General features: G+C 50.1%; 39 protein-coding genes (2 of these 39 running past the window's edge). 27 read left to right on the top strand and 12 right to left on the bottom strand.

Annotation, left to right across the window (positions count from 1 at the left end; all coding sequences use genetic code 11):
• The 7 genes from tsaE to BMW93_RS02555 form a co-directional block, all read left to right on the top strand.
• Positions 1-79, top strand: partial view of a tRNA (adenosine(37)-N6)-threonylcarbamoyltransferase complex ATPase subunit type 1 TsaE gene (tsaE, locus tag BMW93_RS02585; protein ID WP_090373612.1) — the 3' portion only. 353 nt of this gene lie to the left of the window's left edge; the window shows 79 of its 432 coding nt (coding positions 354-432); its start codon lies beyond the left edge, outside the window; it ends in the stop codon at positions 77-79.
• A 47-nt stretch (positions 80-126) separates the two neighbouring features.
• Positions 127-1,353 carry an alanine dehydrogenase gene (locus BMW93_RS02580; protein ID WP_090373611.1) on the top strand — a complete coding sequence of 409 codons (1,227 nt, stop codon included), beginning with the start codon at positions 127-129 and terminating at the stop codon, positions 1,351-1,353.
• A 14-nt stretch (positions 1,354-1,367) separates the two neighbouring features.
• Positions 1,368-1,772, top strand: coding sequence for a hypothetical protein (locus tag BMW93_RS02575; protein ID WP_090373610.1), 405 nt, complete (start codon positions 1,368-1,370; stop codon positions 1,770-1,772).
• 143 nt (positions 1,773-1,915) lie between these two features.
• Positions 1,916-2,350 (top strand): hypothetical protein, encoded by a 435-nt coding sequence (locus tag BMW93_RS02570; protein ID WP_090373609.1) that lies wholly within the window; start codon positions 1,916-1,918, stop codon positions 2,348-2,350.
• Between the two features lie 152 nt (positions 2,351-2,502).
• Positions 2,503-3,417: an ABC transporter ATP-binding protein gene (locus BMW93_RS02565; protein ID WP_090373873.1), complete on the top strand. Its 915-nt coding sequence runs from the start codon at positions 2,503-2,505 to the stop codon at positions 3,415-3,417.
• Between the two features lie 39 nt (positions 3,418-3,456).
• The gene (locus tag BMW93_RS02560; protein ID WP_090373608.1) at positions 3,457-4,776 is read left to right on the top strand and encodes an ABC transporter permease; all 1,320 of its coding nucleotides are present in this window, start codon (positions 3,457-3,459) and stop codon (positions 4,774-4,776) included.
• A 155-nt stretch (positions 4,777-4,931) separates the two neighbouring features.
• Positions 4,932-7,907 (top strand): DUF2723 domain-containing protein, encoded by a 2,976-nt coding sequence (locus tag BMW93_RS02555; RefSeq protein WP_090373607.1) that lies wholly within the window; start codon positions 4,932-4,934, stop codon positions 7,905-7,907.
• Positions 7,908-7,994: 87 nt separating this feature from the next.
• Here the strand turns inward: BMW93_RS02555 and BMW93_RS02550 are convergent, their stop codons facing one another.
• The 4 genes from BMW93_RS02550 to BMW93_RS02535 all read right to left on the bottom strand — a co-directional run bounded on the left by BMW93_RS02550 (position 7,995) and on the right by BMW93_RS02535 (position 12,600).
• Positions 7,995-9,326: a Fic family protein gene (locus tag BMW93_RS02550; protein ID WP_090373606.1), complete on the bottom strand. Its 1,332-nt coding sequence runs from the start codon at positions 9,324-9,326 to the stop codon at positions 7,995-7,997.
• A gap of 136 nt (positions 9,327-9,462) precedes the next feature.
• Positions 9,463-10,653, bottom strand: coding sequence for an endonuclease/exonuclease/phosphatase family protein (locus tag BMW93_RS02545; RefSeq protein ID WP_090373605.1), 1,191 nt, complete (start codon positions 10,651-10,653; stop codon positions 9,463-9,465).
• Between the two features lie 125 nt (positions 10,654-10,778).
• The gene (dnaJ, locus tag BMW93_RS02540) at positions 10,779-11,939 is read right to left on the bottom strand and encodes a molecular chaperone DnaJ (RefSeq protein ID WP_090373604.1); all 1,161 of its coding nucleotides are present in this window, start codon (positions 11,937-11,939) and stop codon (positions 10,779-10,781) included.
• Positions 11,940-11,979: 40 nt separating this feature from the next.
• Entirely contained in the window at positions 11,980-12,600 is a 621-nt protein-coding gene (locus tag BMW93_RS02535) for a nucleotide exchange factor GrpE (RefSeq protein ID WP_090373603.1), read from the bottom strand.
• A 113-nt stretch (positions 12,601-12,713) separates the two neighbouring features.
• On the opposite strand from BMW93_RS02535, the gene queG reads away from it, so the two are divergent.
• The 17 genes from queG (at position 12,714) to ppk1 (ending at position 45,608) form a co-directional block, all read left to right on the top strand.
• On the top strand, positions 12,714-13,661 hold the full coding sequence (gene queG / locus BMW93_RS02530; protein ID WP_090373602.1) for a tRNA epoxyqueuosine(34) reductase QueG: 948 nt from the start codon (positions 12,714-12,716) through the stop codon (positions 13,659-13,661).
• Positions 13,662-13,739: 78 nt separating this feature from the next.
• Positions 13,740-14,153, top strand: coding sequence for a DUF1761 domain-containing protein (locus BMW93_RS02525; protein WP_090373601.1), 414 nt, complete (start codon positions 13,740-13,742; stop codon positions 14,151-14,153).
• Positions 14,154-14,522: 369 nt separating this feature from the next.
• On the top strand, positions 14,523-17,615 hold the full coding sequence (locus BMW93_RS02520; protein ID WP_090373600.1) for a SusC/RagA family TonB-linked outer membrane protein: 3,093 nt from the start codon (positions 14,523-14,525) through the stop codon (positions 17,613-17,615).
• A 20-nt stretch (positions 17,616-17,635) separates the two neighbouring features.
• A complete protein-coding gene (locus BMW93_RS02515; protein ID WP_090373599.1) occupies positions 17,636-19,186 on the top strand; it encodes a SusD/RagB family nutrient-binding outer membrane lipoprotein in 1,551 nt (516 codons plus the stop codon).
• A gap of 83 nt (positions 19,187-19,269) precedes the next feature.
• Positions 19,270-22,563, top strand: a complete 3,294-nt coding sequence (locus BMW93_RS02510; protein ID WP_090373598.1) for a VCBS repeat-containing protein — start codon at positions 19,270-19,272, stop codon at positions 22,561-22,563.
• 320 nt (positions 22,564-22,883) lie between these two features.
• Positions 22,884-25,979, top strand: a complete 3,096-nt coding sequence (locus BMW93_RS02505; RefSeq protein WP_090373597.1) for a SusC/RagA family TonB-linked outer membrane protein — start codon at positions 22,884-22,886, stop codon at positions 25,977-25,979.
• Positions 25,980-25,987: 8 nt separating this feature from the next.
• Positions 25,988-27,592, top strand: coding sequence for a SusD/RagB family nutrient-binding outer membrane lipoprotein (locus BMW93_RS02500; RefSeq protein WP_229240148.1), 1,605 nt, complete (start codon positions 25,988-25,990; stop codon positions 27,590-27,592).
• A gap of 141 nt (positions 27,593-27,733) precedes the next feature.
• Positions 27,734-31,048, top strand: a complete 3,315-nt coding sequence (locus BMW93_RS02495; protein ID WP_177193986.1) for a VCBS repeat-containing protein — start codon at positions 27,734-27,736, stop codon at positions 31,046-31,048.
• Positions 31,048-32,361, top strand: a complete 1,314-nt coding sequence (locus BMW93_RS02490) for a vanadium-dependent haloperoxidase (protein ID WP_090373595.1) — start codon at positions 31,048-31,050, stop codon at positions 32,359-32,361. The genes BMW93_RS02495 and BMW93_RS02490 overlap by 1 nt, the downstream gene beginning before the upstream one ends.
• A gap of 52 nt (positions 32,362-32,413) precedes the next feature.
• The gene (locus BMW93_RS02485) at positions 32,414-33,151 is read left to right on the top strand and encodes a hypothetical protein (protein WP_090373594.1); all 738 of its coding nucleotides are present in this window, start codon (positions 32,414-32,416) and stop codon (positions 33,149-33,151) included.
• Positions 33,152-33,258: 107 nt separating this feature from the next.
• Positions 33,259-34,197 carry a hypothetical protein gene (locus BMW93_RS02480; RefSeq protein ID WP_090373593.1) on the top strand — a complete coding sequence of 313 codons (939 nt, stop codon included), beginning with the start codon at positions 33,259-33,261 and terminating at the stop codon, positions 34,195-34,197.
• Positions 34,198-34,355: 158 nt separating this feature from the next.
• Entirely contained in the window at positions 34,356-34,682 is a 327-nt protein-coding gene (locus tag BMW93_RS02475; RefSeq protein ID WP_090373592.1) for a hypothetical protein, read from the top strand.
• Positions 34,683-34,916: 234 nt separating this feature from the next.
• A complete protein-coding gene (locus tag BMW93_RS02470) occupies positions 34,917-35,795 on the top strand; it encodes a ThuA domain-containing protein (RefSeq protein WP_090373871.1) in 879 nt (292 codons plus the stop codon).
• A 44-nt stretch (positions 35,796-35,839) separates the two neighbouring features.
• The gene (locus BMW93_RS02465) at positions 35,840-39,007 is read left to right on the top strand and encodes a PVC-type heme-binding CxxCH protein (protein WP_090373591.1); all 3,168 of its coding nucleotides are present in this window, start codon (positions 35,840-35,842) and stop codon (positions 39,005-39,007) included.
• 366 nt (positions 39,008-39,373) lie between these two features.
• Positions 39,374-40,900, top strand: a complete 1,527-nt coding sequence (locus tag BMW93_RS02460) for a hypothetical protein (protein ID WP_229240147.1) — start codon at positions 39,374-39,376, stop codon at positions 40,898-40,900.
• A 252-nt stretch (positions 40,901-41,152) separates the two neighbouring features.
• A complete protein-coding gene (gene gyrB / locus BMW93_RS02455; RefSeq protein ID WP_090373589.1) occupies positions 41,153-43,108 on the top strand; it encodes a DNA topoisomerase (ATP-hydrolyzing) subunit B in 1,956 nt (651 codons plus the stop codon).
• A gap of 169 nt (positions 43,109-43,277) precedes the next feature.
• Positions 43,278-45,608: a polyphosphate kinase 1 gene (ppk1, locus tag BMW93_RS02450; protein WP_090373588.1), complete on the top strand. Its 2,331-nt coding sequence runs from the start codon at positions 43,278-43,280 to the stop codon at positions 45,606-45,608.
• 3 nt (positions 45,609-45,611) lie between these two features.
• On the opposite strand, the gene BMW93_RS02445 is transcribed toward ppk1, so the two are convergent.
• Genes BMW93_RS02445 through BMW93_RS02435 form a run of 3 tightly spaced genes read right to left on the bottom strand, consistent with a single transcriptional unit; the run spans position 45,612 to position 50,111 of the window.
• Positions 45,612-48,086, bottom strand: coding sequence for a bifunctional UDP-N-acetylmuramoyl-tripeptide:D-alanyl-D-alanine ligase/alanine racemase (locus BMW93_RS02445; protein WP_090373587.1), 2,475 nt, complete (start codon positions 48,084-48,086; stop codon positions 45,612-45,614).
• Positions 48,087-48,122: 36 nt separating this feature from the next.
• Positions 48,123-49,250, bottom strand: a complete 1,128-nt coding sequence (corA, locus tag BMW93_RS02440; RefSeq protein WP_090373586.1) for a magnesium/cobalt transporter CorA — start codon at positions 49,248-49,250, stop codon at positions 48,123-48,125.
• A 9-nt stretch (positions 49,251-49,259) separates the two neighbouring features.
• Positions 49,260-50,111 (bottom strand): universal stress protein, encoded by an 852-nt coding sequence (locus BMW93_RS02435; protein WP_090373585.1) that lies wholly within the window; start codon positions 50,109-50,111, stop codon positions 49,260-49,262.
• Between the two features lie 528 nt (positions 50,112-50,639).
• On the opposite strand from BMW93_RS02435, the gene BMW93_RS02430 reads away from it, so the two are divergent.
• Entirely contained in the window at positions 50,640-52,040 is a 1,401-nt protein-coding gene (locus tag BMW93_RS02430; protein WP_090373584.1) for a dicarboxylate/amino acid:cation symporter, read from the top strand.
• A gap of 24 nt (positions 52,041-52,064) precedes the next feature.
• Positions 52,065-52,421, top strand: coding sequence for an ArsC family reductase (locus BMW93_RS02425; RefSeq protein ID WP_090373583.1), 357 nt, complete (start codon positions 52,065-52,067; stop codon positions 52,419-52,421).
• Here BMW93_RS02425 and BMW93_RS02420 read toward each other — a convergent pair.
• Positions 52,414-53,640, bottom strand: a complete 1,227-nt coding sequence (locus BMW93_RS02420; RefSeq protein WP_090373582.1) for a THUMP-like domain-containing protein — start codon at positions 53,638-53,640, stop codon at positions 52,414-52,416. The genes BMW93_RS02425 and BMW93_RS02420 overlap by 8 nt on opposite strands.
• 247 nt (positions 53,641-53,887) lie before the next feature.
• Here BMW93_RS02420 and acs point away from each other — a divergent pair, with 247 nt between their 5' ends.
• Positions 53,888-55,777, top strand: a complete 1,890-nt coding sequence (acs, locus tag BMW93_RS02415; protein WP_090373581.1) for an acetate--CoA ligase — start codon at positions 53,888-53,890, stop codon at positions 55,775-55,777.
• A gap of 70 nt (positions 55,778-55,847) precedes the next feature.
• Here the strand turns inward: acs and BMW93_RS02410 are convergent, their stop codons facing one another.
• The 4 genes in view from BMW93_RS02410 to BMW93_RS02395 are tightly spaced (at most 35 nt apart) and all read right to left on the bottom strand, a layout consistent with a single transcriptional unit that may run on beyond the window.
• Entirely contained in the window at positions 55,848-56,003 is a 156-nt protein-coding gene (locus BMW93_RS02410; protein ID WP_090373580.1) for a FeoB-associated Cys-rich membrane protein, read from the bottom strand.
• A gap of 17 nt (positions 56,004-56,020) precedes the next feature.
• Positions 56,021-56,557, bottom strand: a complete 537-nt coding sequence (locus BMW93_RS02405; RefSeq protein ID WP_090373579.1) for a YfiT family bacillithiol transferase — start codon at positions 56,555-56,557, stop codon at positions 56,021-56,023.
• A gap of 35 nt (positions 56,558-56,592) precedes the next feature.
• Positions 56,593-57,387: an inositol monophosphatase family protein gene (locus BMW93_RS02400; protein WP_090373578.1), complete on the bottom strand. Its 795-nt coding sequence runs from the start codon at positions 57,385-57,387 to the stop codon at positions 56,593-56,595.
• Positions 57,353-57,671, bottom strand: the 3' portion of a protein-coding gene (locus BMW93_RS02395) for a DUF4105 domain-containing protein (RefSeq protein WP_090373577.1). The gene runs 911 nt beyond the window's last position; 319 of the gene's 1,230 nt are visible here — the last part of the coding sequence; the start codon falls outside the window, past its right edge; it ends in the stop codon at positions 57,353-57,355. Before BMW93_RS02395 ends, BMW93_RS02400 begins: the two co-directional genes overlap by 35 nt.

The following is a 57,671-nucleotide window of genomic DNA, read 5'->3' as shown; positions in this document are numbered from 1 at the left end:
TTGGCCGCTGAATTATATGCGGCTGCATCTGGAAGCGGATGAAAGTGGCATGAGAATATTGGAAGTCACCAAGGTATAAGAGGTCACATTTAGTCAGTTCAGTTTCACACTTCATTTTGCCAATCAATGCCACAACCTCAGATTACCGGTTTTGAAGAGCTCGCCAAGCAGTCGGTGCTGTACCCCCAGGAATCATTAATGGCGGTCCGGAAGGACCAGAATTCGCTGCATATCGGCTTGCCGAGGGAGGTTTCGTTGCAGGAAAACCGCATTGCGCTTACGCCCGACGCGGTGGGGATCCTGGTCAGAAACGGGCATGAGGTATGGGTGGAGAAGGACGCCGGTAAAGGCGCCAACCTGTCGGACCACGAATACAGCGAGGCCGGTGCGAAGATCGTGCAAAGCCCCGAGGAGGTGTACCAGGCCAATGTAATCCTGAAAGTGGAGCCGCTGGTGGAGGAGGAGTTTCGTTTTGTAAAGGCCGGAACGACGCTGATCTCGGCCCTCAACCTGCCCGCGCTGGAAAAGCAATATTTTGAAAAACTCAATGAACTGAAAATAACGGGTATCGGCTATGAACTGATCGAGGACAAGGTAGGAGGGAAGCCGATTATCCGGGCCATGGGCGAGATCGCCGGAAGTACGGTGCTACTTATCGCCGCCGAATATCTTTCGACGCCGAATGGCGGCCGGGGCATTATTCTGGGCGGCATTACAGGCGTACCACCAACCAAGATCGTGATCCTGGGCGCGGGCACGGTTTCAGAATACGCCACGCGTGCAGCCCTGAGCGTAGGCGCGGACGTGAAGGTTTTCGACAAACACATTTACCGCCTTCAAAGACTCAAATATTCGATCGGTCAAAATCTGTACACCTCCATTATCGAGTCCGAAACGCTGGCGGAGGCCATCGGCCGGGCGGATGTGGTGATCGGTACGATGCGGGCCGAAAACGGGCTGAGCCCCATGGTGGTAACCCGTGAAATGGTCTCCAAAATGAAGCCCGGCTCGGTGATCATCGACGTGAGCATCGACCAGGGCGGGTCGTTCGAGACTTCGCGGATGACGACGCATAAGAACCCGATATTTAAATACAATGAAGTAATCCACTACTGCGTACCCAATATCCCTTCGCGCGTGGCGCACACGGCGAGTACGGCGCTCAGCAACGTGTTTTTGCCGTTTTTACTCCAAACCGGCACAATAGGGGGCATCGAGGAAATGATTTATGCCAATCGTTGGTTTATGAAAGGGGTGTACTGCCACAAAGGCACGCTCACCAACTCCCACATCGCCCGCAGCTTTAACATGCGTTACAAGGATTTGACGTTGCTGCTGGCGGCCAGAATGTAAAGTATTTATTAATTATGATTAACAATAGCAATGAAAATGCCCTGATGGACGATGCAAATTCTCCGGATTTGAATCAGAAACTGATGGGATACATATCGCAGGATTTTATCAAGGTCGCCGACCAGTTGAAAGAAGCCTCGTACCAGATTCGCAAACGCGGTTTTTCGGAATATCCGATTTTCGCGGTAACCAACAACGAGCTCGAATTGGGCGTACTGCTGATCGATGCGTCAGAACTGACAAATAACTATATTTACAAGGCGTCGTACATGCAGGAGTTTGTCGACCGCAAGCTGATCGGGCCGGAATCGGTGCTGCTTTTTACGGAAAACTACAAGAATCCGGAAGAGTTCTGCTGCCTGTTCGCATTGATCGGCGAGTTCTCGGGTTTTGTGTATGTACCTTACCCGGAAGATTAGCGGCTGGATGTCGGTAGAAAAGTTGCGCAAGGCCGCTTAATAAACAGTTGGAACGCTTACTAGGTCGTGGGGATCGGGTTCCTGGATTTTGTTTTAGTTTTAAGAATTAATTGTTTGAAATTCAGCTAATAAATCCCCCATCTATGGAATCCAAACTACTTCTCGAGAAAGAACTCGAACCGATTTTCCTTCAAAAATTTCCACCATTCTCCGAGAGCGTCAAAGAATTTCTCGTTCAGTATGGTCCTTACATTATCCTGGTGCTCTCCATTCTCGGGGTGCTGGGCTTGCTCACAGCGTTGGGTGTAGGTGGTGCTGTTTTAGGGGCTGGGGGGCTTTCAGCAGGTATTGCATTCAATGCTTATGTGGGTATCGCACTCGGCATTGTAACGCTGGTGATGTACCTGATGGCGTTTTCACCACTTAAAGCGCGCAAAAGAGCCGGCTGGAACCTGCTTTACTACGCGCTGCTGATCGGCCTGATCAGCAATCTGATCCAGTTGAGCATTATCGGCTTCATTATCGGCGGGATCATCGGTTTCTGGGTCCTTTTCCAGATCCGCGAGAAATACGCATAAATATTAAACGGCCTATGCCGTGGAAAGCGGGCGGATTATTCCGTCCGCTTTTTATTTTTGCCATTGGTCAGTCAAATGAGGCTTTTATACTTGTGGCTGCCGCGACCTGGAAAATTACTTCGCATATTTGCGTTTACACCGTTTTGAGATTTATGAATATCATAGAGGTAAGGAATGTAACGAAGGAATATTCCAGCCACACGGCCCTGGACAACGTCAGTATCTCCATTCCCAAAGGATGCATTTTCGGGCTGCTGGGCCCGAATGGCGCAGGGAAGACGTCGCTGATCCGCATTATCAACCAGATTACCGGCCCCGACAGCGGCGAAGTGTTGTTCGATGGTGTACCGCTGAACCCCAACCACATTTCTAGGATCGGGTATTTGCCGGAAGAACGCGGGCTTTACAAAAAGATGAAAGTAGGCGAGCAACTGCTCTATCTGGCGCAGCTCAAAGGGCTTTCGCAAAAGGAAGCGATGGAAAAGCTCAAAACCTGGTTCATTAAATTTGATATTAAAACCTGGTGGGACAAAACGATCGGAGACCTGTCGAAGGGAATGCAGCAAAAGGTACAGTTCGTCTCGACCGTCCTGCATGAGCCCGACCTGATCATTCTCGATGAACCATTTTCCGGCTTCGACCCGATCAACGCCAACCTGATCCGCGACGAAATCCTCGAACTGAAACAAAAGGGCAGTACCATCATTTTTTCGACCCACCGCATGGAAACCGTGGAGGAACTTTGCGACCATATTGCATTGATCCACAAGTCGCGCAAGGTGCTCGATGGTCCCAAAAGGGAAATTAAGGAGCAGTTTAAGACGCATACCTATTTTGTCGAATACAAAGGCCATCTCGACGAGCTGGACCCGATCTACCAGATCCTCGACCAGAAAATACTCGAAGACGGCTACCTGCGCTCCAATATCCAACTGGACGGCGACACCAATGCGAATGCGCTGTTGCTCAATCTATTGTCGAAAGTGGAGATTCGCGGATTCGGTGAGAACATCCCGACGATGAGCGACATTTTTATGAAGGCGGTCAATGAAGTTCCGGAGGCATAAGCCGGGCCATTCCATTCACAGTGATTAATCCGAAACCCCATGCGAAATATATTTCTGGTAATTAGAAGAGAATACCTGGTAAGGGTCAAAAAGAAGTCGTTTCTGGTGATGACGCTGCTGGGGCCACTGCTTTTTGTGGCATTCTACGCGGCGGTGATCTGGGTGGCACTGGGTTCGGTGGACACGAAAACCGTGCAGGTTCTCGACGAAAGCGGTTTGTTTCAGAAGAAATTCAAAGATTCGGAGACCTTGAAATTCGTATTCATCGATAAAAGTATCGATTCCGCCAAAGCCGCATTCCCCGCCAGCGAGGCTAATGCGCTCGTTTACATTCCGGCCAATGTGATCAAAGCGCCGAAGAGCGTCCGCATTTACGCCGCCAAGAATGTGAGCCTGGATTTGAAATCGGATATCGAGAAGGTCATCGAGAAGGAAATTGAAGATATTAAACTCGCGGAGGCGGGCATTACGCACAAAATCCTGGAAGATTCGCGCGTGAATGTCAATTCGGAAACGATCAGTCTGAGCGAGGAAGGCGAAAAAACGAGCAGTTCGGGCGCCGCCACCGTCATAGGCGGCATTTGCGCATTCCTGATTTATATGTCGGTATTCATTTACGGCACGCAGGTAATGCGGGGAATTACGGAAGAAAAGACGAGCCGGATCGTGGAGGTGATCATTTCTTCCGTAAAGCCGTTTCAACTGATGCTGGGTAAAATCATCGGCGTCGCATTGGTTGGTTTAACCCAATTTGTCCTCTGGATCCTGCTCACTACCGCATTGACAAGCGTTACCTCGGCCATATTGGGCAGCCGGATGTCCAAAGATCCTGCCCAAATGGCGCAGGAAATGCAGAAAGCGCAAATGCCGAACCAGCCCATGCCCGCGGGCAACGTGGATAACCCGGTAACCGAAATTCTCGGCGCTGTATCCAGCCTGAATATCCCGCTGATCATCGGTTGCTTTTTGTTCTACTACCTGGGTGGATACTTGCTTTACAGCGCATTGTTCGGTGCGGTAGGGGCGGCTGTCGACAACGATGCGGATACCCAGCAATTCATGCTGCCGATTACATTACCCATTATTTTCTCCTTCGTTTTTGCCCAATTCGTCCTCCGCGACCCCGACGGTACGCTCGCATTCTGGACATCCATTATTCCATTCACCTCGCCGATCATCATGATGGTCCGTATTCCGTTCGGCGTGCCGGCGTGGGAACTGGTATTATCAATGATACTGCTCATACTAGGTTTCATGGGTACCACCTGGGTCGCGGCACGCATTTACCGCGTAGGTATCCTCATGTACGGGAAGAAGGTTAGTTATAAGGAACTGGTGAAGTGGATATTTTATAAGTGACCGCCGCAAGCCCCTTTAACGTTTTTTAAGATTCTCAAACCGTTGCCGTTGTGGTTATTTTGCTAATTTTGGCCGATCAATGATAGAACTGCTCAAAAAGAGTCGCCATCTTTGCGCATCGTGCATATAACTTTTTCAAATTTACCGTCTTTCAGATGACCCGTTTCAACCGTACCAACAACCTTACGGGTTGGATTGTCTTTGCTATTGCATTCATCACATACGCCCTTACAGTCGAACGTACTGCCAGTTTTTGGGATTGCGGGGAATTCATAGCCTGTGCATTCAAATTGCAGGTTCCTCACCCTCCCGGCGCCCCTTTCTTCCTGTTGATCGGCCGTATTTTCTCCCTTTTTGCAATGGGCGATCTGCTGCAGGTCGCATACTGGATCAACATGGTATCGGTGCTGAGCAGTGCATTTACCATTCTGTTCCTGTTCTGGACCATTACTCTGCTCGTTCGCAAACTGGTCGCTAAAAATGACGAAGAGCTGACGCAAGCTGATACACTCCTGGTAATGGGAGCGGGTATCGTTGGAGCATTGGCCTATACCTGGTCCGATTCCTTCTGGTTTTCGGCGGTGGAAGCGGAAGTTTACGGGTTATCGTCCTTCTTTACAGCCATTGTGATCTGGGCCGTATTCAAATGGGAACGCATCCAGGACCCTGCTGCCGAGAATCGCTGGCTAATTCTGATCGCCTATTTAGTAGGACTTTCTATCGGTGTCCACTTGCTGAACCTCGTTACGATCCCGGCGCTTGCATTGGTGTATTATTTCAAGAAGTATCAGAAAGTCAGTGTCTTCGGAGGCATTATGGCCTTTGTGGGCGGTTTGGTGGTTTTGGGGATCATCAACTCGGGTATCATTCCAGGCTTGCCGAGCATTGCCGGTAAATTTGAGATATTCTTTGTAAATACTTTGGGATTGCCTTACAAGTCAGGGGTGATCTTCTTCATTATATTGTTCATCGGCGCGCTGATCTGGGGAATCCGTTTTTCCCAAAAGAAAGGCAACGTACTGCTCAATACAAGCCTGCTTTCATTGGCATTTGTATTGATCGGCTACGCGAGCTACCTGATGGTATTGGTGCGTGCCGAGTACAACCCGCCGATCAATGAAAACAACCCGAACGACGTGTTGAGCTTCGTTTCTTACCTGAAACGCGAGCAGTATGGCAGCCGTCCGCTGTTGTACGGGCCGTCGTTCGTATCACGCCCGGTAAGCCAGAAACGCGGCGCACCTATGTACCGCAAACAGGACGGCAAATACGTGATTTACGATTATCGTCCTGAATACGAATATGAGCCAGGCGCGAATATGCTGCTCCCACGCATGTACAGTACCCAGCCAGGACATTTTCAGGAGTACCAGAAATGGACGGGTATTGCCGAAGGACAGAAACCGACGATGGGGATGAACCTCAGCTTCATGTTCCGTTATCAGATCGGGCATATGTACTGGCGCTATTTCCTCTGGAACTTCGTCGGTCGCGAGAGCGATGAAGAAGGAGCCGGCAATATGACCCCTTGGGATGTTTCAACCAAATACCCAGAGCCGATCGCGAAAAACAAGGCACACGATAATTACTTTATGCTCCCATTCCTTCTCGGATTGTTTGGCGTCGTGATTTGCTATTTCCGTCAGAAGCGCGACTTACTTGTTCTGGGACTGCTCTTTTTCCTTACCGGCGTAGCACTTGTAATTTATTTGAACTCGCCACCGACCGAGCCGCGCGAGCGTGACTACATCTATGTGGGTTCGTTCTATATCTTCTGTATCTGGATCGGCTACGGGGTTATCGCTATTGCGGATGCGATCGGTAAGTTTGTAAGAGCCGGTGCCACCCGTGCGGGTGTTGCCACTGCGCTTGGTTTGGTCGTGCCTGTCATTATGGGTGCCAAAGGTTGGGATAACCACAACCGCGACCACCGTTACCATTCGGTCGATTTCGCTAAAAACCTCCTGAACTCCTGCGCGCCGAATGCGATCCTGTTTACGGGCGGCGATAACGATACTTTCCCGTTGTGGTACGTGCAGGAAGTAGAAGGCTTCCGTACGGACGTGCGTGTGTGTAACCTCAGCCTTCTCGGTACCGATTGGTATATCGACCAGATGAAGCGCAAGACTTACCTGTCGGAAGCATTGCCTATTTCGCTCGATAAGAACAACTACGCATTCGGAAAGAACGACATCGTCCCTTTCTATGAAATCCCAAGCGTGAAAGCGGGAATCAACCTGAAAGAATATCTCGGATTGGTGAAGCAGGAAAACAAGGCGATCCAGGTGCCGTTGACCAGCGGTGATATGACATCCATTCTACCGTCGTCGGTATTGTTCCTGCCGGTGGATGCCGAGGCTGTGAAAAAGATGAATATCATCAAAAACGACCTCCTTCCATTCGTAAGCGATTCAATCAGCTGGACGATCGGTAAAGGCGATTTGTACAAATCAGACCTGATTATGCTTGATATTATTGCGTCCAACGACTGGAAACGTCCTATTTACTTCTCGTCGACCCTTGGCGGATCGAGCTACCTGAACCTGAAAGAATACATGCAACTCGAAGGCTACGCTTACCGCCTGTTGCCGGTGAAAGTACCGGGTGCAAGCGATGGCTACGTGAATGCCGATGTGATGTACAATAATCTGATGACGAAGATGTTCTGGCGCGAGCTCGACAATCCGAATACTTATTATGACAACACTTACCTCGGCTCACCGGTAGCGACTGCGCGTATCGCGTTCCTGCGCCTTACCGGCCAGCTCATCGCCGACGGCCGCAAGGCAGAAGCGAAAAAAGCCATAGAGCGCTCGCTGACCACGATGCCGGACAAGAGCATTCCGTACGATCAGTTCTCGGCCAACTTCATCGGCCCATTGTTCGATCTGGGTGAAAACAAGAAAGCCCTCGAAATAGCCGAAACAATGGCGACCCGCGCCGACGAAGTGCTAACCTGGGCGAAGAATAATTCCACCACCCGCCGCCGCGATAGCAACGTATACCTGTACATCATGCAAGTGATCGTTCAGGAATGCCGCGATGCGAAACAGGAAGCCGCCGCGAAGAAATACGAGGCGATTTTCCAGAAGCACCTGGCTGCGTTTAATATGTATGGGGGAGGGCAGTAAGCCAGAAACCATTTAGTAAAAGAGAGAGCCCCGAATGCAAGATTCGGGGCTCTCTCTTTTTAGATATTGTCTTAGACTTCTGTGATATTATTTGCCGGATTCGGCATTGTAAATAGATTCCACTAGTGCAGTGTGTTCCTCAGTGACGATTTTCACAAGCTGCGATATCTCGCTTTCGGTTAAACTTTGGGAATACTTTTTAGTAATGGCCAAATCGCCGGCAGCCACAATATATGTCCATTCCATGAAGCGTACCGCGATGATCATCAAATGGTTTGTGCTAAGATATTCCTGGTGTCGGAAACGGTAGAATGCATTGACGATAAAAATTTTCTTTTCGCCACCTGTTTGCATTGCATAGGAAAACTGATCTTCCGGCGATGATCTGACAATGTCGTCCAATGGCCTCTGGGTCTCCGAAGTTGTCACATAAGAGAAACGGTCCGTATAAAATCTTGCAAACTTAGAGCCTTCACGCTTAGCCTCATTAAAGACGGGAATGAGGGAGCCATGAATAACACTGGCAATCGCATCGGCTGATTTTGCAACCGTACGTTCATCAACTTCAAGCAACTTCGCAAAGAATTCCAGCTTCTTGTCGACATCATCAGGCTCGTCGATATTCTCTCCCTGCGCGCCGCGAATCATTAAGTTAAGTGAATCCACAAGGTTCTTACCTATATAATCCAGAAACGCGGAGAGCATACCGGCATCGGCTTGTTCCAATGCTGAAAGATAATTGCGCTTGTCCTCGGTTTTGATGATCACGGGAGGATAGCCGTGCCGCAGCAGAATAAAATTCATGAGCAACCGGGCAGTGCGGCCGTTCCCATCATCAAACGGGTGAATCCTGATAAATCTGTAATGGAATTCGGCGGCAAGCAATATGGGATTCGATTTGGGATTGCCATCCATTTCGCGGTACCATTCGATGAGTTCTTGCATCATTGCCGGCGTTTCTTCAGGTGTTGCGAAAAAGAAGGTTTCACCTGTGGCTGTACGAACATGGTTTGGCAATCTTTTATATTGACCTATGTTTACGGTCTTGCTCGCAGGTTTGCCATCAGAGGTCTCCGCGCTTACTTGATATGGTTTTTGTAATAGAAGCTTGTGTAACTCGCGGATAAACGTTTCGGTAAGGGGCCTGTCGCCTTTCACAACGTCCATCACCCAATTTACTGCTTCGTTGTGGCCCTGCATTTCGAGATGGTCGGACAATGGCTTGCCTTGTGCAGTGATACCAAACATCAGCAATGCCTTAGTTTCACCGTAGCTGAGTGAGTTACCTTCAATATGGTTAGAATGATAATTCCAGTCGAGCCGGAATTTTTGCATAATGCGTCGCTCCTGCTCCTCTTGTAGTGGTCTGAGATTATCCAGCTCTTTCTTTAAAAGCAATGCTTCCTCTATCGGATTCATATCGAACGGTCGTTAAATGCGAGTTACTAAGTTAAGGGAAAGAAAATTTACTTGACAGGATTGCATTTATCTGGACTATAAAACGAAAGCGGCCCCGGGACATCCGGAACCGCTTTCTGTCTTATATGTTTCGACTTTACTCCACTCTTAACTTCACCCAAACCAACCGATGATCCGAGCTCGACTCCCGCTTCTCTACCAGTTCCGCCATCGGTTCGCCTTTGGCTGGCCAGAAAACGCCGCTATCCAGGATTTGGAAGCCTTTGCGCGAGGGTAGCACGTAATCCGCGCGCATACGCCAGAATGCGGTGTGGTTTTGGGCAAATGTATTGCTCGGTGAATGCTCGGAGCCGCCTTTGCTGGCGGGGGCGGTGCTGCCATTGACAGCCGGGTTATTGATCAGCTCGCGGATGCCGTCTGCGATGGCGTTGCCTTCGTCCGGAGAAGCGTTCTGGTCGCCGAGTATGACGAACGCGGCATTTGCCGCGAGGCCGCCTTTTTTGCCTTGATCATCATAAATATAAGTGCCTTTTCCCGTGGTGATGTAGTCGTTCCAGAAGCGGATTTCGTCGTGGTTGCGCTTGCCGTTTCGGTCTTCTTTGCCGTCGAATGAGGGCGGGGTAGGGTGGCTTGCCAGAACGTGAATGGTTTTATTGCCGACTTTCACCGGAATGTCCCAATGCGATTTGGAGGAGAGCGGGAACTGCGCCCAGGCTTCGGGGGCATACCATTCGGCGCCGTCCCCGGTAGTGGTTTTTAATGCATTGGGCATGTCCTTCCATTTGAAATGCTGGAATGTACGTACGGCTTTTGTGTCAATGGGGAATCTCGATAAAAGCACCATTCCATATTGCCCCGGATAGTTGCCGAACCCCCAGGCATCCGAGCCGTATTGTTCCGTTTTGCCGTTCCGGTCGAGGTCGTAGGGAGTCGGCTGGCCGGTATTGACGGTGGAGTAATAGTAATAAGGATAGTCGATGCCCTTTGCACCGTTCGAATCATCTTTGAGATAACCTTTGATAAACTGGCCGACGCCTTCCGCAGGATTTTTGACATAATCGAACTCATTCAGCAAAATCACATCAGGACGAACGGTTTTGATGATCTGCGCGATGTTTTTGATCTGCTGGTTTGCGCCGGAAGCCAGTTCTTTGATCAGTACCTTTTCGGAATTGCCCGGCGTACCACGCGGGAAGTAATTTTCGGCCTCCATACTCACATTATAAGTGGCGAATGTGACAGTTGGGGGAGTGGTTTGAGCCATTAACAGCCCGGGACCGGCGAGCGCCGGGCAAAGCAATGCGCCGGAAAGTAACAGGGATTTCATTGAGGAATGTTTTTGGTTATTGAATGATCGATGATGAATTGCGGCGGGCCGCTATTGGTGTCAAGCAAAAAGAGCCGCTCCGGTGACGAAGCAGCTCTTTTGGAATATTTATTGAACAGGCATGATCAATGGAAGAAATCTTTCATTTTATCGAAAAAGCCTTTCTCGTTCTTGCCGGGTTTCGGCTGAAAGTTCGGCGAGTGACGGAGCGACTCGAGGGTCGAGCGCTCGTCGGAAGTCAGTTGCTGGGGTGTCCATACATTGATATGCACCAATTGGTCACCTTTTCCGTAGCCGTTCAGGTCTTTAACACCTTTGCCTTTGAGGCGTAGTATCTTGCCTGCCTGCGTTCCTGATTCGATGGTAATACGTGCTTTGCCGTCGATAGTCGGTATTTCCACCGAGGTACCGAGTGCCGCATCGATAAAGCTCAAATGCATGTCGAAAACGACGTTGTTGCCGTCTCTTTTCAACAATGCGTCTTCTTCTTCCTCGATCACGATCAGCAGGTCGCCCGCTACGCCGCCGCGTGCAGGAACGTTTCCTTTGCCCGACATCGATAGCTGCATGCCTTCCGCTACGCCGCCCGGAATGTTGAGCGTAATCAGGTCGTCTTGCAGCAAGCGTCCTTCGCCTGCGCAGGAATCGCAACGTTCGCTGATGATCTTGCCGTCGCCATTACAAGTGGGGCAAGTGGTGGTTGAAACCATCTGGCCGAGCATGGTACTCACTACTTTGCGTACTTGCCCGGTTCCATTACATCCGTTACAGTTGGTCAGCGATGTGCCGTTTTTAGCGCCATTGCCGCCACAGGTATTACAGGTAACGTGTCTTTTTACTTTGATTTTCTTCTCAACACCGTTCGCTACCTCTTCCAGGTTCAATTTCAGTTTGATACGAAGGTCGGAACCTCTGCGGACGCGACGGCCGTTTCCGCCCTGGCGACCGAAAATATCGCCGAACGGGCTGCTATCTCCGAAAATATCCCCGAATTGCGAGAAAATGTCGTCCATCGTGAAGCCGCCGCCGAAGCCGCCTGCCCCGCCGCCCGACGCACCGCCTACACCGGCGTGGCCGAACTGGTCATAACGCGCACGCTTGTTCTCGTCGCTCAGGATGCTGTATGCCTCTGCTGCTTCTTTGAACTTGTCCTCCGCCGTAGGATCGTCGGGATTCTTGTCCGGGTGGAACTTGATCGCGAGCTTGCGGTAAGACTTTTTAATTTCATCCGCGGAGGCCCCGCGATCCACGCCAAGGACTTCGTAATAATCTCTTTTCTTTGCCATTTTTAATTACTGATGTATCCCGTTAGGAAGGTTGAGAGCATTAGGCGCCTACGATTACTTTGGCGTAACGAATGACCTTGTCGTTCAGGTAATAACCTTTTTCAATTTCGTCGATCACCTTTCCTTTCAGGTCTTCCGACGGTGCGGGAAATTGCGCGATGGATTCGTGGATTTCAGCGTCGAAGTCGGCTCCTTTCGATTCCATGGCTTTCAAACCTTTGGATTCGAGGGTTTTGTAAAGTTTGGTATAAATCAGGTCTACGCCTTCTTTCAGTGCTTCGATGTCGGTAGAAGAGTCAAAGGAAACTTTGGCGCGTTCGAAATCGTCGACGATCGGGAGGATGAGTTTCACCGTGTCGGCGCTTGCTCCGGAGATCATTTCCAGTTTTTCCTTGGCAGTGCGGCGACGGAAGTTTTCAAAATCCGCGTAAAGACGCAGGTACTTGTCTTTCAGCTCGGCGATCTCAGCCTTTGCAGCGTCCAGCGGGTTTGCCGCAGGCGCATCTCCGGTAATTTCCTGGCCTGCATTATCCAGCGGTACATTATTGGAAATTTCGGAATTTTCTTCGTTTACCAGATTGTCAGTTTCCAATGAAGCTTTATCCTCGTTCATTTCGTAATTTTTGTCTTGATCTATGTTGAATTCTGTATTTTCCGGCATGGTTCTTCGCAGTTACGTGTCTTTTTGCAACAGCCATTTTACTCCTAAATTACTTTGCCACGGCTAAATTACTGACAAGATGGCATTTTACAATCAATTTGTAACTTTGCAATATGACGGCAGCAGATATCGTACGGCAGGAGCGGAGCAAGTTTATCAAGGCCAGGGCCATTGAAAACGGCTTTGATTTTTGTGGTATTTCAAAGGCTGAATTTCTCGAAAATGAGGCTCCACGCCTCGATAAGTGGCTCTCGCTCAACCACCACGGCGCGATGTCCTACATGGCCAACCACTTCGATAAGCGCCTCGACCCAACCAAATTGGTGGAAGGCGCGAAAAGCGTTATTTCTGTTTTATTAAATTATTATCCCGAAGAACGCCTTCCCGAAGGCGACGACGACCTCAAAGTCTCCAAATACGCCTACGGCACCGACTACCATTATATATTGAAAGAAAAGCTCGGCGCATTGCTGACGGCCGTTCAGGATGAGGTAGGGGAGGTCAATGGCCGCATTTTCGTCGATTCGGCACCCGTCATGGACAAGGTATGGGCTGCCAAAAGCGGTTTGGGCTGGATAGGCAAGCATTCCAACTTGCTCAACCGCGAAATGGGCAGCTTTTTCTTCATCGGAGAAATCATCTGCGACCTTGACCTCGCGCCCGACAGCGCCACCGGCGACTACTGCGGTACCTGCACCAAATGTATCGACGCCTGCCCGACCGACGCCATTACCGGTCCTTTCGTGGTCGACGGCAGCAAATGCATCAGTTATTATACGATAGAATTAAAGGACGCAATACCCGAGGACGTAAGAGGGAAATTCAACAACTGGATATTCGGTTGCGACGTATGCCAGGACGTCTGTCCATGGAACCGGTTCGCGCGTCCGCACAAGACCCCGGAATTCGATTTACCCGGGGAACTTGCCGGCTTTTCAAACGGCGACTGGCGGGAGATCACGGAGGAAGTTTTCCGCGAAATTTTCCGCAGATCACCCGTAAAAAGGGCCAAATACGCAGGTTTGAAGCGGAATATCGAATTTGTTATATCCGATGAATAAAAAGCACAATTATATCTGAAACCTCTTATATTTGGGCCGGGGAGTACCTTTCGATGACTGAATAAAACACTCAACAAAATGAGAAAACAATCTGTCAATCTTTGGGCCGTGCTAGTATGCGTAGTGACAGGTCAGATCATACCAGCGTTGTGGTATGGCACATTTTCAGAACAATGGATGGCTTTGAATGGCTTCACGATGGAGCAAATAAAGTCAGCGACGAGTCCGGTTCCATACCTTGCCAGCATCATCTCCACCTCCTTCATGGCCTACTCCATGGCCTGGGTATTCACCAAAGTCCCCGTTAAATCCCCTGTGATGGGTTTTCTCGTCGGTTTATTGTTCGGTCTCGTCTTCGTTTTGTTCGAAACGATCGTCAAGGACATGTTTTCGATGCGGCCACTAATGCTCTCGCTTATCAATGGAGGTGTAAGCGTGATCGTGTACGCACTCACGGGAGCTATTCTCGGCGGCTGGCGGAAATACGAGTAACGTCCACTTCCTTCATCTTGCTTTTATACTAGTTCGGCTCCGATGTTACCGTCGGTATGTAGTAATTTTTTGTCGTAGCAAACTACGCACTACTTACCATTTGGATGTCTTTTTATTTTCTTCTGTAAAAAATCAAAAATGCCGAATACGGTATTGTGTTTCGAGCACGCAACAAAAGTATCACGTTGTTTAATAAATGTATTTTAGACAAATAATATTCTAAAAACATGGAAATAGAGCATTTTAAATGCTTTTATTGGTCACTTTATCGAAATATTAGTTTAGTGCAATTAAAAATGGCAGAATAAGTTGCTTATTTGGCGTAATAGGTTTATATTTCTTGAAATTCCAAATAAACCCATCTTACCTATGAGCAAATCTTTACGGTTTGTGCTGCTGACATTTCTGTCTGCAGTGCTATTTGTTAACACATCACAAGCCCAGGACCGGCAAGTTACCGGGAAGGTGAGTGATGAGAATGGGGCCGGGCTTCCCGGCGCCAACGTCCTGATCAAAGGGACTACGAGGGGAACCAATACGGATGCGGAGGGAAATTTCACTTTAAGTATGAGCGGCGCAGGAACGCTTATCATTTCTTCAGTTGGCTATACGTCCAAAGAAATAGCTGTTTCGGAAAACATGACGAACGTCACCGTATCGATGGATGCTGACGTTCGTAACCTGGGTGAAGTAGTGGTGACGGCTTTGGGTATCAGCAAAGAGCAGAAAACGCTCAGCTACGCGACCCAGATGATCAATACCGACAACTTTTCGAAAGCCCGCGAGCTGAATGTGGCCAACTCACTGTCGGGCCGCGTGGCGGGTCTGGACATTGTTAGATCGTCGTCGGGTGTGGGAGGGTCGAGCCGGGTGGTACTGCGGGGCGACCGTTCTATTACCGGTAATAACCAGGCGCTGATCGTGGTTGACGGGGTGCCGATCGATAACTCCAATTTCAGTCCGACAAATGCGAATGGCGGCCGGGATGCGAGCGATGGTCTTTCGAGCATCAATCCCGATGATATCGAATCTATCAACGTACTAAGGGGAGCGTCTGCGACGGCGTTGTACGGTAGCCGTGCGGCGAACGGTGCATTGCTGATCACCACGAAAAAGGGGGCCGTGAGAAAAGGGATCGGCGTGAACATCAACAGTACTTTCCAGGTTGAAAAAGCAATGGAAATGCAAAATTTCCAAAACGTATATGGCCAGGGTGTAGAAGGCAAATTCTTTCCGAACAGCGAATTCAGCTGGGGGCCGAAAATGGACGGCCAACAGGTAGCCGCCTGGGGCCCGGACCCGGAAAATAAGGGCAAAACTTACGCTTATTCGCCTAATCCCAATTCCTATAAAGACTTCTACTCGACAGGTACTTCACTGGCTAACTCGGTATCGCTTACCGGCGGTAATGAAAAGGTGCAGACCTATTTTTCTTACACCAACACCCACGCGAAAGGTGTTGTTTCGAACAATAAGCTTGATCGTCACAACTTCAACCTACGGCTTTCCAGCCAGGTTACCAGCAAGCTGAACTTCGACGGGAAAATCACTTACCTGAACGAAAACATCGAAAACAGGCAGCAAACCGGTGAGGCGTTCGCCAATTTGCAACGTCATATCCTGCGTCTGCCAAGAAGTATTTCCCTCGAACAGGCACAGGATTACGAATATGTAGACCCGTCGTCGGGTAAATTGCTGCAAAACTACTGGAACCCGGGTTCAAATGGTGGACAGAACCCTTACTGGATCAAGAACCGGGTGCTGGCCGACGATACCCGCGACCGTATTTATGGATTTACCCAGGTGAGTTACAAATTCCTGCCCTGGCTGAATGTGATGGGCCGCGCCGGATACGATAAATATGTTGATAAGTTTGAAGGTAAATGGTATACGAATACTTATACAATTGCCGATTTCGGCGACTATCAGACCCGTTGGCGAGACAACAGCGAGCTGAACCTCGATTTGTTTGCATTGATCAACAAACAATTCGGAGAGGATTTCAGGCTTGATGCGACAGTGGGTGGCAACGTGCTGAAACGTGATTTCGTTAATCATGAGACGTTGAACAATGGTCTGAACCGTGACAATCTTTTTGTAACAACCAATGCGAGAAACTCGGTAACCAACAGAACGGTAACCCAGACCCGGAAACAAGGGGTGTTTGCCCAGGCTGACTTCATCTGGAAAGATGCATTGACAATTTCCGCATCGGCGCGGAACGACTGGTCTTCTACCTTACCCAAGGCAAACCAATCGTACTTCTTCCCGTCGGTAGGTGCTTCGGCGGTGCTTTCGAGCCTGTTCAATATGCCTCAGGCCATTTCGTTCATGAAAATCCGTGGTAGCATTGCACAGACGGGTAACGACGCGTCGCCATATCTGTTGGCGCAAACCTATTCTTATATTGCAGGTGGTGCGAACGGCTACATTATCCGCGACGATACCAAGCCGTTCCCCGATCTGAAACCCGAGCTGACCAATGCACAGGAAATAGGTTTGGAAGCTAAATTCCTGCAAAACCGTATTGGTTTCGACCTGACATTGTATAATAGTAATTCCAAAAACCAATTGTTCAGGGTCGCGATTCCGCCGGCTTCGGGATGGAGCTTTCAATATATCAATGCCGGAAATGTACGGAACAAGGGTATCGAGTTTACGCTGAACCTCGCTCCGGTAAAAACGGGAGATTTTTCCTGGAATATTGACTTGAACTATGCCAGGAATATCAATAAGGTAATCGAGCTATCTGAGACATTGAAATCGTACACACTGACCAACGACTTCATGAACTTTGTGCGTGCCGAGGAAGGGAGGTCGCTGGGACAGATTTACAGCCGAGGTTATCAGCGGGATGATCAGGGTCGTATCAAAGTGGGTACAAACGGACTTCCGCTCGTGACTTCGGGAACAACTGTGAACCTGGGCACCTCACGTCCAACCTGGACCGGAGGCGTGACAAACCGTTTTTCCTACAAAGGCATTAACCTGAGCTTCCTGGTGAGCGGACGCATCGGCGGTGTCGTGACCTCGTTCACGAATGCGGTAATCTATGCCGATGGTGTGACGGAAGAAACGCTTGCCGGGCGGGACGGAATGGTTGTGGATGGAGTACAGGCGGACGGTACTAAAAACACGGTATCAACTACCGCTGAGGCATACTGGAAGTTTGTTGGAGGTCGAAATACTCCTATTGGAGAAGTGTTCACTTACAGTTCTTCCAACATCAGGCTACGTGAGCTGACGCTGGGTTACAGCCTTCCACAAAAATTAATCGGCAAATCGCCATTCCAGACTGTGTCGTTGTCGCTTGTAGGACGTAACCTGTTCTTCATAATGAATAAAGCAAAAGGTTTTGATCCTGAATTGGTTGCAGGGTCCGGGAACACTACTGTCGGTCTGGAATCATTCTCCATGCCAACTACGCGTTCGCTGGGTGTGAATCTTAACTTGTCGTTCTAATTGCTAAAATTCTGAAACAAATGAAACGGAGATATAAAATATTAACATTGGCTGTGATCACCGCGCTGGCAGGGAGTACCTATTCCTGTACGGATAATTTTGAAGAGATCAACACCAATAAAACAAAACTGACGGCACTCGACGGTTCGGCGATCGGTAATGCATTCGCTGCGGCGCAGTACCGGTCTATACAGGCAAGCTGGCAGACATTCCAGAGCTTGTTTGCCGATTTGCAGGGCCAGTATTTTGCCAACATCGCGCAAAACTTCTCGTCCGACCGCAATGTAATGGTAGGTAACTGGCTCAACGGTGCCTGGAGTGGTTTCTACGGAACGGCTATTCCACCGTTGTTGGGGGTTCTGGACAATACAAAACCGGGAGGGCCTAACGAAAATGCAGCCATGTACGCCATTGCCAACATCTGGAAAGTGTATATGTACCTGCCCCGCACCGACTACTGGGGGCCGATCCCTTACAGTCAGGTAGGAAACGGTGAGGCCAGCGTGGAGTACGATACCCAGGAAGCCATTTATAAGGATTTTGTAAAAACACTGGCAGCCTCCACAACTGCATTGCAGGCATTCAAAGGCACGAACGTTTTCGGTACCAACGACCAGATCTACGGCGGAGCTGTGGATAAATGGATCCTTTTCGGTAACACCCTTCGTCTGCGCATAGCAATGCGCATGTCGAAAGTGGAGCCGGCCCTGGCGAAAACGGAAGCCGAGGCGGCGGTGGCCGGCGGGGTACTCGCTACCAATGCGGACGATGCATTCCTGAAAGTAACGGCCAACTCGTTCAACCCGATGAACCAGGCTACTGCATGGAACGAGTTCCGCATGAGCGCGGCTATGGAAAGTGTTTTAAAAGGTTATGTTGACCCGCGCATCAGCAAATATTATGCACCGGTGCCCGGCACTGTAAGTACTTTTAAAGGCCTGCGGAACGGATATACCCAGGGTGAACTGGGTGCGCCGGAAAACAATGCGAATGCTACATCCAACGTGGCTGATCAGTTTTTGCCAACCGTTCAGGCGACCAACCCGTTTGCGATCATGTACGCTTCCGAAGCTTATTTCCTGAGAGCGGAAGGTGCATTGAAAGGATGGAATATGGGGGGTGGTACCGCCAAAGATTTCTACGAAAAGGGCATTGAAACTGCATTCAAACAATGGGGCATTGCGGATGCGGCGGTGATTACGGCTTATACGAATGGTACAACCGCGCCAATCGCGTTGGCCGATATGGCCAAAACGCCCGCGTTGTCGGATATTCCGGTGAAATTCTCGGCTGATCAAACGAAACAGTTGGAGCAGATCATTACCCAGAAATGGCTCGCAAACTATCCGAACGGACATGAAGCATGGGCGGAATATCGCAGGACCGGTTATCCGAAACTGTACGCCCGCGTTAACTCCGACAACCCGGATTCGCCTAAGGATGCGGTTGTGAGAAGGACGCCGTTCGTAATCGGCGAATTCCAGGCGAATGCGACGGCGGCGACGGCGGCGATCGCCAAACTCAATGGCGAGGACAAATCCAGTACGCGCCTTTGGTGGGATAAGCCCTGATCGGCGTTTTCTTTAAAGTATTATCTTGTAAATTAAAAAGGCAGACACGCAAGTCTGCCTTTTTGCAATCCCACATTCGACATATGCGAAAACTTCTCCTCCTGATCGTCCTCCTTTCCGGCTGCAAAAAAGACGATACCCTGTTTACATTGCTCGATTCGGGTAAAACCGGCGTCGATTTTAACAATTACATCGACGAGGACGAGGAAAACAATGTGCTGCGGTATGGCTATTTCTATAATGGTGGGGGCGTGGCGGCGGCGGATTTCAATAATGACGGGCTGATCGATTTGTACTTCACCGGTAATATGGTGGCGAACAAATTGTACCTCAACCGCGGCGATATGGAATTCGAGGATGTTTCGGAAAAGTCGGGTACGGGGTTGAACGAAGGCTGGAAAACCGGTGTGTCGCTGGTGGACATCAACGACGATGGCTGGATAGATATTTTCGTGTGCCGCGCGGGCGCACAGGACCCGCGCCTGCGTACGAAGCTTTTGTATATCAATAATGGGAAAACAGCCGACGGTATCCCGACTTTCACGGAAAAAGCCGCCCAATATGGCCTGAACGACGCATCCTACACGACGCAGGCCGTGTTCTTCGACTACGACCGCGACGGCGATACCGATTGTTTTCTGCTGAACCACTCATTGCAGGAATATGCCGGGTTCAGCAACCTGCTGGCCAGCTACCGCGAGCAGCGTAATGAGGCGTTCGGTAACAAACTGCTCAGGAACGATAGCGGCCGTTTCACGAATGTTACCGATTCGGCGGGCATTGTTTCTAATGTCCTGAGTTTTGGGTTAGGGGTGAATGTCAATGATTTCAACAACGATGGCTGGCAGGACCTCTACATCGCCAACGACTACAACGAGAACGATTACCTCTACCTGAACGAGAAAAATGGCAAGTTTAAAGAAGTAATACGCGAGTCGATGGGGCACGTGTCGCTGTTTTCGATGGGTACCGATGCTGCGGATATTAACAACGACGGCCTGATGGACGTCCTGACGCTGGATATGCTCCCGGGCTCCAACGAGCGCATAAAACTTACTTCCGGAGACGATAACTATGATAAATACCAGCAACTGCTCCGCGCAGGTTTTCATGACCAGAGCATGCGGAATATGTTGCAGCTCAACAATGGCGTAAACCAGAATGGTGTTCCGGTTTTCAGCGAAATAGGCCAGCTGGCGGGCGTTTCCAATACCGATTGGAGCTGGTCCGCATTAATGGCCGACTTCGACAACGACGGTTGGAAGGATATATTCATTTCTAACGGCTATGCGCGGGATTATACCAACATGGAATTTCTCAAATACTCGGCCGACAAGCAGGTGCAACAAAATCAGGGAAGTAATGCCCCGAAGCAAATGGAGGTTATCAAGCAGATGCCGCCGATCAACGAACCGGATTACATTTTCCAGAACCAAAAGAACCTCACATTTACCAAAAAAATCAAGGAATGGGGTTTTGAAAAGAACAACCAATCCAACGGTGCTATTTACGCCGACCTCGATAACGATGGCGACCTGGACCTGGTGACGAACAATGTCAGCCAGAAGGCATTCATTTACCGGAACAATGCAGAGGAAATGCTGACGGGCAACGCTTCGCTGCGGGTCAGGCTATTGTCGCCGAAATACGCCCATCTTGCCGGTGCGAAAGTCACTTTGTACGGCGATTCGCTCACCCAAACCCAGAATTTTATTCCCGTCCGGGGGTTTCAGTCCGCGCAATGGGACGCGCTGCATTTCGGCCTGGGGGGTAATTCACGGATCGATTCCCTGGCAGTTACCTGGGCGGATGGTAACCGGCAGGTGATGAAGGGTGTGAGCGGGAAAGAGGTGACGTTTCGCTACGCCGATGCCCGGAAAGCCGCCGATAGCCCACCTGCTGCTGCGTCGTTGTGGGAGCCTGCGGCGCTTATCGATTTCACGCACGCGGAGGATGCGCGTAACGATTTCCGCATTCAGACGCTACTGCCCACAATGCTCACGTATCAGGGGCCGCATTTGGCGCAAAAGGACATCAATGGCGACGGTACCGACGATTTCTACATCGCGGGCGCCAGGGGGCAATCGGGCGCATTGTTTCTGAGCAGTAATGGCACATATCGCAAATCGCCCCAGCCCGTTTTTGAAGCCGATGCCGCATTTGAAGACGCCGACGCGGTATTTTTCGATGCGGATGGTGACGGAGATCAGGACCTGCTGGTAACCAGCGCCGGCTACGAGCTCAATGCTTCCGATCCCATGTTGCTCCCGCGCCTGTATCTGAATGAAAAAGGTAGTTTTAGAAAAGCGCCATTTCCGGCCGTCGGTGTGAATGCGTCTTCCATCGCGGTAGCGGATCTCGACAAGGACGGCGATCCGGACATTTTCCTCGGATCGCGGGTGACACCGGGGCGTTTTCCGGAGAGTCCGGGAGGGTTAATATTGGTTAATAACGGCAAGGCCGGATTTACCGACGAAACTACCAATCGTGCCCCGGGGCTTCGGGAGGCAGGAATGGTGACCGACGCGGTATTCGCGGACCTTGAAAAGGATGGTTTTCCTGAACTGATATTAACGTCCGACTGGATGCCTGTGCGAATTTTTTCCAATAGTAAAGGGAAATTGACCAATGCAAGCGAAAAGTGGGGGACTGCCAATCTCCGTGGCTGCTGGAACGCACTCCGCGCTGCCGATCTCGACGGCGACGGCGATACTGATTTCGTAATCGGAAATATGGGTATCAACTGGCAATGGAACATCACTTCACCAAGCGGATTGACGATGTATGCTGCTGATTTTGACAAACTTAACAGAATTGTGCCCGTCGTGACGGTCAATGAAGGCGGGAAGGGATATCCCTACGCCAGCCGCGACGAGCTTCTGGACCAGGTGCCGTCATTAAAGAAAAAATACACGGACTACGTCAGTTATTCCAAAGCTACCCTGTCCGAAATGCTGCCCGGCGAGAAAATGCAGGGTGTTAATCGGCTCTCTGTCAATGAGTACCGAACCGGGCTGCTGGAAAATGTAAACGGCAAGCTGGTATTTCATGCGTTACCCGTGGAAGCCCAGTTCGCGCCGGTGTATGCCATCGCGGTGCATGACATGGACGGCGACGGGAAGCCCGACATTACACTTGGGGGAAATATGAAGCAGACACGCGTAAGAATGGGTAAGAACGACGCCAGTCTGTTGCAGGTTTTTTGTAATAAAGGCGCATTGAAATTCAGCTATTTACCGCAGCAAAAAAGCGGGTTTTATGTGAATGGAGACGTGCGTGATCTGGCGGTTTTGGAAGTGAAAGGTACGCTGTATTTATTAGGGGCTATCAATAATGCGCCATTGATAAGCTACCGTTTCAAGCCCGAAAAGAATTAATTTTTCATTAAAATTTACCGGATGCCCGGATCGCCCGTTTTGGTGCGTTCCGGCATTTTTTGTGCTCACAGTTATGAAAACGGGCCTCAATGGAGTGTTTACGTACCCGAAAATCATAATGGAATGCAGGGTAGATTTTTGTAAAATGATTATCCAATTAATTAAGGGAATATTAAAAATATAGACTAAATGCAAAGCGTTTTTAAAATTATTTAATTATAAAATATTTTATCATATTTGCCATGTACGGGCTTTGGCTTTGCTAAAATTCGGTCTTTACCAAATTTAACCTATTTAAAATTTACTAATTTTTCAAACCTATGAAAGAAAAGCTACGCATGGCTCTGGGGAAAGGGTTTATCCCTCTCGGGCTATTTCTGCTTTTTGCATCGTTGACCTCCTTTGCTCAGGAACGGACTGTTACTGGTAAGGTCATCGATGAAAAAGACCAGGGGCTTCCTGGTGTCTCAGTAACGGTGAAAGGAACAACGCGGGGTACCAACGCGGATGCGGACGGTAACTTCTCGTTGGCTGGGGTGAAAGACGCCGATGTACTGGTGTTTAGCTCTATCGGCTATTTGAAACAGGAAATAGCTGTTGGCAGCCGAAGCACTGTGGATATCAAAATGGTTCCCGACGTGGCGAACCTGGAAGAAGTGGTGGTGACGGCACTTGGTGTATCAAAAGAGGCACGTAAGCTGGGCTATGCAGTGACTACTATTGGTGGTGACCTGATGACCAAAGCAAGAGAAACGAACGTGGGTAACTCGCTGGCCGGTCGTGTGGCGGGCTTGAACGTAAAAGGAACGAGCGGTGGTCCGGGTGGTACTGCCAAGATTTTGATGCGTGGTATGCCCAGTATGAACTCAGGTGGTGCGCCGCTGATCGTTATCAATGGTGTGCCGATGGATAATACGCAGCGTGGTAGCGCCGGCGAATGGGGTGGTGCCGATGGTGGTGACGGTTTGGGTAACCTCAACCCGGACGATATCGAGTCGATGACCGTTCTGAAAGGTCAGGCTGCTTCGGGTCTTTACGGTACACGTGCTACGAATGGTGTAATCCTGATTAAAACCAAATCAGGCAAAAAGGGCGATTTTTCAGTGGATTATAACCTGAACTACTCGCTTGACGCGCCACGCGACATGACCGATTTCCAATACGAATACGGACAGGGTATCGGCGGCCAGAAACCAACTACCACCGCATTGGCGCAGCAAACTGCCCGTATGAGCTGGGGTGCTAAGCTGGATGGATCCGATGTCATTCAGTTCGACGGAAAAACCTACAAGTATTCTGCTCAGAAAGACAATGTAAAGCATTTCTATCGAAATGGTAGCAACTTTACCAATAGCGTTTCGGTAAGCAAAGGTGGCGACAACGGTTCATTCCGCTTGTCATTGGCCAATCTGGATAATAAATCGATCATCGAGAACAGCGGTTTGAAGAGAAAAACTTTCAATCTGACTGCTGATCAGAATATTACCAAAAGATTGAGCGTGAATGTGATGGCTAACTACATCATTGAGAACATCAAGGGTAAGCCCATTTTGAGTGATGGCCCGATGAACGCCAACAATGGTATGTTCCTTGCTACGAACATCGATCAGCGCATCCTGTCTCCCGGGTACGATCCTGCAACCGGAAAGGAAATCGTGTTCTCGGACGATGAATATGTGACCAACCCTTATTTCGTAACCAATCAGTTCGTAAACGACGTAGACCGTAAGCGGTTGATCACGGCAGTGTCGACAAAATATCAGTTCGCCGATTGGATTTACGCTCAGGCGCGTATCGGATATGACAATGCCAATGACCGCATTTTCAAGGTAACTCCTTGGGGAACCGCATTCTCGAATGCCGGAAAAGGTGGTTTGGATGAATTGTCTAATGCGCAACGTACCGAAATGAACATTGACGGTTTGGTGGGTGTAAACAAAACCTTCGGTGAAATTTCGCTTGATGCGATTGCGGGAGCAAACGTTCGTAAAAACTGGTACGAGAAAGTAAGCATCGGCGGTAGCCCGTTTGTATTGCCTTACCTGTATAGCTGGAACAACGTGGTGAACTTCAACCGTAACTACGAAGTGGCGAATAAAGAGGTTCAGTCAGCCTATTATAGTGTTGACCTGGGTTACAAAGGTATCCTTAACCTGAGCACAACCGGTCGTTACGACGTTTTCTCGTCGCTGCCCAACGCAAACAGAAGCATCTTCACACCTTCGGTAACGGGTGCGTTCATCTTTACCGACATGCTGAATGTGTCGAGCCTGAGCTTCGGTAAAGTTCGCGCCTCTTACGCCCGTACCAGCGGAGAATTCGACCCTTATCAAACAAGCCAGTATTACAGTGTCGGAAATCCGATTACTGGTATACCTACCGGAGGTTTCCCTGAGGCGTTGCCTAACCTGTTCCTCAAACCTTTTACCAAAGGAGAGCTTGAATTTGGTTTGGAATTGAAATTCTTCGGAAACCGTCTTGGTTTGGATGCGTCATATTACAGCCAGAAAACCGAGAATGAGATCATGCCAGCTACTTACAGTAGTGCTACCGGCTACACCAGCGGTGTTGTTGGAACAGGTTCAACTCAAAACCGTGGTTTGGAATTGATGTTGACCGGTACGCCCGTCAGAACTTCGAAATTCGAGTGGAATGCGTCTTTCAACCTTACCTCGGTTAAAAACAAAATCCTGAAAACAGACGTCGACAACAACCCGATTCCACTTGGTCAGAACCGTGCTACGCTGGGTAATGCTATCACAGCATACGTGGTGGGCGAAGCTGGTCCGCAACTCCGCGCTTATGATTACAAATATGCGTCGAATGGCCAGATTGTTGTGGATGCATCAGGTCTGCCGGTTCGTGGTGACCTTAAAAACTATGGAACTGTGTTACCAACCCTTTATGGTGGTTTGAACAACGACCTACGTTTCGGCGACGTGAACCTGTCGTTCCTGGTTGACTACAACTTCGGTAACAAAATCCTCTCAGCAACCGAAAACTACGCATACCGTCGTGGCTTGGCGAAAGAAACGCTTGTAGGGCGCGAAGGTGGCATTACTACCGGTGTGACGGAAAGTGGTGCTGCTAACACGGTAACTGCCACTGCGCAGGATTACTACACGGCATTAGCCAACAACGTCACTGCTATCAGCGTGCTGGACGGCGATTTTATCAAATTGCGTCAGGTAACACTAGGTTATAACCTGCCTGCAAAAATGCTGGCAAAATGGCCATTGATTCGCGCGGTGAACATCTCGCTCGTTTCGCGTAACCTGTTCTATTTCATGAAGAAAACCAACAACATCGATCCGGAAGCTACATTCGGTGCGAACCTGAAATACTCGGGTATCGAGGGCACCAGCTTGCCTGCAACGCGCAACTATGGTGTTAACGTAGCCTTCAAGTTCAAATGAGCCTCAATATGAAAAAGAAACTAATTAATATGATCGTCCTAGCAGGCCTGCTTCCATTGGCTTGTACGGACAAATTCGATGAACTGAACACCGACCCTACCAAGGCGTCGGGAGAAACTTTTGACCCGAACTTGTTGCTGCCGAGCGCTCAGTTCAACCACGCCAATGCAACAGCGGGTTATAACGGAACGATCCTTTTCCAAAGCATGTGGGTGCAGATACTGTCTTCCACTACTTCGGGTGCGGCCAACTACTATTCCAATGCCGACAAATATGTGATTTCGAGCAACACGAACTCCTATCTGGCCAGTTCATGGAACACCGGCTACCGCGCGGCCAGCCTGGCCTACGAAATGGAGCAGTTGACGAAGGACAAGCCAGCCCTGGTGAACCTGACCAACGTTGCGATCATCATGCAAGTGCAGGCGCTGGCGACTATCACCGACATTTATGGTGATGTTCCTTACACGCAGGCATTGCAGGCAAAAACAGGCATTACGCTGCCGGTTTACGATACCCAGGAAAGTATCTACAAATCGTTGCTGACACGCCTGGATGGTGCCATTGCTGCCTTGAATCCCGCTGCTGCACTTCCCGCCAACGATGCGTTTGCCAACTACAAAGGTGATATCACCAAATGGAAGAAGTACGGCTATTCGCTGATGCTCAAACTGGCAATGCGTCTAACCAAGGCGGATCTTGCGACTGCTAAAACTTATGCAGAAAAAGCGGCAGCAGGTGGTGTGTTCACCAGTGTGGCCGACGATGCTTATATTGTAATGGACGACGCGAATGGCTATACGAATGGTAACGGTGCTGCATTGTCGACTCCTGCGGATATTTATCAGGTAAGATGGAGCAAAGTGATGATCGATTACCTGAAAGCGGGCAACGATCCACGGTTGGGCAAAATTGCGGAAGTACCTGCGGCTGGCCTTATTGCCAACCAGAGCATTACCATTGCCGGCGACGCAAACCCTGCGAATCAACTGGGTCTGCCGAATGGCTATGATATGAACGGCGGTGCGACCGATATTACCAAATCGGCCGGTTATCCGGGCGGTACCGGCACAGGTGGCGATGTGACGCCTATTGGTAAATATTCGCGTCCGGCGGGCATCTACCGTTCAAGAAGCGGGCCGATTTTTGTGTTGAGCTACGCTCAGACGGAATTGTTGCTGGCAGAAGCGGTAACCCGTGGCTTTGCGGTGGGTGGAACAGCTGCCGCGCACTACAAAAACGGCCTTTCGGCCGGTATCCAGTCTGTGGGTAAATATGGTGCGGCTGCGGTGATCGACGCTGCGACGGCCGACGCTTACGCAACCGCGCACCCGTTGGATGCTGCCAATGCATTGAAACAGATCAACGAACAGTACTGGGCTACTACCGGTATCCAGTTCAACTTCGTGGAGGCGTGGAGCAACTGGAAGCGTTCCGGTTTCCCGGTTCTGACCCCAATCAACTACGTGGGTAACTTCTCGAACGGAACGATCCCGCGCCGTCAGCCTTACCCGACGACCGAGGCAACTCAGAACAGCGCCAATTACAGCGACGCCGTTGGGCGTTTAGCGAGCGGCGACAACTGGGTATCCCGTGTTTGGTGGGACAAATAAATAATACGAAAGCGCTAAGAAATATTAATTTTCTTAGCGCTTTCCTCCCGAATCACTGCACTAAGTTTTAACTTCAACTTTTGGTTGAAGTTTTTTATTTTAGTAGTAAATCTTCCTTTCTAAATCGGTACCGCACTTTCAATGAATCACAAAGGTCGCCTCTTTTACCTGCCTGCCTTTTTACTGCTGACATTATCGTTCACCGACGTCAGGGCGCAGAACCCTTTGTTCCGCTTGCTCGATGGGAAGCAGACGGGCGTCGATTTTGTGAACCCCATCAGCGAGACGGAGGGCCAGAATGTGATGTCGTACGAATACTATTACAATGGTGGCGGCGTAGCGGTGGGCGACATTAATAATGACGGTTTCGACGACCTCTTCTTTACCTCCAACATGGGCTCCAATAAGCTTTACCTGAACCTGGGCGCGAAAGGGGAGAAGATGAAGTTTAAAGACATCACTTCCTCGGCAGGTAAGGGTCTGGAAGGCAGGAAGGGCGGTTGGAAAACGGGCGTGACGATGGCCGATGTAAATGGCGACGGCTTGCTGGATATCCACATTTGCTACTCCGGCAAGGTGAAGGACGAGGACCGGAAAAACCAGCTTTTTATCAACCAGGGCAATCTCAAATTCGTCGAACAAGCGAAGGAGTACGGGCTCGACAATATCAGTTACAGCACCCAGGCCGCTTTCTTTGATTACGACAACGATGGCGATCTGGATATGATGTTGCTCAACCATACCACCAAAAAGATCGACAATATGGAGCTCGCCAAGTTCCGTACGCAGACGGACGAGCTCGCGGGTAACAAGCTTTTTGAAAACCAGAAGAACCATTTTGTGGAGGTTACCCAAAAGGCGGGTATTCACCAATATCCATTAACGTTCGGGCTGGGCATTGCCATCGCCGATGTAAACCAGGACGGTTGGCAGGATATTTACGTCACCAACGATTACAACGAGCCCGATTACCTGTACATCAACAACCACGACGGCACGTTCAAGGACGTGACGCGGCAGTATTTCCGGCACCTGGCCCAGTTTTCGATGGGTATCGATATCGCCGATTTCAACAACGACGGTCTGCCTGACATCATGTCGCTCGATATGCTGCCGGAGGATAACCAGCGGCAAAAACTGCTTCAATTGCAGGAAAACTACGAATCCTTCGAACTCATGGTGCGGCAGGACCTGCAAAAGCAATACATGCGCAATATGTTACAGCTCAACAACGGCGACGGTACATTCAGCGAGATCGCGCAGTTTGCCGGCGTTTCCAACACCGATTGGAGCTGGACGCCGCTCTTCGCCGATTTCGACAACGACGGTTTCAAGGATCTTTTCATTTCAAACGGTTATCTGAGGGATTATACCAACAAGGATTTTCTCAAATACTGGGGTGATTACAAGATCAAAAGGGCTGTCGATAAGGAGCCTTTTCAGCTGATGGATCTCGTGAAAGCAATGCCTTCCACGGCGCTGGCTAACTATATTTTCAAAAACAACCGCGACCTCACTTTTTCCAAAATGCAGCAGCCCTGGGGGCTCGAACAGGGAGCGGTTTCCAGTGGGGCGGTATATGCGGATCTGGACAATGACGGCGATCTCGACCTGGTTGTTAACAACATTAATGAACCTGCATTTGTCTACCAGAATACAGCCAGTGAGATCAAAAACATTCATTGGCTGCAATTGAAGCTGAAACAGGGCGGCGCGAATGCGAGTGGAATAGGGGCGAGGGTTTATCTTAAAAATAAAGGAACACTGCAATACCAGGAAGTGAATCCGAACCGCGGCTATTTGTCGTGTACGCCGTTGCGCCTGCATTTCGGGCTTGGGGAAATGGCGGGAGTGGATACTGTGAAAGTTCTCTGGCCGGATGGAACCGTTCAAATCCTGGAAAATGTGAAGGGTAACCAGTTACTGGTCGTCGAAAAGGGTGGAAAAAAGGCTGATAAATCCGAAAAGCAGCGCATTGTAAATGCATTATTCCAAAAACAGTCCCCTGCGGTTGCCTACCAGCACGAAGGTTTCAGCGAAAATGATTTCAAACGCCAGCCGCTAATGTTGTCCATGTATTCGCAAACGGGCCCGGTGGTGGCGAAAGGCGATGTGAACAAGGACGGACTCGACGATATTTTCGTGAGCGGCGACCAGAACAAGCAGGCGAAGATTTTCCTTCAACAAAAGGACGGTGCATTCCGCGAAATGCCCGGTTTTGCCGTCGGAGATGAAAATACGTCCGCCATTTCGGCTGCCCTGTTTTTCGATGCTAATGGCGATGGTTATGACGACCTGTACATTGCGAAAGGCGGCTATTCCCTTTTTGAGCCGAACACGGTTTCGTTGCAAGACGAAGTTTATCTGAGCGATGGAAAGGGCGGTCTGAGCCTGTCGGTACTTTCCGTGCCGAATTTGAAAGCCAGCAGCAAGTCGTGCGTGCGACCATTTGATTTTGATAAAGACGGCGACCTCGATCTATTCCTGGGCGGCCGCATTATACCTGGTCGTTACCCGGAGGCTCCGGCGTCGTTCCTGCTCGTAAATGATGGAAAAGGTCGTTTCGAAGCCCGCGAATCACCATTTTTCAAGATAGGGATGGTTACCGACGCGCAATGGGGTGATTTGAATGCGGACGGCAGATCGGAACTGGTGATAGCGGGCGAAATGATGCCGGTGAAAGTGTTTACTTACAATGGGAAAGATTTTGAAGATAAAACCACCGATTTCTTTCCAAATGAGGAGAGCGGTTTTTGGAATACCATCAAAATCGAAGACCTGGACGGGGATGGAAAGCCTGATATGCTCGCCGGTAACCTGGGACAGAATTCGCAGATCAAAGCTTCCGAAAGAGAGCCCGCAGAACTGTATTTCGCCGATTTTGATAAAAATGGCTCGATAGATCCATTCTTTAACTTTTATGTGCAGGGCAAATCCTACCCGTTCGTAAGCCGCGACGAGCTGAACGACCAGATTTATCCGATGCGCAAGAAATTCTCCTTTTACCGCGACTACGCCAATGCAACCATGCCGGACGTAATCCCGCCTGCCGAACTCGCCAAAGCCGGTAAACTGGAAGCGCGCGAGCTCCGTACCGTTTGTTTCATGAACCGCAACGGCAAATTCGAAAAGATCTCCATGCCTGCACGCGCGCAATTCGCGCCCGTATGCGCGATCCTCACAGGCGACTACAACCACGACGGGCAGAAAGACCTGCTGCTGTTGGGTAACAAAACCGATAACCGGCTCAAACTGGGCAGTATGGATGCCAATTACGGCAGTCTTTTCGCCGGCGACGGCAAGGGGGGCTTTCGTTTCGTGGAGCAGTCGGAAGCCGGATTGTCGATAGCCGGTGATGTGAAATCGGCCGTACAGATCCATATTGGTGACCAGCCTTTTTTAGTGATAGGCGCATTCAATGAGCCATTGCAGTTTTATAAAAATTCCAGAAAGTAATGCGCCGGATACTCCTCCTCCTTTTGATTTTTACCCAATCTGTTTTTGCAAATCCTGCCAAAGAGGAGTTGCGCAAGCATTTACAACCGGCCGTTTTCTCGGTGACGATGGTCATGATCCACGATGTCGTGAACCCGCCTGCGGCCAGCCGCTTTTACACCTATTGCCTTCTGGGCGCGCACGAGATCGTGGCGCGCAACAACAAGCAGATCGTCGCACCAACGGTATTTACCAATAGCATTAACCCGGTTAGCATCGTGGCGAAGGACTACGATTACCAGATCGCCGCATTGTACTGTATTCTTGAAACGGGCCGGATTATTATTCCGTCGGGATACATGCTCGAAGAAGACCAGAAAAAGTTGATCATCGCGTTGCTGCGCGAGGGGCATTCCCAGGCGACGATCGACAAATCGATTGCCGTAGCGCAGGATGTGGCGAAGAAAATTGCGGCCGATGCTTCTACCGATGGCTATCTCAAACTCAGCACCCGCCTGCGGTACCGGCCGAAGAAGGGCGATGCCTACTGGTACCCGACCCCGCCGGGCTATATCGAGGGCGTGGAGCCGCATTGGAAAACGATCCGCCCGGTACTGATCGATTCATGCGGTCAGTTTGTGCCAAAACCGCCTGTGGAGTTCAGCAAAGACAGTACGAGCGAGTTCTATAAGCTCGCGAAGGAGGTTTATCAGGTAGGTAAAAACCTGACGGAACAACAACGCTTTATCGCCTCTTACTGGGATTGCAATCCGTTTGCGATCAACACTTCGGGGCATATGAACATCGGATTCAAGAAAATCAGCCCGGGCGGCCACTGGATGAACATTACCGGCATTGCCACCACCAAAGCCAACCTGGACCTCGACAAAGGCATTATGGTGCATTCGCTAGCCGCGGCTACGCTGATGGACGCATTCATCAGTTGCTGGGACGAAAAGTACCGGAGCAGTCGCGTAAGGCCGGAAACGGTTATCAACCGGACCATCGATCCCCAATGGCAGCCGCTACTGCAAACCCCGCCATTTCCCGAATATACCAGCGGGCATAGCGTCATTTCCACCGCCGTAGCAGAGACTCTGACCTTTTTACTGGGCGACCACTTTGCATTCCGCGACGATACCGAAGTGATATTCGAGTTGCCGACAAGGGATTTCAAATCCTTCCGGCAGGCATCGGAGGAAGCGGCTATTTCGCGGCTCTACGGCGGCATCCATTACCGCGACGCGATCGAGAACGGCCAGGAGCAGGGTAGGGCGTTGGGTAGTTTCATCGTCGAAAAACTCAAAAAAGCGGGTGTCAAATCCGTAATCTGACAATTTCTGTCGTAGTTTTGGGCACTGAAAAATTCGCCGCGTTCCGTACATAATGATCAGATCGTTTGCCGCTTTGTTACTGTTTTTGGGTACGCTGGGCCACAGTGCCAGCGCCCAGGAAGCTTCCATCACCGAATGGAGGAAGGAACGCGACGAGAGAGTCGATCAGCCGCGAAAGGCCGTTGTAAAGGAAAAGGAGGCCGTCGACAGCGGCCTTCCGCGATGGAGTTTTGGCCTGAACGGCGGCTATGCCTACCGGCTATTCCGTGCGGGACGGGTAACCAGCCACGACCAGCAGGAGTATATCAAAGACCTCAAATCCGGCATTGCATTCGGCGGTGATATTGCATACTTCCCTTGGAAACACGTCGGCTTCGGCTTGCGCTATGAAATGTACAAAGCCTCGGCGCGCCTCGACAGCTCGCAAAGTGAAAAAGTGACGATCCAGCACCTGAGCGGCGCATTGATCCATCGCTCCTTCCTGAAAAACGGCAAAACCGCCATTCTCACCTCTCTGCTGCTGGGCTACCAACCTTACGAAAACAAAAGTGTGGTTGGTGCGCAGCCATTCACTTTTTCCGGCAAAACGATGAATTGGGGCATCAGCGTCGGAATCGAGCAACCCATTAGCCCCAAATTCGCAGTCAACCTCACCGGCACTGCCATGATGGGTGCCATCTACCGCCTCCAACGCAAAACCGAATTCAGTACGGAAACACTGCACTTGTCGAAAGACGACAGCGTGGATTTGTCGCGGTTTTCGCTGACGCTGGGGTTGCGGTTTATGTGAACCCAGACACTAAGTCATCCACTACCCAGGATAATTGCATGATTATATTCACGTGATGGCTCGTTAATTTGTGCAAAAGGGTTCATGGCAAACTCGTCGCGTGTGATATGACTTCATTCTTGCTTAGAATTTCCATCCTGCTCAGTATGATCACCACATGGCATGTTACTGCCGCGCAGGTTCAGAAAATGGCTCTCGGCGATCGCATTGTTGTTATGAGTGTGCCGGAAGACAAAAAGGCAGGTGCGGAATGGAAGCGTATTTTAGATTCCCGGAAGGTTCATCCGAATGATTCAACTGCTATTCTAACAAAGCATTTTTCCGCTGCGGAAAAGGATTGGTATGCATTGATAGCGAGTCGCGAAGCTTACTGGGAGCTCATGATCGATTCACTTGCTGTGCCGTTTGATAACTTAGTTATCAACAAAGTAGTGATCCTAGCGGGATTAGGAGGTGTAGATGATGCGTTTACCTTTGGCAAAGAGACGATATGCTTCGATTTGTGCGTGTTGGAGGCCAATTATGGCGACGCCAAATCGGAGGATAATTCCAGTCGGATCGATCGGTTGTTTGCACATGAAATGACCCATTTATTCCATAAGAAGTGCCTGAAAAGTGCTGATCTCGAATTAAGGACTTTCAGGGATAGTATTCTTTGGGAGTGCATTTATGAAGGTTTAGGCACCTATCGCTCACTGTCAAAAAATTGGTTGCCGGAAGGGAATGCTTTACCAGCGGCAACTTCGAAGGCCCTGGCAACGTTGATTCCGGAATTTATCATTAATATCGAAAGCGTGTGCAATGCAGACAGTCTTAATGCGAATCAAAAAGCTGGCATCAGGAGAAGCCTTTCACGAGGAGCAATCTTAAAGAAGTGGGGTGCGTTCCCGGTTGCAATCTGGATAGCGGTCTTCACAAATAATGACGCGGAAAAGTTAAAGACCGTAATCCAATGGGGCATCGATGCACCCATCTTGCTTGCTATCCGGAATACTCAATTCAATAGCACGCAACTGCAAAATCTGATCCAATGTTTGAAAAAGTGAGGGCTGCTCATCTGCTTGAAAGCAAAACTTAATTCAGCATAGTCGCTTCATTTGTCAAAGGGGCTAATGTAGATTTGTCCGAGGCTTTCGCAGACATTGGGGTTCACCATATGCTACGGGAAGAATTGAAAGAGTATTTGCAGTAAGCGACCACAGATATGTCATTCAACAAAAAACAAAAAGTGCTTTTTACCATTCTAGGAGGGTCTCTCTGTTTTCTATTGATAGTCGGCGGATATGTGATTGTAGACCAAGCGGTCACAATTACGTATATGAGAGATGGCTACAACATGATAGAAGATGAATTGGCTGTGATTATTTCGATTTTTAATGACACCGATAGATCTAAAAACAAAATAGAAAAACGCCTGAAATGTTACCCTGCTTTTGAAGGAATGGACTTTTCCGGCGACACTGTTCAGATGTATCAGCACGAACTCATATTCAGCAATGGCACCTTGCTGAAAATAGATACTATCGATTGAGTTTTCGCCAAGGTGCCAGTTGTGAGTATAAGCAAACCGAACACTATCGGTTTTTTTCACAACACATTATAACAAACTAAGGGAAAAATTGGATAAAACAGTCTTTCCTGTGTGGCTGTGCTGAAAAGTTTCCGAAAGGGTAATTTTGGAGCAGGCACTTCACAGTAGTTTACAGCGCTTTTTGCATTATAAAAGTATCTTTACTTACTCAGCTTGAACCTTAATCCTTTCATCATGAAATTGAAACAGTTCTGCATTTGCTTCCTTTTTGCGGCATTTGCAGTGATGGCCGGTGCTCAAAATGCGGCGGCGCAATCTGCTAAAAAAGACAAAAAGCCTCTGGTTGTGTTTGTTACCGGCGACCACGAGTACAGCGGCGAGGAAACGCTGCCGATCGTGGCGGCCGAGCTCGAAAAGAATTACGGCATGCGGACGATCGTCCTCAAAGCCAATCCCGATCACAACAGCGAAAAGAATATTCCCGGCCTCGAAGCATTGAAAGACGCCGATCTGGCGATTTTTTACCTTCGCTGGCGTCAATTGCCCCCGGACCAGCTCGCGCACATCGAAGCATATCTGAAAACCGGCAAGCCGGTGATGGGCTTCCGGACGACCACACACGCATTCAATTTTCCCAAGGGACACAAAAGCGAGAAATGGAATGCTTTCGGCGAGTTTGCGCTGAATGCGCCTCCGGGATGGGGCGGGGCAGCGAAGCATACGCATTATGGCCACAATAGCAGTACAGACGTGACGGTAATTCCCGAGCAGGCCAAAAATCCAATTCTTACTGGTGTAAAAGGCCCGTTCCACGCACGCTCGTGGCTGTACCGCGTGCTGCCCGACTATCCTACCAAAGGCTCTACGTGGTTGCTGATGGGCAAATCGGTGAACCCAGATAAGGAGGCGATCGAAAACCCGGTGGCCTGGACCGGTACCAACTCATTTGGCGGAAAAGTGTTTATGACCACGCTCGGTCATCCCGAGGATTTCAGGCTCGAAGCATTCCAGCGGCTGGTGATCAATGCGATACATTACGAGCTGGGGCTGAAAATCCCGAAAGAATGGAAAGGCAAAATGGATATCCAGGTGCCTTACCGCGAAGCCAAGTAACCTTTACATAACGCTACCTAAAACCCAACCTAAAATCTTTTCAAATGTCTAAACCCAAAAAAATCAGCGTTTATTCATCGCTTATTGCCTTTGGACTGGCGGTCATCGCATTCAGCGCGTTCCAGTTGAATCAGCCTGTGCCGGTCAAAATCGGTAAGGGTACGCACATTTCCCTGATCGGCAACAACCTGGGGTCACGGATGATGAATTACGACAACTTCGAAACGGAGTTGTATATGCGCTACCCCGACGATAACCTCATTATCCGCAACATGTGCGACGGCGGCGACACGCCGGGTTTCCGCCCGCACGCGAGCCGTAACACACCCTGGGCATTCCCGGGAGCCGAGAAATTCCAGACGGAGCTGGCCAATCCTTCTCAAAGCGAAGGCCACCTCGAAACGCCCGACCAATGGCTTACCCGCCTGAAAACCGACGTAATTGTTTCTTTTTTCGGTTATAATGAGTCGTTTGAAGGCAAGGCTGGTCTGGCCAATTACAAGGCCGAGCTCGATGCATTCATTAAATGGACCTTGCAGCAGAAATACAACGGTACTTCCGCACCGCAACTGGTGATCGTTTCGCCGATCGCTTTCGAGGACCTTTCGGCGAAGTTTGATCTTCCGAATGGCAAGAAGGAGAACGAAAACCTGCTTTTGTATACCAAAGCAATGAAGGAAGTTGCGGACCAGAACAAAGTACTGTTCGTGGATGCATTCGCGCCTTCCCAAAAGTGGTATGCCGAAACAAAAGAAGACCTCACGATCGACGGCTCGCAGCTGAATGCGGAAGGGTATAAAAAACTGGGTGTTTTGCTGGCTGATCAAATTTTTGGAAAAGCGGCTTCAAAAGCTAAAAACCGCGGGTTGGTACATGCAGCGGTTGACGAGAAGAACTGGATGTGGCATAACGACATTAAAATCCCGAACGGGGTGCACGTGTATGGCCGTCGTTACAATCCTTTCGGTCCGGACAACTATCCGGCAGAGATCGAGAAGATCCGTCAGCTAACCGATATTCGGGACCAGGCAATCTGGCTGGCTGCGTCGAAAGGCGAGAAAACGGACCTCGCCGCGGCAGATAAAAGTACCCGCACATTGCCGCAAGTCAAAACCAATTTTAATCCTGACAAAAACGGCAGCCTTACTTACCTGTACGGCAACGATGCGTTGGCGAAACTAAAAGTGCCCGATGGCTATAAAATAGAGCTTTTCGCTTCGGAGCAGGAATTCCCCGACCTCGCGAAACCGATGCAAATGTCGTTCGACAACAAAGGCCGCCTGTGGGTTGCAACCATGCCCAGTTACCCGCATTACAAGCCGGGCGATTCTAAGCCGAACGACAAGATCATTATTTTTGAAGACACGAATAACGACGGCAAGGCCGACAAGCAAAGCGTTTTCGCAGATGGCCTGCATTTGCCGCTGGGCTTTGAAATCGCCAAGGAAGGCGTTTACGTTTCTCAGGGTACCAACCTGAAATTGCTGACCGATACGAACGGCGACGGTAAGGCCGATAAAGAAGAAATCCTGCTGAGCGGCTTCGACGACCACGATACGCACCACAACAGCCACGCATTTACAGTGGACCCGTCGGGCGCTATCTATTCCGGAGAGGGCGTGTTCCTGCATACCAATGTAGAGACCTCATATGGCCCTGTGCGTGCAACGAACGGCGGTTTCTACCGTTATGCGCCGCAATTGAAAAAGCTCGAACGCACCGCGCAGCTTTCGATCCCGAACCCGTGGGGTATCGCATTCGACGACTGGGGACAGCCGTTTTTTGCCGAAACATCGAGCCCCGACGTGCGCTGGATGCTGCCGGGCAGCGTTTTGCCACGCTATGGCGAAGCGACACATAAATCGGTGCAGCTCGTGGAGGACAAACATCGCGTGCGTCCTACTTCCGGTTTGGAATTCGTATCGAGCCGCCATTTCCCGGACGATATCCAGGGCGATTTCCTGATCAACAACACCATCGGTTTCCTCGGAACCAAAGAACATACTCTGACGGACGAGGGTACCGGCTACAAAAGTCACCACCGCCAGGACCTCGTGGTGAGCGAGGACCGCAATTTCCGTCCTGTTGACATGGAATTTGCACCAGACGGCTCTTTATACGTGATCGACTGGCACAATATCCTCATCGGCCACATGCAACACAACGCACGTGACCCGTTGCGTGACCACTCGCACGGGCGTATCTACCGCATTACGTACCCGTCGCGCCCGCTCGTGACGCCTGCGAAGGTAGATGGTGCAAGTATCGAAGAGCTGTTGAACAATCTGAAATTGCCCGAATACCGCACCCGTTACCGCACGCGCCGTGAGTTGCGCGGCCGCGATGCTTCACAGGTTTTGGCTAAACTGAATACATGGGTAGCTGGTCTGGACAAAAACGATCCGCGTTACGAGCATCATTTGCTCGAAGGCCTGTGGGTAAGCTGGGGGATGAACAAGGTGGATCAGAAGCTTCTGAAACAGGTATTGAATGCCAAAGATTACCACGCGCGTGCCGCAGCCGTACAGGTAGTGCGCTACACGGGCCACCAGGTGCCCGACCAGGCGAATCTGCTTACGCAGGCTGCACGCGACGAGAACAGCCGCGTACGCCTAATGGCCATTGTGGCAGCCTCGTGGATCGGGAAGGAAAAAGGCTTGCCGGTATTGGCAGAAGCGAAAAAAATGCCGCTCGACGATTGGACAATCCACGCGTTCGAAGCAGCCGAAGCGCATTTGAAAGGAGAGAATGTGAAAAAAGAAAAGCAAACTGTCGCTGCGACAAGTCTGAAAGGCAACGACCTGATCCTGTTCAACCAGGGACGGCAGATTTATGCCAAAGAGGGCTATTGCACTACCTGCCACCAGCCTGATGGCAAAGGTCTGGAAGCATCGGGTTTTCCGCCGCTATCGGGGCCATGGATTACCGGCAGCGACGAACGGTTGATCAAGATTGCATTGAAGGGCTTGCTCGGGCCGATCGAAGTGAATGGGAAGAAATATCCGGGCCAGGTACCCATGACGCCGTTCGCAGGTTTGCTGAAAGACGACGAAGTGGCGGCGGTGCTGACTTACGTCCGGAATTCTTTTGGAAACAAGGGGCCGGCGATATCGCCCGAGAAGGTGAAGCAGGTCCGCGCGGCTACGGAAAGCAAGAAAGATTTTTACTCACCCGAACAGCTTTTGAAAGATCATCCATTGGAAAAGATGTAGGGCTGGTATAATAATTGTAGGCTTAACGGAGAGGGCGGGGATTTTTTCTCCGCTCTCTCTTCGTTTTTATTGCAATTTATTCGTGGCTTTTCGGTTACTAAGAAAAGCAAACTATGTGTACGGATAGCGGCGATAAAGATTTAGATTTGCTTATAACTGATCCGAATCTATCACATAACACACGTTACGGCTTTAACCATGCTTCGATTTTTACCAATTGCAGCCATTAGTACGGTTATCCTGTTATTTTTTCTTTATAATCTCCATTTTTCGGTTGATTTCCCCTATCAGGACGATTTTTTGTTTATTCAATTCCTCGAAGCAATTACTGGTGACGACAGAAGTTTCACCAAAGTAGTTGAGGAAATGTTTCTCACATTTAACGACCACAAAGCAGCGGTACCAAGATTTGTTTCCCTGCTTGATTATAAATTAACGGGCCATTTGCATTTCCGGTTTTACATTGCCCTCGGAACAATTGCCGTAGCTTACATTTGCTATTTTCTTTACGTTAATTTCCGAAAGGCGGGGCTGCCGCTGTATTATTTTATTCCGGTTCCTCTGGTACTATTCCAGCCTATGTATTACGAGGTTTCGAACTGGGCGCTTACGTGTTTGCAACATCCGTTCCTGACCGCTTTTTTGGCGGCGGCCATCCTGCTCGTTTCCCGCGGCACCAAACCCGCTTTCTACGGGGCGATGCTTTGCTGTTTTCTGGCCACTTTCACGCATGGCAACGGGATTCTTACCTTCCCTGCGATTATCTTCTTTTACCTGTGCCACAAAGACTTCCGCAATGCGATACTGACCACCGTTTTCATGTTTGCTTGCTTGGGGATTTACATGGCGGGTTACGAATCGGGGCAGGCGGTGAATCTGCCCAAAAATGGCGTAGTGTTCTTTTCGTCGCTTTTCGGCTTCCTGGGGGCTTCGATGTCCCTTTGGGCGATGCCGGAGCTATTGTCGGCGGTCTGGGGTTTTGCCATTATGGTATGCGTGGTGCTGGTAACGTGGCGGGTGGCGAGCGTTTATTTCAGAAAGCCGTTATCCGTTAAGCCGGGTACGATCGAGTTGCTTTCATTTTTTGCATTCCTTTTTATTTCAAGTACCGTTATTGCGCTTTTTAGGTCGTGGATGGGGACCACGATTGCAAGTCGTTTTCAAATGTACGCCGCACTTTCGACGGCCGTGTTTTACATTTTCCTGCTATTTTACACCGACGTGCTCCGGAAAAAGTGGGTTTATACTGCTGTACTGGGTTTTAGCATATTTTACTGGGCTTATTCGTATTACAAGTTCACGGGGATCGTGGCAGCGAAGAAAACATCGCTGCTTGCCGATGTTTACAATTGGCAAAACAACCGCAGCATGTTTTCGGTGGAAAGATCGATCCAGAACAATGCAAGTTTTTACCTGATTCCGGGATATGAAAAGGGTTTCTTCCGGCTTCCGAAACCGGTTACGGATAAAAAGGAGCTTGATGTGATGTTCGCGGGGAAAAGTCCGGTACAGGACAATGAAATCTACATTGAAGCCTGGAATATCGATCGCGTGGTGCGCGGTGGTGTCGATGAGCTTACCAATTACTTTGTGTCCAGCAACATTTTGCCGCAGCGGAAGCATTTCTGGGACGATCGTTTTCTCGTGATGAAAAATACCGCTACCGATTCGACCTACCTCATTAACGCAAATCCGAAAACAGAGGCGCGTAAAAACATTCTCACCGACGGGCATTACTACAAAACGGGTTTCAATACCTTACTTCGCCAGGACGACCTGGACGCAGGTACTTACGAGCTTGGCATCCTGGATGTTTCGGGAGATGGAAGAAAGACATTCTACCGGCTCGACAAGGCACTCGTCAGCACAGGTAACGGGTACTCGCTGAAATAGCCTGGCGTACCGGTTACTAATCCGTCCGTTATACTGGAGAATTGCCATTGCATAGCGCTCCGCCCGTATTTCCCAACACAGAAATGTCATATTTCGGCGTGCGGCGCGCTCTGGCCCTCATTCGCGCCGAAACGCGTGCCGAATGGCAGGTTTGCGATAGTTTTTGCTAGGTAAAACCATAAAAAATTCGTATCTTTACGTGCTTAAAAAGCCAGATAATGGTTCTTTTTATCCAAGTGTAAAACAAACTATATGTCAAACGAAGCAGTGCTAGAAGTAAACAGCTATTCGGCTGAAAATATCCAGGTTCTTGAAGGTTTAGAGGCCGTTCGTAAACGTCCGGCGATGTATATCGGTGACACTGGCTTCAAAGGCGTTCACCACTTGATTTGGGAGGTTGTTGACAACTCCATTGATGAGGCGATGGCAGGTTACTGCGATACCATCAATGTTACGATAGAAAAAAATAATTCCATAACCGTTAAAGACAACGGTCGCGGTATACCCACCGGAATGCACCCCAAAGAGAATAAATCCGCTTTGGAGGTTGTACTCACCGTGCTCCACGCCGGTGGTAAATTCGACAAAGATACTTATAAGGTTTCCGGTGGTTTGCACGGTGTGGGGGTATCCTGCGTGAACGCGCTATCCATCCACTTGCGTGCGGAAGTACACCGCGAAGGAAAGATATTCGAGCAGGAGTTCAGCGAAGGCAAGCCGCTTTACGCAACCCGCGTAATCGGTGACTCGGACAAAACAGGGACGATCATCCACTTCCTGCCCGACGCGACCATCTTCTCGGTGACGGAATTTAAATACGAAACAGTTGCTACCCGTCTCCGTGAATTGTCGTATCTGAATAAAGGCATCCGCATTACGCTGGAAGACAGGCGTGAGGAAGATGAGGATGGTAAATTCCGCGGCGAAGATTTCTATTCAGAAGTAGGTCTGAACGAATTCGTGACTTACCTGGATGCTACCCGCCAGCCTTTGATCCCCGAGCCGATCCACATGGAAAGCGACAAGGGCGCTATCCCGGTGGAAGTGGCGATGATGTACAACACATCGTACAGTGAGAATGTATTCTCGTACGTGAACAACATCAACACCATTGAAGGTGGTACCCACGTTTCCGGTTTCCGTGCAGCATTGACGCGTACTTTGAAAAACTACGCTGAAAAGTCTGGTATCCTGGCCAAAGAAAAAGTGGAGATCAGCGGGGACGACTTCCGTGAAGGGCTCACCGCAGTGATCTCGATCAAAGTTCAGGAGCCGCAATTCGAAGGTCAGACCAAAACCAAACTCGGTAACGGTGAAGTAACTGGTGCCGTGAGCCAGGTGGTGGCCGAAATGCTCGACACTTACCTCGACGAACATCCGAAAGAAGCCCGCGTGATCATCGACAAGGTGATTCTTGCCGCCAAAGCCCGTATCGCAGCGAAAAAAGCACGCGAAATGGTGCAGCGCAAGAATATCCTTACCGGTACAGGTCTGCCAGGCAAGCTTTCCGACTGTTCCGAAACCGATCCGAACGTTTGCGAACTATACCTCGTCGAAGGGGACTCTGCGGGTGGAACTGCCAAGCAAGGCCGTAACCGTGCATACCAGGCGATCCTTCCGTTGCGCGGTAAGATCCTGAACGTGGAGAAAGCGCAGGAATACAAGATCTACGAAAATGAAGAGATCAAAAACATGTTCACCGCGATGGGCGTGCAGATCGGTAAGGACGGCGACGAACGTGCATTGAACATCGACAAGCTGCGTTACCACAAGATCGTCATCATGACCGATGCGGATATCGACGGTAGCCACATCCGTACGCTGATCCTGACGTTCTTCTTCCGCTATATGAAGATCCTGATCGACAACGGTTATATCTACATTGCCCAGCCGCCATTGTACCTCGTGAAAAAAGGCAAGGAAGAGCGCTACTGCTGGACCGAGCAACAACGCGAAGAAGCGGTCCGCGAGATCGCTGCTGGTAAAGAAGACTCGGTGAACGTTCAGCGTTACAAAGGTCTTGGTGAAATGAATGCAGAGCAACTCTGGCAGACAACGATGAACCCGGAGCACAGAAGTTTGAAACAGGTATCTGTGGAATCTGCTGCCGAGGCCGATCACCTGTTCTCGATGCTGATGGGCGACGAAGTAGCCCCTCGCCGCGATTTCATCGAGAAAAATGCCAAATACGCCCGCGTCGACGTGTAGTCATTAGCTCAAACCACAATATGGGAACGGATGGCTGTGAAACACGGTCATCCGTTTCTTTTTGGAACGAAAATTTAACAGAAACTTCATCGGCCCGAAAACAATAGATTGTTTAGATTCGTTGAATTTTTATGGCCATCCTGATACACCTTTTTAATAGCATAACGTTATGTCTGGCTCATCCGACAATATATATAGCAATGAAAAACGAAGTAAGCTGACTAATTTGTTCGCATTGTTCAAAAGTCCGAAAGAACCGGCGGCGGCAGAGGATGCCAAGGCGGTCAGTTCATCGGAAAAGGCCAATACCCAGATGCAGCAAAGCGACCTGATCAGCAGGGACCTGAGTTGGATGAAATTCAACGACCGCGTGCTCGACCAGGCGACCAATGAAGACCGAAACCTGTTCGACCGTCTGAAATTCCTGGCCATTACCTCATCCAATCTCGACGAATTCTTCACGATCCGCGTAGGAAGCCTTTATAACTATCTCGATTTCGGCAAGGAACGCCTCGATTATTCGGGTTTGCGTGAAATACCTTTCCGTAAGGTATTGATGAAGGAAGTGCACGATTTTGTGCGCCGACAGAACGAATGCTATAACAACCAGCTGGTGCCGCTTTTCGCAAGTCGCGGATTTCGCATTATCGGGATGGACGAAATTACCGGCGAAGAGCATATTGCGGTGGAAGAATACTTCGATCGTACGGTTTATCCGATGCTGACGCCCATGCTCTTCGATTATACACACGCATTTCCCGTATTGCTCGCGAAAGTGCTCATCCTGGGCGTGATCACGCAGGTGAAGGGTACTACTTCGGAGGAAGACAGAAAACTTTCATTTGTACAGCTTCCCCCAAACCTGCCGCGTTTCTATGTGATAGAACGGGAGGAGGAATTGCTGTTTTTGCCTATCGAGAACATCGCCAAGGCGCATATTAATAAGTTATACAGAAATGTCGATATCGTATCGGCGAACCTGTTCCGCATCAGCCGTAACGGTGATTTTACCCTGGAAGAAAGCGACGATATTGAAGCAGATTTTATCGACGAAATCAAGCAGAAAATCAAAAGCCGCCGTTTGGGAAGGGTAGTGCAGGTTTCGATCGAGCCCGATGTGAATCCGGATTTGCTCAACCTGATCAAAAAGCGCTGGGAAATCGACGACCACAATGTGTTCATGATCGACGGTCTGATCGATTATACGGCACTTTGGGGCATTATCAAACACCCCGAATTCAAAGATCAGATCCCGCCGACCCGCCCGCCGGTGCCGCCACTAGGCCTGGAACGCGAGCGCATTCCCGATATTTTCGAGGTAATGCGGGAAAGGGATATTCTTTTGCACCATCCCTATAACAACTTCGAACCGGTATTGCAGCTGCTGGAACAGGCGGCGGAAGATCCGAAAGTATTGTCCATTAAACTGACCATTTACCGCCTCGCAAAAAACTCGCGCGTGACGGAAGCGCTCCTGCACGCGGCCGAGAATGGCAAGCACGTAGCGGTACTGTTCGAGGTGAAGGCGCGCTTTGATGAGGAGAACAATATCAAGGAAGCGCAACGTCTGCAAAAAGCCGGTTGTTTCGTGATCTATGGCATTGGTTTACTCAAAACGCACACCAAGCTGTTGCTGATCGTCCGCAACGAGGGTAACCGGGTATTGCGTTACGCGCATTTATCGAGTGGTAACTATAACGAGGATACTTCCCGGTTATACACTGATACCGGCCTTTTGACCTCCAATGAAGAGTATACCCACGATATTTCGGAGTTCTTCAACGTCATTACCGGACATTCGATCCCATCCGAATACCAAAACCTGATCACGGCCCCGCGCTACATGCGTGCGAAGCTGATCGAGCTCATCCAGCAGGAAGCGGAGAATGCGAAGGCGGGTTTGAAAAGTGGTATTTGTATTAAAATAAACTCCCTCGAAGACCGCGACACGATTTATGAGCTGTACAAGGCTTCCGAGGCAGGTGTGCCGATTAAACTGATTGTACGCGGCATGTGCTGTTTGCGGCCGCAGCGTACCGGATTGAGTGAAAATATCACCGTTCGTTCGCTGGTAGGAGACTTTTTGGAACACTCACGGATATTCTACTTCCACCAGAACGGCAACCCGCTGGTGTACGGCGGTAGTGCCGATGCCATGGTGCGCAGTTTCGATAAGCGTATCGAGTCGCTCTTCAAGCTCGTGGACCCGCGTGTGCGGCAGGAGGCGATCCACATTTTGTATTACAGCTTGCAGGATAATGTGAATGCCTACGAATTGCAGGAGGATGGTAATTATGTCAAATGCGAGATCGAGGAAGGCAGCGAGCCACTGAATGTACACCAGGCATTCTATGACGTTACGCTGGACCAGGTAATGGCTACGCATTTGTTTGAGGAGGAAGACATTAAGGCAGAAGAAAAGACGCAGGAAAAAAGCGCTACCCCCGAATCTGACGATGCAAATGCCGAGATAGCGCCACAAACCGAAGCCGGCCAGTAAGTTCTATTCTTTAAAAAACACACGCTTGACGCGGTCGCCGATACCCGTCAGGATCTCATAGGGGATGGTGTTGATGGTTTTCGCGAGTTCCGTAATGGGGACTTCCTTTCCGAAAACGATCACTTCATCCCCTTCTTCTATTTGCGCGCGCGTAACGTCGATCATCGTCATATCCATGCAGATATTGCCGATAGTAGGGCATAATGTGCCATTTACCCACACCTTACCCACACCATTTCCGAGGCCGCGGTCGTAGCCATCCGCATAGCCGATCGCCAGCGTCGCAATCGCTGCATCGTGATCGACGACGCCTTTGCGGCTGTATCCCACCGTTTCACCGGATGTGAGGTATTTGACCTGCGAAACAATGGTTTTCAACGTGCCGACCGATTGCAACGAACGCTGATCCTGTCCGGTTGCTTCTACGCCGTACAAGCCAATACCCAGCCGCACCATATCGAGGCGGTATTCCGGGAAGCGTACAATCCCGGCGGAATTGAGGATATGTTTAATGGTTTTGTATCCCAATGTCTGCTCAATCAGCTCCGCACCTTCCATGAACTGCGCATATTGCTTTCTGGAAAATTCATTATGCACACCTTCATCGGCTCCTACCAAATGGGAGAATATGCTTGCCACTTTCAATGCCGGGTTTTGGCGAAGCTGGGCTATCAGCCATTCGTAATCGTCCTTTACAAAGCCGAGCCGGTGCATGCCCGTATCGAGTTTCAAATGCACCGACGGCGTGTTGGCCGGTTCGTTTTTCCTCGAAATGTATTCGACCCAGTCGGTGAGGATGCGGCGGCTGTAAATTTCGGGTTCCAGCTTGTATTGCCACAGCAGGTCAAAGGTCGGTAAGGTCGCATTCATCACCATAACAGGCAGGGTAATGCCGCTTTGGCGGAGCATAACGCCCTCGTCGGTATAGGCTACGCCAAGGTAATCGACGCGGTGGTATTGCAGCAATGCGGCAACCTCGGAGCTGCCGCTGCCGTAGGCGAATGCCTTCACCATCGCCATGATTTTCGTTCCCTGTCCGGCCCTTGCGCGGTAGTAGTTCAGGTTGTGAACCAATGCGTCGAGGTTGATTTCGAGCACGGTACCATGTGCTTTCTGCTGAATGCGATGCACGATTTTCTCAAAGGAAAACGGCCGCGCGCCCTTCACGAGCACGAGCGTGTCCGCGAGCGTGTGAAAGGCAAATGTTTTGAGGAAAGTATCGGTATCGTCGTAAAACTCCTGCTCGGGAATATCGAAGAGCGAAGCCTGGCTGCTGATCTCTTTTCCGATGCCGATGAGCCGGTCAATGCTTTTTTCGCTCAGTAGGCGGGCAACCATTTTATATAATTCGGTCGGCGTCTGGCCGGTTTGGAGCACGTCTGAAAGGATCACGGTCTTGCGGTTCCTTTGCTCCTGTTGCGCCAGGAAGTTGAGTGCCATCGAAAGCCCCTGCAAATCGTTATTATAGGCGTCGTCGATAATATAGGAATGGTTAATGCCCTCTTTGAGCTCCAAACGCATGGAAACCGGTTTGAGGAGCAGCACCCTTTCCTGGATAACGGCCGGTTCCAGCCCGAAATCGAGCAGGAAAACAATGCAATGCGTGAGATTTTCGAGCGAAGCGTCATCCCGGAAACCGGTTTCGAAAGTATGGTTGCCCAGCTTTCCGGTGAGGGAAATCACGGTTTTGTCTTTTTGCGGGGTATAGGTCACCTGCACGTGCGAGCCGGAATAGTTACTGCCCCAGCTCAGCGTTTCGAGGAACGCATTCACGGGTTTCAGGATCAGGCTGATCTCTTCGTCAATTTCGTGGTAATCTTTCCGGTAAATGAGTTTTTTGACCTTCGTGAAAAGGCGCAGCTTTTCGGTGATCTTCTGTTTGCGGCTTCTGAAACCGTCGTCATGTGCCGGGCCGATATTGGTAAAAATGCCTATGGTCGGTTGCATGACAGGCTGCAAATACTCCATCTCGTGCGCTTTGGAAATACCCGCCTCGAAAATCGCCAGCGAATGTTCCTGGCTCAGGTTCCACACTGAAAGCGGCACGCCGATCTGGGAATTGTAGCTTTTGGGGCTCGCCACAATGCTCCGGCCGGGCGAGAGGAGCTGCACGAGCCATTCTTTGACGATCGTTTTACCATTACTTCCCGCAATGCCTACCACCGGAATGTCGAACTGCTTTCTTTTGGAAGCCACCAGTTGCTGCAATGCACGGATGCTCGAAGCTACTACCCATATTTGCGCGTCGTCCCACGCCGCCGCGGTTTCACGGAGCTCGCCGGTAAATGCGGCTTCTTCCACCACAAACTCCCGCACGCCCGCCGAGTACAATTCGGGCAGGAAGCGGTGGCCGTCGTGGCGCTCGCCTTTGATGGCAAAAAAGATACTCTGGCCGGGGAAAGAAACCTGGCGGCTGTCGGTCAGGATGTATTGGGCTTGTGTGGTTACAATGGGGGATGTATTGACGGTAAGACTCATTCCAATGCTCGTTAATCAAAGCACAAAGGTATCAATCTACATCCATTTTTTAGTTTTGAAATAAAATATCATCCCTATCGTAACTGCGACCATCAGCCCCCATACATAGTAGTAACCGTAGGGCTCTTTCAGCTCTGGCATAAACTCGAAATTCATCCCGTAAACGCCCACTATAAACGTCAGTGGCATGAAAACGGCCGAGAAGATCGTCAGCGTTTTCATGACCTGGTTCATGCGGTTGCTGATCGTCGATAAATGTACGTCGACCAAACTCGCCACGAGTTCTCGGTACGAATCGATGGTGTCGAGCACCTGCATAACGTGGTCGTAAAGGTCACGGTAATAGGGGATTACTTCTTTGCTGACCTGCATATTGTCCTCGCGGATCATCTGGTTCACCATATCGCGCAGCGGCCAGATCTGCCTCCGGGCTAATGTCAGTTCGCGTTTCAATGCATACATATCTTTGAGTGAAAGCTCCGCTACGCCCCGGATCACCTGGTCTTCGGTGGCATCGAGGGCATCGCCTAGTTTTTCCAGCACGATGAAATAGTTGTCCACCACGACGTCCATCAATGCAAAAAGCAGGTAATCGGGCCCGTTGCGGCGGGTTTTGCCGACGGAGGCTTCGAGACGGTTTTCAACCGACGTGAAAATGTCGGAAGTAAGCTCTTCCTGGAAAGACAGCACATAGTTTTTGCCCAATACAAAACTCACATGTTCGGAAGAAATGCTGATGGGCGATTCCGAATCGACATGGAGCATTTTCAGGGTCAAAAACAAATGCCCGGTGTCGTACAATTCGAGCTTCGGCTTGTGCTCGGTATTCACGACGTCTTCCAGCAGCAGCGGGTGTAAATGGTAGAATTTACCCAGCTTTTCGATCAGCGGCATTTCGTGGATGCCGTCCACATTGAGCCAGGTAATGAAGTTCTGCCCGTCGCTATCCGGCCGGCATTCGTCGAGTGATTTTACATCCTCGTCCTTATAAGAATGCTCATTGTAGCGAATGCGGCGGATTTTGGTTTTCAGGCCAACGTCCGGACCAATATAAGTAAGCGTGCCCGGCGAAGTGAGCAGGCCACGCTTACGGTACTTTTTGGATTTTCTGCCGCCGTTCCGCGTGGTACCGCCGGAGGGCTTATTGCTTTCTGTCCCGTTCAAACTTTGTCGCTATTTGAGGTGAAACACCAGCAAAGGTACGTGCGTATCCACAACGAGCTTACGCGTAATGCTGGGATTGATCAGATATTCTTCGATGAACGACCGCTCGCGCGTGGACATGATCAGCAGGTCGGCTTCCACTTCGTCGCAATAGCCCTCGATGCCGTCGAGTACATGTTTTGCTTCCCGGATGACAATCTGGCCCTCGCGGATCGTGAAATGGGACTTGATATCAGTAATATACTGGTTATCCGGTTGAATATCCGGTTGCGTATCCGAGTTGATTTTCAATAAGGTAAGGTCGGCACCGAGGTGGTTCATCAGCACAAACACCTCGCGGAGGATATTGTTTTCTTCGTATTCAAACTGCGTTGCATATACCACTTTCTTGAATTTCGTAGGCTCGGTTTGAGGTGGTACTACCAGCACGGGGCACGGCGAATTGAGCGCGATTTGCGTTGCGGAGCTCCCGATCAGCTTGTCGAGGAAGCCTCCGGTGCCGGTCCGTCCGATCACGATCATATCCGGTACATGGTCGTCGATCGCCTCTTCAATGGCCGATTGTACGCTGCCGAGCGCCCATATCGCCTTCGCATTGTAGCCTTCGGCAGTCAGGCTGGCCGCGTATTCGTCGAGCCGTTTATGAAATTCGTCTTCCAGCTCTGTGGTCATCGTCAGAAAATCGGCGCCGCCGATGCCGGGCATCACATTACCGGGTGTCACATTTACGTCGGCTATATAAGGTTGGTATGCGTGGAGGATCAGCAGTTCCGTCACGTCTTTTTCGGCGATCAGTTTGGCGGCGGCCAATGCGCGCTCGGCGTTTTCTGAAAAATCGATCGCAATCAGGATACTTCTCATGATAGGTTGAGTTATGTTTTGGGTATGGATTGTCCTAACATATCGATTTTACGAACCGGAATCAAGGACTTTGGTCATTTTTGGTACCGGATGGAATCCCCGATGGTATCCCGGATGGAAATCCTCTACGGGATCTGCATGAAGCATAGGCAGCATTTCCGTCCGGTTAGGAAAAGATTTAATGTCGGGCTAATATTGGACGTTTCAAATTTTGTGCCAAATTGTATCGAAATCCACTGCCCATAACCCGATCTTCCATGATAGCATCCGGCGGTCGATGGTCGATGGTCGGGCCGCAGGCCCCCCTCATTCAATTTTGCATTCGTCCAATAGCCTTGCCGTTTTGTAGTAAACGATTGGTTATTTTACTTTTTCTCTTCTGTTTAGTACAAACATTCACTCTAATTGTTCAAGACATAAATTAAATTCTGTGTTTTGGATATATTGCATTGGTTGTGTTGACAATCATTAATTTGATTTTTTATAAGTTTACCATTACAAACTAATTAAGCATACCAACTTCCCTGTATGAAGAGCAAAATTACCATTATCAATATCGTGCTGGTTACCATTGCCGCGATAGCCTCCGTTTTAAGTGCTTACGACATCCTGCCTTTATCTGATAGTGTGCTCATTGGCCTCCGCTGGCTGGCGCTGGCAAGCCTGGTCGTGTATGCGATCCTGAAAAGGAACCTCACCACTTCGATCCTCATCTCGATGCTCGTAGGAACGGAGATCGGCTATGATTTTCCGAAGATGGGCACCGAGCTGCACTTTCTGCGGCAGATATTCCTTCAAATGATCAAAACCGTGATCGCGCCGCTGCTTTTCGCGACGCTCGTAACCGGTATCGCCGGGCATTCCGACCTGAAACAGGTGGGCCGCATGGGCTGGAAATCGTTGTTGTATTTCGAAGTCGTTACCACATTCGCATTGATCATCGGGCTGGTGTTTGCCAACTGGTTCAAGCCGGGCGTCGGTATCGTACCGCCTGAAAGCCTGAATGCGACCCTGCCGAAAGTAAACCAGCAAACCTGGCAGGAGATCGTACTGCATTCTTTTCCCGAGAATGTCGCCAAATCTATTTATCACGGCGAGGTGTTGCAAATCGTCGTTTTTAGTGTGCTTTTCGGGATAAGCCTTGCATTGTTGCCTTCGGCGAAAAAGGAGAAATTCGTACACGGCGTGGAGCTTTTGGCCGAGGTAATGTTCAAATTCACCAAAATCATTATGTACTTCGCACCCATCGGGGTGGGAGCGGCCATTGCCGAAACGGTAGGCCACATGGGCATCGATGTTTTGAAAAACCTTGCATTACTGCTCGCTACATTATATTGTGCGCTGATCGTCTTCATCCTCATCGTGTTCGTGCCGGTGGCGCTGATCGCGAGAATCCCCGTCATTAAGTTTGCGAAAGTCATTTTCGAGCCGGTTTCCATTGCGTTTGCCACCACGAGCTCTGAATCCGCATTGCCCAAAGCGATGGAAAAAATGGAGAAGTTCGGCGTTCCACGGCAAATTGTATCGTTCGTTATGCCAACGGGTTATAGTTTTAATCTCGATGGTTCTACATTATACCTCGCGCTTGCCACCGTGTTCGTCGCGCAGGCGACCGGCACCGAAATGTCGATCGGGCAACAGTTTACAATGGTATTGCTCTTAATGCTTACCAGCAAAGGCGTTGCCGGTATCCCCCGGGCGACTTTGGTGATATTGTTGGGCGCGATCGCTAACTTTGGCATGCCCGAATGGCCTGTATTACTGATCATGGGGATCGACGAACTGATGGATATGGCCCGTACATCGGTGAATGTGACCGGTAACTGTCTGGCAACAGCCGTTGTTGCCCGTTGGGAAGGCGAACTCGATGATGAGAAAATGCACAATTCGGACAAGGTTGTGGAAGAACCCGCGGCCGCCGAAGTTTAATAGTCATTTTGAGAGTAAATTTTTATGTTGACCCTTTACGGAATCCCAAACTGCGATACCATTAAAAAAGCCCGCACCTGGCTCGATAAAAATAAGGTGCCTTACCAGTTTTACGATTACAGAAAAGACGGCATCAGCCCGGACAAGGTAAGCAGCTGGTTCAGCGAATTTCCGTGGGACAAAGTTTTAAATAAAGCTTCCACGACCTGGAAAGAGCTCAGCGAAGAAGAAAAGGCAAAGGTAACCGATGCGAAATCGGCGGCAGAGCTTCTGTCGTCTAACCCGACGGCCATCAAGCGCCCCGTAATTGAAGACGAAAACGGGAAAGCGCTGACGCTGGGTTACAACGAAAAAATCTACGAAGAAACTTACCTTAAATAGGTTTCACACAAACGATCACGACTTTCGTCTGATCGGCAAGGGTGGTGGCGAACAGGTATTGGTCGCCACCATCTTTCAACTTCCACTTTTTCCTTAACTCTTCGGGCTTCGCCGGAAAGTTACGGGTGGTAATGTTCGCTTTTCCATCGGATATGTACTGCGAAATCTCGCGGATGTCGGGTTTGCAGACGGCCGCAATCTTGAAACTGCGGCCCGGAAAATCTTCAACATAATCTTCCGAAGTATACAGCTGGCTGTGCATCGCCAGTTTCTGCACATTGTATCTCGCGCAAAGTGTTTTGAATGCACCCGCTTTCAGCACGGCGGCGTGCGGTTCATATAAGTAATCCAAAGGTTTGGCATAGCTAACCAATGCATTCCGCTCTTCTTCACGATCGAAATCGAGCTGGTGAATGGGCCGTCCGGCCGCGTCGATGATGCGGATTTTGATTTTAAACTCCTGCTCCTGCATTTCGCGGTCAAGAACGAAGAGTAGCTCCTTGCATTCCTGCTCGTAGCCCATCACGTGAACTTCTTTCAGTTTTTGGAGCTCTCTGGAAGCGAGATCAATATCGAGCAGGGGAGAGGTTTTGATTAAAATATGGGGGGCAGCATGGAAGAGTAATGCTGCATTTCCGGCTACATCGGGTGTACAATCGGCGAGGCGGACCACTTTTTCTTTATTGGCATCGCGGCGGGCGGGGTCGGCGTAGAGCCAGTCGGCGGTGAGGCCTTCCTGCAACGCATGCATCGACTCGCCCGCGTGTACATGTATGTATGACGCGCCCAGCTGCGCGAAGTTGTAAGCGGCGGCCAGGGCTACTTCGGGTTGTTGTTCAAAATAATGGGTTTCGGCGAAGCTGCGGCCCATGTAGTAGCAATCGATCCCCATGCCGCCCGTAATGTCGATCAGCGTTTTTCCGGAAACAATCCCGGCTTTGTAACGCGCGGTGGCTTCCGACGAGCATTGTTCCACCGATAACGCAGGCGGGAATATCAGGGTTTCATTGGCCGACCATTCCGGTAGCTTTTTCAGCGCCTTCTGCCGCGACTGGATCTGTGCCGCAAGCTTCTTTACATCCAGTCCTTTGAACTTCCCGGCTTTCAGGATCAGTTCGCCGGGATTGGCATACAAATGCGTGCGGATGAATGCGATCTCCTCCTCCGTCAGCCCCTCGTGCGCATCGCCGTTTGTTGCCATTTCCTGCCCTTTGCTCATTTGTTCAATTAGTTCGAAGCCCGAAAGTACATCTTTTTAACTAGCAGAGACAATACCGGGGCTTTACGGACAGAATTTGAAATATTATTAGAATGATAATAATTGGCGATCATTTGCTATCGGTTGATTATCAGTAAAATGGCCTGCAAGTGTCTGGAATACAGTTTCTGTGCAAGTAGGACTAACCAAATGAAAATTATAACTTCACAGCCAAATCCTAAATTTCCTGTTAAAACCTTTATTTATCATGAGAATTAAGACCCTTGAAGAGTACAAGGTTGCTTACCAACAAAGTGTAGACGATCCCGAAGGTTTCTGGGCGGAAGTGGCCCAACAATTTCAATGGCGTAAACCGTGGAAGAAAGTGCTTAGCTGGGACTTTCAGGAAGCGCGTACCAAATGGTTCGAAGGCGGCGTGATGAACATCACCGAGAATGCCCTCGACCGTCACCTTGCCGAACGCGGCGATCAGCCTGCAATCATCTGGGAACCCAATAATCCCGACGACCAGGCAGTGACGCTTACTTACCATGTTTTGTTTGAACAAGTATGCCGCTTCGCGAATGTGCTCAAAAAGCACGGCGTGAAAAAGGGCGACCGCATTTGTATATACCTGCCGATGGTGCCCGAACTGGCAATTGCCGTGCTCGCATGTGCACGCATTGGCGCAGTGCATTCGGTGGTATTCGGTGGTTTTTCCGCCAAATCCATCGCCGACCGCATCAACGACGCCGAATGTTCGATGGTGATCACTTCGGACGGCGCATTCCGCGGCTCAAAAGTAATCCCGATGAAGGATACCGTGGACGAGGCATTGGTACAATGCTCGACTGTGCAAAAAGTGATTGTGCTCACACGCACCCGCACACCGGTACACATGCTCAAAGGCCGCGACCTTTGGTGGGAAGACGAGGTGAAGCAAGTAAACTCCGTATGCCCCGCCGAGCCGATGGATGCGGAGGATATGCTTTTCATCCTCTACACATCAGGTTCGACCGGCAAACCCAAAGGTGTCGTGCACACCTGCGGCGGCTACATGATTTACGCTACCTATACATTTGCGAACGTGTTCCAGTATGAGCCTGGCGAGGTGCATTTCTGTACGGCCGACATCGGTTGGATCACGGGCCACAGCTACATAGTGTACGGTCCGCTTTGCTACGGCGCTACTTCCGTCGTATTCGAAGGCGTTCCTACCTATCCGGATGCAAGCCGTTTCTGGAAAATAGTTGAAAGACATAAGGTGAATATCCTTTACACAGCGCCGACAGCCATTCGCTCGCTGATGGGCTTTGGTCTGGATTATGTGAAGGGGCACGATTTCTCTTCATTGAAAAAGCTGGGTTCGGTAGGGGAGCCGATCAACGAGGAAGCATGGCATTGGTACAAAACCCATATCGGCGGCGATCACTGCCCGCTGGTGGATACCTGGTGGCAGACCGAAAACGGCGGTATCATGATCTCACCGCTGGCGGGTATTACACCGGAAAAACCGACATTCGCCACATTGCCATTGCCGGGTATTCAGCCGGTACTGGTGGACGAAAGCGGCCAGGAGATTGAAGGAAACGGCGTGAGCGGTAACCTTTGTATCAAATTCCCCTGGCCGGGCATTATCCGCACTACCTACGGCGACCACGAGCGCTGCCGCCAGACCTACTTCTCGACTTATCCCGGAAAATATTTCACCGGCGACGGATGCTTGCGCGACGAGGACGGCTACTACCGCATTACCGGCCGCGTGGACGACGTGCTGAACGTTTCGGGCCACCGCATCGGTACCGCGGAGGTGGAGAATGCGATCAATATGCACCTCGGCGTGGTGGAATCGGCGGTAGTAGGTTACCCGCACGATATTAAAGGCCAGGGTATTTATGCGTACGTGATCACCGAGCACACGCCGGAGGACCCCGAGATGTTCCGTAAAGACATTTCCGCTACCGTTTCCCGCATTATCGGCCCGATTGCGAAGCCCGACAAGGTTCAGTTCGTGTCTGGCTTGCCCAAAACACGTTCAGGCAAGATCATGCGCCGGATTCTGAGAAAAATTTCGGAAGGAGATGTGAGTAATTTGGGTGATACCTCGACGTTGCTCGATCCGGCCGTTGTGGAGGAGATCAAGGCAGGGAAGTTGTAAGATTTTATAGATTGAATATAAGTCAAAAGGCCCCGATCGGGGCCTTTTGTATTTTCTCTGAACGAGAAATCTATTTGATTTTAACCGAACTCACTTTATCCGCGGCGCAGCCACAACCTTTGGCACATCCGCCGCTGTTACGCCGGTCGAATGCTTTCCAGATCCGCCAGCCCATATAGCCTGCCGCGACGAGGAATAATGCCCAAATGATGATTTGCTGCTCCATGACCTGTTAACGGCTTTTTACTGCCAATTGTTCCGCTGCGCCAGCCTGAATGCGTGTTGGTAATGGTGCTCGCTGTGCCACGCGTAATTGGCAATCACTTCATCGAGGCGGAATGACTTTTGAGAACCCGGGTGGAAATAGGTACGTGCCAGATCATTTTCATCGAGTGAATTCAACAACAGTACCCAGCGTAAATGCACATAGCGGATCAGTTGCAGCGAAAGCTCTACCTGTGCCGTTTTGGCATCCGGCAATTCTGCCCACAAATGCTCCTCGTAAGGTTTGATGGTAGGATTATCCTCCGTCATCGCCAGCCTGCAACGGGTATAGGCATTGATATGGCTGTCGGCCACGTGGTGGATCAGTTGGCGTACCGTCCAGCCGTCCGGGCGATAAGGAGTGTCCAGCTTATGATCATCCCAGCTGCCCAGTAAATTGATGAATTTGGAAGGCAATGCGCTGATAATCTGAATATTGGTTTTGATTTCGGCAGGGGAATAGCTATTCCGGGCTTCGAATTCGCCGATCGGATATTGGAGGTTGTAAAGGTCCATGGTGAGATTTTAATGAGTGAATGTGTGAATGACTTTCAGAAATTTTCACTGATGACTTGCACCAACTCCGGGTGTGATCCCGGTGCTGCTGCGATGATATCTCCTCCAAACAGGTAATTGTCACCGCCTTTGAAATCGGTCACAATACCTCCTGCTTCCTTGATGAGCAGCGTACCTGCTGCCATATCCCAGGAATTGAGATTGTATTCATAAAAGCCATCAAAACGGCCAGCCGCCACGTATGCCAGATCCACCGCTGCGGCGCCCATCCGGCGGATGCCGTGGGTCTTTTGCATCAGGAGTTCGAGAATGTACATGTAGCGCTTCTGCTTCTCGAACCGGTAATAGGGAAAGCCGGTCGCGATGAGGGCGTCGGCCAATGTCGGTACTGTTGAGATTTTGATGTTTTTTCCATTCAACCATGCTCCGCCACCTTGCCAGCCGTAGAACATTTCGTTCAGGCTTGGCTCATGGATAACGCCTACGAGAAGCTCCTTACCGCGCGCAAGGCCTACGCTCACGCAATACACGGGAATGCCGTGGATGAAATTGGTGGTGCCGTCGAGCGGATCGATGATCCAGTTCAATGCCTCGGGGTCGGGCTCCTGGCCGGTTGTTCCTTCTTCGGTAATGAAGCTGGCTTCCGGGAGGATCTCCTTCAAACCGGCTACGAGCAGCTTTTCGGCTTCCTTGTCTACATACGAAACCAGGTTGTTGAGGTCTTTGTACTCGATTTTGTCACGAGAAAAAAGGGCCGCTTCCTGCTGGATAAATGAGGACGCCAGCCTTACTATTTCAATGGTTTTTTGTGTCAGCAACTCCAGATCCATACGCAATTTCCTTTTGGGGAATTTTTGAAAGTGAATTGTTAATATAGTAAACCCTGATGATCAGCATCGCCAGGATGGGAATTAACACCAGATTATGCTTAGCGAGGTTACCCGTCGCGCAAAGTAAGAGGAATGCATAGAAAATCAACAGGAATTGAAACCAGTTCGGCTTCTTGTTTTTCGAAAGGGAGAAAATGAGCGGCATCCAGAGCGGAAATGCCCAGAGTACATCGTAATTCCAGCTGGTAACGCCGTGATTGGTCCCGAACCATAACAGCAAAATT

This window comes from Dyadobacter sp. SG02 (assembly GCF_900109045.1).
Taxonomy (GTDB): Bacteria; Bacteroidota; Bacteroidia; order Cytophagales; family Spirosomataceae; genus Dyadobacter.
This window is presented reverse-complemented; position numbering and strand designations above follow the sequence as displayed.

What these genes read in the sequence shown, in the direction of transcription:
- BMW93_RS02485 (WP_090373594.1), top strand. Translation starts at nt 32,414, where the DNA reads ATGATCAGATCGTTTGCCGCTTTGTTACTGTTTTTGGGTACGCTGGGC.
- BMW93_RS02405 (WP_090373579.1), bottom strand. Translation starts at nt 56,557, where the DNA reads ATGGACCTTTACAACCTCCAATATCCGATCGGCGAATTCGAAGCCCGG.
- BMW93_RS02480 (WP_090373593.1), top strand. Translation starts at nt 33,259, where the DNA reads ATGACTTCATTCTTGCTTAGAATTTCCATCCTGCTCAGTATGATCACC.
- BMW93_RS02515 (WP_090373599.1), top strand. Translation starts at nt 17,636, where the DNA reads ATGAAACGGAGATATAAAATATTAACATTGGCTGTGATCACCGCGCTG.
- BMW93_RS02445 (WP_090373587.1), bottom strand. Translation starts at nt 48,086, where the DNA reads ATGAGTCTTACCGTCAATACATCCCCCATTGTAACCACACAAGCCCAA.
- BMW93_RS02565 (WP_090373873.1), top strand. Translation starts at nt 2,503, where the DNA reads ATGAATATCATAGAGGTAAGGAATGTAACGAAGGAATATTCCAGCCAC.
- gyrB (WP_090373589.1), top strand. Translation starts at nt 41,153, where the DNA reads ATGTCAAACGAAGCAGTGCTAGAAGTAAACAGCTATTCGGCTGAAAAT.
- BMW93_RS02535 (WP_090373603.1), bottom strand. Translation starts at nt 12,600, where the DNA reads ATGCCGGAAAATACAGAATTCAACATAGATCAAGACAAAAATTACGAA.
- BMW93_RS02425 (WP_090373583.1), top strand. Translation starts at nt 52,065, where the DNA reads ATGTTGACCCTTTACGGAATCCCAAACTGCGATACCATTAAAAAAGCC.
- BMW93_RS02435 (WP_090373585.1), bottom strand. Translation starts at nt 50,111, where the DNA reads ATGAGAAGTATCCTGATTGCGATCGATTTTTCAGAAAACGCCGAGCGC.
- BMW93_RS02580 (WP_090373611.1), top strand. Translation starts at nt 127, where the DNA reads ATGCCACAACCTCAGATTACCGGTTTTGAAGAGCTCGCCAAGCAGTCG.
- ppk1 (WP_090373588.1), top strand. Translation starts at nt 43,278, where the DNA reads ATGTCTGGCTCATCCGACAATATATATAGCAATGAAAAACGAAGTAAG.
- BMW93_RS02475 (WP_090373592.1), top strand. Translation starts at nt 34,356, where the DNA reads ATGTCATTCAACAAAAAACAAAAAGTGCTTTTTACCATTCTAGGAGGG.
- BMW93_RS02560 (WP_090373608.1), top strand. Translation starts at nt 3,457, where the DNA reads ATGCGAAATATATTTCTGGTAATTAGAAGAGAATACCTGGTAAGGGTC.
- BMW93_RS02400 (WP_090373578.1), bottom strand. Translation starts at nt 57,387, where the DNA reads ATGGATCTGGAGTTGCTGACACAAAAAACCATTGAAATAGTAAGGCTG.
- queG (WP_090373602.1), top strand. Translation starts at nt 12,714, where the DNA reads ATGACGGCAGCAGATATCGTACGGCAGGAGCGGAGCAAGTTTATCAAG.
- BMW93_RS02490 (WP_090373595.1), top strand. Translation starts at nt 31,048, where the DNA reads ATGCGCCGGATACTCCTCCTCCTTTTGATTTTTACCCAATCTGTTTTT.
- BMW93_RS02470 (WP_090373871.1), top strand. Translation starts at nt 34,917, where the DNA reads ATGAAATTGAAACAGTTCTGCATTTGCTTCCTTTTTGCGGCATTTGCA.
- BMW93_RS02550 (WP_090373606.1), bottom strand. Translation starts at nt 9,326, where the DNA reads ATGAATCCGATAGAGGAAGCATTGCTTTTAAAGAAAGAGCTGGATAAT.
- BMW93_RS02410 (WP_090373580.1), bottom strand. Translation starts at nt 56,003, where the DNA reads ATGGAGCAGCAAATCATCATTTGGGCATTATTCCTCGTCGCGGCAGGC.
- BMW93_RS02510 (WP_090373598.1), top strand. Translation starts at nt 19,270, where the DNA reads ATGCGAAAACTTCTCCTCCTGATCGTCCTCCTTTCCGGCTGCAAAAAA.
- BMW93_RS02500 (WP_229240148.1), top strand. Translation starts at nt 25,988, where the DNA reads ATGAAAAAGAAACTAATTAATATGATCGTCCTAGCAGGCCTGCTTCCA.
- BMW93_RS02555 (WP_090373607.1), top strand. Translation starts at nt 4,932, where the DNA reads ATGACCCGTTTCAACCGTACCAACAACCTTACGGGTTGGATTGTCTTT.
- BMW93_RS02420 (WP_090373582.1), bottom strand. Translation starts at nt 53,640, where the DNA reads ATGAGCAAAGGGCAGGAAATGGCAACAAACGGCGATGCGCACGAGGGG.
- BMW93_RS02525 (WP_090373601.1), top strand. Translation starts at nt 13,740, where the DNA reads ATGAGAAAACAATCTGTCAATCTTTGGGCCGTGCTAGTATGCGTAGTG.
- BMW93_RS02495 (WP_177193986.1), top strand. Translation starts at nt 27,734, where the DNA reads ATGAATCACAAAGGTCGCCTCTTTTACCTGCCTGCCTTTTTACTGCTG.
- BMW93_RS02460 (WP_229240147.1), top strand. Translation starts at nt 39,374, where the DNA reads ATGTTTCTCACATTTAACGACCACAAAGCAGCGGTACCAAGATTTGTT.
- BMW93_RS02465 (WP_090373591.1), top strand. Translation starts at nt 35,840, where the DNA reads ATGTCTAAACCCAAAAAAATCAGCGTTTATTCATCGCTTATTGCCTTT.
- BMW93_RS02430 (WP_090373584.1), top strand. Translation starts at nt 50,640, where the DNA reads ATGAAGAGCAAAATTACCATTATCAATATCGTGCTGGTTACCATTGCC.
- BMW93_RS02505 (WP_090373597.1), top strand. Translation starts at nt 22,884, where the DNA reads ATGAAAGAAAAGCTACGCATGGCTCTGGGGAAAGGGTTTATCCCTCTC.
- BMW93_RS02570 (WP_090373609.1), top strand. Translation starts at nt 1,916, where the DNA reads ATGGAATCCAAACTACTTCTCGAGAAAGAACTCGAACCGATTTTCCTT.
- acs (WP_090373581.1), top strand. Translation starts at nt 53,888, where the DNA reads ATGAGAATTAAGACCCTTGAAGAGTACAAGGTTGCTTACCAACAAAGT.
- BMW93_RS02575 (WP_090373610.1), top strand. Translation starts at nt 1,368, where the DNA reads ATGATTAACAATAGCAATGAAAATGCCCTGATGGACGATGCAAATTCT.
- BMW93_RS02545 (WP_090373605.1), bottom strand. Translation starts at nt 10,653, where the DNA reads ATGAAATCCCTGTTACTTTCCGGCGCATTGCTTTGCCCGGCGCTCGCC.
- dnaJ (WP_090373604.1), bottom strand. Translation starts at nt 11,939, where the DNA reads ATGGCAAAGAAAAGAGATTATTACGAAGTCCTTGGCGTGGATCGCGGG.
- BMW93_RS02520 (WP_090373600.1), top strand. Translation starts at nt 14,523, where the DNA reads ATGAGCAAATCTTTACGGTTTGTGCTGCTGACATTTCTGTCTGCAGTG.